The organism is Streptomyces sp. NPDC101225 (assembly GCF_044767585.1).
GTDB lineage: Bacteria > Actinomycetota > Actinomycetes > Streptomycetales > Streptomycetaceae > Streptomyces.
The window spans coordinates 43,561-101,231 of record NZ_JBIWOE010000032.1; the positions used below are offsets into that span (position 1 = coordinate 43,561).

Consider the following 57,671-nt stretch of genomic DNA (forward strand, 5'->3'; position numbering starts at 1 on the left):
ACACACCCCACACATAAATTTCGGGCCGCGGGGCGGGGCGGCCCCGCCCCCCCCCCCCGGGCCCCCCCCCCCCCCCCGGGGGGGGGGGGGGGGCGCGGGGGGGGGGGGCCCCGCGCCGCCCGGAGCCGCCGAAGACGACGGGCCGAAAACGCCCACAGGCCGAGACGGGCCTTCTCGTCGAGCAGATCGGCCGCGGCATGGACGACGCGATCACCCGCACGGCCGGATGCGGCCCGTTACTCACTTTCGGGTGAACGGCCTCATGGAGGTGGGGTGGCGGAAACCGGCGCAGATGCGTGACGCTTCAGTGTTCCCAAGGAATATGCGTCTGGCACTTCGTCAACACGGCACATTCAGCCTGTAAATGAACAATACATCCGAGCGTCACAGTAACCTGCGGAAACCGCAATGGCCTTCGCAATTCCCCCACACACCGGGTGCACAAGTTGCACGATGCCGTGGTGCGGCCGACCGGCCTCACGTTCAGCACAACACACCTCACCGGCCTGCGGTTTCGACGCCGCGTCCGGCCGGGGTGTGCGCACCTCGTGAAGGAGGACCTTGTGTCCGCTTCTTCTTCCGTCCGTCGTCTGACCGCCGCCGCTGCCATCGCCGCCGGCATCGTGGGCACGGTCGCGCTGCCGGCCACGGCCGCCGATCGCGACCACGACCACGGCCACGGCCGTCGGCATGCCGCGGTCTTCATCAGCGGCGTGCAGCACGCCTCCCCCGGCCGGGAAACCCGCTCCAACCGCACCCTGAACAAGGAGTGGGTGGAGATCACCAACGGCGCCCGCCGGCCGGTGAACCTGGACGGCTGGACCCTCGCGGACAGGGAGGGCCACACCTACACCTTCCACCACTACCGTCTGGGCGGCCGCTCCACCGTGCGCGTCCACACGGGCATGGGCCGCGACACCAGGACCAACCTGTACCAGGACCGCCGCGCCTCCGTGTGGGACCGCCGCGCCGACACGGCGACCCTGCGCAATGATCACGGCCGTTTCGTCGACGACGCCTCCTGGGGCCGTCACCACGACGGCGGACACCGCCGCTGACACGGCGGTAGGCGGCGCCGCCCACTGAACCGGCGCCGGCAGGTGGGCCACCTGGAGCGGTGGCCCACCTCTTCGCGTACGGGGCGATCGCCGCCCGGTCCTCCGTGTCTCCAACACCCCTCCGCACGAGGGTCGTTCGCATCGTGCGGCCGGGCCGCGTAACCACTCCGGCGCGAGAGGAGCCGAGTCGTCGGATGCGGAGTACCGTCGAGGGACGTCACTTCTGAAGCCGGCTGCCGAGTGACCCTCGGGAGCGGGGAAAAGTCATGGGCCAGGCCGCCCTACCCGGCTGCGGCGGCCGCCGGCGACGTGAGGAACGAGGCTCCCCTCCCCTTTTCCTCGCGCACGGTCCTCCGCGCCCGCGAGACGCGGGAGTGCACACGTCAGCGCGCCCGGAGGACCGGGGTTGAAGCCGCCGTGTCGGCGCGGCGGCTCCAACCGAGCCCGCCCGTCGGCGCCGGCCTCCCGGCGCGGCGCGAGGTCACTTGCGACCGGTGGCGGGCTTCGACGACTCCGCGCCCGAGGCACGCAGAGCGGTGCGGCCGGGTTTGCGCGGATGCCGGGGCACGACGTCCTGCGGGAAGGTCAACTGCTGGTTCATCCACTTCAGGGTGGCCGGCATCTCCCGTACCCAGGTCGGGAAGTTGTGACTGCCCTGGTCGGGCAGGATGGACGCGCCACGCATGGGCGCCTTGACGGCCTTGATGAAGGCGAGGGTCTGCGGGTAGCCGCGCTCACCGTGCTTGCTGTCGGCGACCAGGACGGAGACCTGCGGTGCGGGCAGGTGCTTCAGCCGCCACATCAGGTCGTGCCCGTTGACCCGGTTGACCCGGCCCAGCCCGCTGCCGAAGAGATTGCCGGTCGTGGGGTCGTCCTTGACCTTGTAGTCCGGCGACAGCGCACCGGCCGTCGTGTACACGCCGGGGTTGCGCATCGTCAGCTGCAGGGCGCAACTGCCGCCGGAGGAGTACCCCATGACGCCCCACGAACTGGCGTCGTGGCCCACCCGGTAGACGGACTTCAGTGCTTGCGGGAGGTCCTTCGCCAGGAACGTCTCGGTCTGCGGTCCGCCCGGGACGTTCACGCACTCGGTGTCGCGCGGCGGGGCGATCGTCGGCCGGATCATCACCATGATGGTCGGCTGCATCTGGCCGCTCTTCTGCAGCTGACCGGCGGTCTGCGACACCCGCAGGTACTGCGCGAGATTGAAGATGCTGCCCGGGTAGCCGCTGAGCGCGACGATCACCGGGAAGCGCTGCCGGTGGTAGGCCTTCTGGAAGTACTGCGGCGGCAGGTAGACGTAGGCCGGATCGACGACCCCCGTGCGGCGGCCGATGACCTTCACGGACTCGACCCGCCCGTTCACCGCCGCGGGGCCGCTGGGCAGTCCACTGACCTTGCTCAGCCGCCCGTCGCCGGAAGGCTGTATCAAGGCCCCCTTCGCCGAGACGCCGGTCAGTGTCCCTTCTCCGTTCCGGCCGGCCGCCTGCGTGACGCCGACGGGAGCGGTGTCGACGTCGCCGAAGAGCTCGCCCCACGATCCGAAGAACTGGTACGAGGAGTTCAGCCAGCAGGCGAAGGCCGCGATGATCGTCACCTGGGTCACTCCGACGGCCGCCAGCCGTCCGAGCACCTGCCACAGCCCCTGCCTGGCCAGGCGTGGCCACAGCCAGACCAGCAGCGCCACACACACGGCGGCCACCGCCGCCATCACATACACGGTCGTGTCGCTGGTCAAGCCCATGCCACTCAATCCCCGGTTTCCTTGCCCGTGGTCTTTCCGACACCCAGGAGGAGGGTTACGGGCCCTTCCACGTTCCCCAAGAAACGCTAATGGGACAAAGACCTCGTCCCTACCGTGTGTCATCGGAAGGGACGGTCGTGTTCCTGAGCGCCTGTCAGTGGGCGCGCGGGGTCCCGCGGCATGTGACGCGGTCCTCGTACGCGGGAAGCAGGCCCCGCGCCTGCGGCTCGACGCCGGATACCGTGCTCACGCTCGGGGGCGTAACCCTCCGTGGAAAGGTGGACGCCTCGTCGAAGCCGCTACTTGTTCAGGGCCCGGCGCAGCCTGCCGGCCACTCGGCGCAGGAACGTCGGTCCCGCTCGGCGCGAGGCGGGCCCGCGACGCCCGGGATCCTTGGCCGCCAGGTCCGTGGCCACCGCGTCGAGCCGCCTGACCTCGGCCTCACCGTGTGGCGGGACGTCGAGAGCCAGCGGGAGTGCCACCGGTTCGCCGGAATGGTTCGGCGGCAGGATCAGCCCGAGCCGCCACCGGCCGTCGCCCGGCTCACCGAGCGGCAGTGCGGTGCTCAACTCCGCCCGGCCCTCCACGCGGGCCGTCAGGGTGGCCGGCAGGTCCACCGATCGGCCGGTCGCGGTGTGCGTCAGCTTCAGGGTCGCCTCGCTCTCGCCCAGGACGTGGAGCGGCAGGGCGACGGTGAGGCGGCCGGGGTCCGAGCTCACCGCGACGTCGGCGGGGGTGAGACCGGCGAACTCGCACGCGGTCCTGCCCGCATACTGGTCGACGTCGAGCGAGAGGTTGCCGTGCGGGTCGGTCCAGTACGGCAGGACCAGGCGGGCCGGCGGGCCGACGACGGCGGCGGCGCGGCCACGGGAGGCCGCCTCGCTGCGTACGGAACCGAGGCGGGTGTCCTTGGTCCAGCCGCAGGAGGTGATGCGGACGAAGACGTCCCAGACGCCCGCGTCCAGTCCGGCGCCGTTCGCCGCCGACAGCGGGTCGATGCGAGAGGTGCCGCGCAGCACGTGACGGACGTGTCCCTGCCGCCCCTTCACGGCGGCCCTCTCCCGGGTGAACTCGACAGGCTGGAAGAACTCCGCGGCCGTCGTGCGCTCGCGGACGACGAGATCCACCTTGGACTGGGCGGGTGGTGCGGTGGAGTCCGCGCCGAGCTGGGCGATCGCGTCCAGGCTGGCCTGCGGCAGCGGCGGAACGAGCAGGTCCTTCTCGCCCTCCCTGCGGTAGGCGACGGGCTCGCCGCCCGACGTGCACTCGGCGGTGAATCCGATCGTCAGCCTGCCGTTCTCCCAGCCGAGGCTCTCCAGCACGCCGGAGGCCTTGATCCCCGACTCCCACCGGGCGAACTCCTCGACGTCGGCGAGCCGGCCGGCCACGATCAGGTCGGCGACGATCCGCTGCGTCGTCTGCAGACCGGCCGCGACTCCGGGTCCGAAACGCTCGACGACCACCTTGTGGATCTCGTCGAACATCTCCCGTCGGTAGTCGGCGGGCAGCTTGAGCAGCCGCCGCCCGCGCATCCTCTCGACCATCTCGTTGCGCAGCCAGCGGCGGAAGAGGCGGTCGCGCAGCGGGCCGGGCTCGGTGAGCTCCTCGACCACGTCGAGGGCTTCGCGGAGGTTCCTGAAGTAGCCGACCGGTTCGAAGCGCTGGAAGCCCGCGTTGGAGGCGTCCTCGCGCTTGACGTGGTAGTAGCACACGTAGTCGCTGAGCACGGAGACGTTCTCGGCCCGCAGATAGGCCTCCGTGACGAAGACGTGGTCCTCCAGACGGCGGCGCCCCTCCATGTAGCGGAGGTCGTGCTGGTCCAGGAACGCCTTGCGGAACATCTTGTGCGGGGTGAGGCTGTCGATCAGCGGGGCGTTCTCGACGTTCGCGTACGGGCGGTTCTTGCGGAACAGCTCCCGGGGGACCGGGCGTCCCTTGCCGGCCATCTTGCCCACGACCACGTCGGCGTCGTGCTTCACGCCGTAGTTGTACATGCGTTCAAGTGCTTCGTCGCCCAGCCAGTCGTCGTTGTCGACGAACTGGATGTACTCGCCCTTGGCCGCGGCGATGCCGACGTTGCGCGGCTTGCCCGACCACCCGGATCCCTCCTGGTGCACGACGTGCATGTGCGGATGCTCGGCGGCGAGCCGGTCCAGCCGCTCGGGCGTCTCGTCGGTGGAGCCGTCGTCCACGAAGATCGCCTCGAACTCGTCGCCCGGCAGGCTCTGGCGCAGAAGAGACGCGACGCAGTCCTCGATGTAGGGGCCCGGGTTGTAGACCGGGATCACGACGCTCACCTTGATCGGCACGTGTCTTCTTCCGTCTCCGTTGCTGAGTCACTTCGTGACGGCCCTCGCGTCCCCGTGGGGCACACGGGCAGGACTCCCGGTCCGCCGGGCTCCGCCACCGGATCTACTACGTTCTGTACGACTTAACCTACTACATGTCGTAGAGCTCGGTCGTGAAGACGCGCCGTCGACAGCGGCTCGAACGACCGGCTGTCAGTGCCGGCTGAGACCATTCGGCCATGACGGAAGAGGCGTTCAACTGGCACACATTCCTAAGACGATGGCAGCAGGAATGGGTTCCACGCGCGGGCGAGGAATCGGACGAGGGGCAGGCCGGCGTCCCCCCGAACAGACCCGGTGCCGACGAGGCGGCGATCACCGCGGCCGAACGGCGGCTGGGGCGTCGGCTGCCGTCCTCGTACCGTGCCTTCCTGGCGGTGAGCGACGGGTGGCACGTCGACCAGACGGCCGGGATCTACCAGCTCGGCGGCACCGCGGACATCGACTGGTTCCGGGATCCGCACGGCATGACCTCGCTGTACGAACAGGACCTGGGCGAGGACCCCCGCGAGGCGGACGTCCTGCCGGCCGGGATGTGGCGGCGGGCGCTGCGGCTGGACACGGAGTCCGACGCGTCGTACGCCTTGCTGGATCCGGGCGACCGCGGCCGGGACGGCGAGTGGGCGCTCTACGTCCACAAGGGGTGGAGCGGTGAACTGCCCGACCGCTACCCCTCGTTCCGCGCCTACATGGAGGCCATGTACCGCGGCTTCCACGCCGACCGGTCGGAGCGGGCCGACTTCGTGAACGCGACCACCCGCGCCCAGGACGCCCGTGTCGACGAGGCACGCCTGCTGGCCCTGCGGGGACGGCACGAGGAAGCCCTGGCCCTGCTCGAGGAGGCGGCCTCCTTCGGGCGGCCGGGCGGCGCGGTCCTGCTGAACCAGCTTCGCCAGCTGCTGGACCCGAGCACTTCCCCGGGGTTCGGCGGTCTGGCGGCCGACCCGGACTACCTGCCCGAGATCCTGCCCCTCGAGGCCTTGGCAACGGCGAGCAGCCCGGGGCGGCCGGGGCGGCCGGGCGGGGACGACCACTGGCTGAGGATGATGGCCGCCCGCGGCGCCGACCGCAGAAGCGCCGAGGCCGTGCTGACCGCGATACGGAACGGCACCCATGCGTACGCGCCCGGCGGCCCGTGGGGCCGGGCCGTCGACGAGGCCCGGGAGTCGGCCCGTTGGGGTGCGGCCGACACCGCGTGGCGGGTGCTGCGGGCGGCGCTCGCGCGGTGGGAGGCCCCCGGGCCGTTGCTGATCGCACCCATCGGCATCCTCGCCGATCCCGTCCTGGGCCCCCTGATCACCCCCGAGCGCGGGCGGGAGATCCTCGCCACGCCGCGGTCCGGACAGACGGGAGCCGCTCCCGAACCGGTGCCCGACCTCGACCCGCCGGGCCTCGCCTGGCTCACTCGGCCCGCCGCGAGCCGACGCGGGATCGACGCGTACCGATGTGTCTGGGTCCAGGGCGTCTCCCCTGCGGACCTGCCTGCTCTGATCGGGGAGGAAGGCGCCGAACTGAGCGCGCCCACCGATCCGCACAGGGCGTCCTGGCGGGCGCCCCAGGCCCACGAGCGGGAGGATGTGGAGCTCTGGGAGGACCGGGCCGTGGTCGCCGCCGGCCGCACCGCCGAAGGGTGGGCCTTCGCCTTCGACGGCCACTCCCACCACGGCCTCGGCGACCGGTTCCTGTCCCCCGCGCCGGTCGCTTCCTCAGCGGGGCGCGCGGTGGTGCTGTGGCGCGAGCGGAGACCCCCGTTCCCGGACGGCGCCCCTGCCGCGTTCCACCTGTCGGTGGCCGAACAGGGCGTGCAGCTCTACGCGTTCACCGTGCGGGGCGCGCGGATCGACCGGTCCGGCGCGATACCCGAGGCCCTGGACCCGGCACGGCTGTTCCGCCCCGACGACAGCGAACTGGACGGCGAGGTAAGTGCCTTGGAGGCCATCCACACCGAACTCGGCCTCTCCCTCCCCCGCTTCGCCCTGACCCGAGGCAGGCTGGCCACCTTCACCACCCGTTCCTGGAGCCGGGCGCCACGGGACGGCGAGGGGTTCGCCCACCTCAGCTTCGTGCGGCACAGGCCCTGAGTTCGCCGTGCCCCGCCGGCGTCCGGCGGCGGGGCGGCGGGGACGGCCGCAGCAGCCCTCAGGACAGGATCTCGACGTACCCGTCGGCTCCGTGCACACGGATCCGCTGCCCGTCCCGGATCAGCCGGGTGGCCCGCTCCACCCCCACGACGGCGGGCAGGCCGTACTCGCGGGCGATCACCGCGCCGTGGGTCATGAGACCGCCCACCTCGGTCACCAAACCCGCGATGGCGACGAACAAGGGCGACCAGCTGGGATCGGTGAAGGGCGTGACCAGGATGTCGCCCGCCTCCAGGTCGGCGTCCGCCATGTCCAGCACGACGCGCGCCCGTCCCTCGATCGTCCCGGCGGAGACCGGCAGCCCGACGAGGGCACCGGCCGGCACGCCGTCACGCCGGTACACGCCGGTGACGGCTTCCCCCTCCGAGGTGAGCACGCGGGGCGGCGTCAGCGTCCGGTACATCCGGAAGGCGTCCTTGCGCCGTTCGATGAGCCGGTCGTCCACCCGGCGACGGCGTACGGCGTCGTGGAACTCCTGGAACGTGAGGTGGAAGACGTCCTCCCGCGCCCGCAGCAAACCCGCCTCCACGAGGCGTCCGGCCTCCGCCAACAGGGCCTGTTTGTAGACGAAGTAGCGGCTGACGATGCCGTACTTCGGGTACTCCCGGTACCCGATGAAGGTCCGCACCCGGTCGATCATCCGCTTGGTCTCGCCGGCCTTGCGCTCCCCGTCCGGCAGGGCGCGCAGGCGTGCCAGCACGTCCTGTTCCTTCTGCAGCGCCGCCTGACGCCCTTGCTCGAAGCGCCGCCGGGCGGCACCCGGTTCGAAGTTCCGGACGTTGTCGAGGATCACGGGCACGAGTGACGTCGGACGCTCGCGCCAACGCGGCCTGGTGATGTCGATCTCGCCGACGCAGCGCATCCCGTAGCGGTCGAGGTAGCCCTCGATGGCGTCGCGCGCCTCCGCCCCGCCCGGGAGCTTCGCCAACGCGCCCAGGAAGTCCTCGTCCTCGACGCCCTCCAGGAAGCGGACCACCTCCGGATGCGGGCGGATCACGTCCGCGACGTCGAGGAGCTCCAGCCCCATCTCCGAGGTGACGTTGCCCGGGGCGGACAGGGTGAGCGTGTCCGCCGCGCTCTTCTCGCCGAGCCACTCCTGGAGGTGGTCGTTGAGCCACCACGTGGCCTCCATGCCCGCCATGATCGCCTGCATGTTCAGCGGATCGCCGAGAGCTCTCCTGTGCTCCTCGAAGGCGTCCAGCAGGAAGTCGAACAGCTCCGGTCCGCTCTTCGTCCGGATCTCGCGCCGCAGGGTGGCCACGGACTCCCGGCTGCGCTCGATCAGTTCGCCGACGATGGCCGGGTCGGTCTCGATCGGGTCGGGCGTGCCCCCGGCCCGCGGCGGCCCGCCGGGGCCCTCGTCCGGGAGCGACGGGACGAAACCGTTGCGGTCGAGGACGGTCTCCAACGCGTCCCTGATGAGCGGGTCACCCCGGCCGATGACGTCCAGCAGGGCGGCGCGGCTCGCGGGGGAGGCGAGGCGGGCGGTGACGTCGACGAACAGCCTCCCGCCCGCCTCGTGCATCGGCACCATGGCCGTCAGCTGCCACATGGAGAGCCCCAGGGGCTTCATGGGGTCGGTCATCATCTGCTGATGACCGACGGAGACGTAGACGTGATGCGCCTCGTCGCCGGCCTCGGGGATGGGGAACAGCGTCGTGATCGGCCGGCTCTGCACGATGTGGAAGTCGTCGTCGGCCAGGCACCATTCGATGTCCTGCGGCCGGCCGAAGTGCGCCTCGAGCCGCCGCCCCAGATCCACGAGGTGCAGGACCTGCGCATCCGTGAGCGCGGGCTCCTGCTGCCGACGGGCGTCGATGCCCGTCTCCCGCGTGCCGCCGGCCGGCAGGGCCTCAACGGCACGCTGTTTGGCGGCGATCGTCTTGGCGACCACTTCGCCGTTTCGCACGGTGAAGACGTCCGGGTTCACCAGACCGGAGACCAGGGCCTCGCCGAGCCCGAACCCGGCGTCCACCGTGGCGACCTTCCGATTGCCGGTGACGGGGTCGGCCGTGAACAGGATTCCGGCCGCCTGCGGGAACACCATCTGCTGTACGACCACGGCCATCCGGACCGCACGGTGGTCGATGCCGTTCTGCCGGCGGTAGATCACCGCCCGCTCGGTGAACAGCGAGGCCCAGCACCGGCTGATGTGCCGAAGAATCGCGGCCGGCCCCACGACGTTCAGGTAGGTGTCCTGCTGACCGGCGAAGGAGGCGGTCGGCAGATCCTCCGCCGTCGCGCTGGACCGGACGGCGTAGGCCGCCTGCCCGCCGCGCCGGGAGAGCGCGCGAGTGATCGCGGCGGCGAGATCACCCGGAAGTGCGGTCTCCTCGACGGCCGAGCGGATCCGCGCGCTGAGTGCGCGCACCGCCGTGGCGTCGTCCGGGTGCACTCGTGACAGCTGGTCGACCAGTCCGTCGACGGCCGGCGCTTCGGCCAGGATCCGGCGGAAGGCGTCGGTGGTCACGCAGAAGCCGCCCGGCACCCGGATGCCTTCGATCCGCGAGAGCGCGCCCAGCTGGGCGCCCTTGCCGCCGACGGCCGCGACCTGCGCCGCGTCAACCTCCTCGAGATCCAGCACGTACGGCCCGTTCATCGCGACACCTCCGGGGCGGTCGTGTCCCGTTGCCCGACCCCGGCCGGTCGGATGTCCGGCACCTCCGGCCGCGTCGCTCGTCCCACCGTGCACACGGTCACCGCTCCCCCGTACATCTCCCGCACGTAGTGCCCTCATTCCCGCAGGTTGTGGCGTCGGGCGACGATTCTGCGCCGTGACCCGGGGCTTGCCGCAAGCCCCCGGGTGCGCTATACGTTGGGAAGGGCAAGGAGAGCACTCCTTGCCCTTTGTGCATGCCGTCGGCGGAAGCCGACGCGTATCGCCCGACGTGCGGCACACACGGCGCACGGACGTATGCCGCCCGCTCAGCGGCCTGCGCCGCCGCGCGGTCCGCCGTCCTCGTCCCACGCCCCGCAAGCCTTGGTCAGGGCCGCTGCGGCCCGGCTCCGGTGCGCTCGGAAACGGCGCAGATACGACCGCGCCATGGGCCCCGGCGGCACACCTCGCGCGAACGCCCGCATGTTGCGTTCACCCGCGTTGTACCCCATGGCCAGCAACTCGTCGCGGGTGCAGCGGCGATGGTGCCGCTCGGGGAGAGTCCGGTCGAGGTCCTTCAGATACAGGGCCGCGGCATGGACGGCGCATGCGGGATCGTCGCGAAGGTCCTGCCATCGCCTCGGCAGGCCGTAACGACGCCGGATTCGCTCGAAGGTGGCACGGTGCATGTTGGCCACGCCGAACGACGCCCCGGGCTTCCACCAGTGCCACAGCCGCTCCAGCAACGGATGATGCGGTTTGTACGCCTCGTTGTACAGCACGGTCATCAGGAGCAGGGGTGCAACGCCGGTGTCCTCCGCGCTGCGCACCACACATCCGGCGTAGTCGGCCGGATCGTAGCGTCCGGGCCGCAGCGGAGGGGTCCGGGCCTCATCACCGCCCGGTTCGTCGGGCCCCGGCCGGGAAACCGCCGTCGACGGATCGCCCATCTCCACCCACCACTCCCCTGCCGTCTCTCAGGCCGGACGGTGCCCCGTCCGCGATCGTCCAAGGCATGTGCCCGCGGGATCCGGCCCCAATCCACGCTCCGGCTGCGCGCCGGCGACCGTCGAGCGTCGGGCGCGTGGACGCACACAGCCCCTGGGGGCGGCAGGCCGCCGGGCGCGTCCTTCTTCCTGGCCGGGAGCGGGCCCGGCACGGTCCTGCGGCACAGGCGGCCCCTGCGACGAGACCTGGTCACCCGCGCAGGACCACCCGACGTCACCCCAGCCGGCCGGCCAGCGCGTACGCCTCCTCGGTCTTGGGGTGGCTCTCGCCCAGCCTGGCACGCAGGATCCGCGCGCCCCGGTGGGCGAGGTCCGCCGCGCCCGGGGCGTTCAACGTGTGCAGGGTCTCGGCCTTGAGCAGCAGGGCGAATCCGATGTACAGGTGGTCCGGTGCGTAGGTGGCCTCACGGATGCGCAGCGCCCGTGAGATCAGCGGTTCGGCGGTGGCGTAGTCGCCCAGTTCACGGTGGACGCCCGCCAGAGCGATCAGGTCGAAACTCACGTAGGGGTCGTCCGGCCCGTACGCGGTCTCATCTATCCGCAGTGCCCGCTCGGCGAGCGGCAGCGCCGGCTCGAACTCACCGACGAGGCAGAGTGTGCGCGCCAGTGTCGCCAGGGTCGTCGCGAGGGCCGGGCTGTCCGCCGGCAGGCTGGACTCGTGCAGACGCAGCGCGCGCTCCGCCAGCGGGCGGGCCCGCTCCGGCGCGTCGAGGTCCCGCTGGATGTGCGCCAGCGTGATCAGGTCGAAGCCGATCTCCGCGTCCCGGCCTTCGAGCGACTCGTCGATCGCGAGGGCACGTTCGCACAGGGGCAGGGCGACCGCGTAGTCACCGATCTGGACGAGGAAGGTCGATGCCAGTCTCAGGAGCGTCGCGGTCTCCGCAGCGCATTCGGCAGGCGGATCGTCCTTGGTCGCCGCGAGGACGTGCGGCAGCAGCTCCTGCCATCGCGGCCGTGCGTCGGTGTCGCCGTGGATGTCGTGCGGCACGGCCGCGACCAGGGCGCGGCTGAGCCGGACGCGGATGTCGGTGCGCGCCTCGGCCGGCATGCCGGCCCGGACGGCCGCCTGGACGAGACGGTGGACCGTCAGGGACGCGCCGCCGCGCCTCGCGAGCCCCAGACCGGCCAGGGCGCCGACGGTCGCGTCCCACGCGGCCGGGTCGGTCGCGGCGACGCCCAGGACGTCGGGGTGGCCGGTGAACAGATCCAGCGGGATCGGTTCGGGCGCCAGCGTGGCACACAGCTCCAGCAGCCGTACCGCCTGCGGCAGCTCCGCCTCCAGTCGGCGCACGCTGAGCCGCCACAGCGTCGCGACCACCACGGCGGGCCCGTCGGTCAGTTCGCCGCGCCCGATCATGTCCTCCAGCTGCGACGCCAGCAGAGCCAGGTACTGCTCCGGCGCCGTGTGGTTGAAGTCCATGTAGCCGGCCGCCTGCTCCAACGCGAGCGGCAGGTCGCCCAGTTGCTCGGCCATCTCGTCGGCGACCGTCCCGGTGATGCCGGGTACACGCCGGGACAGCAGCTCGACCGACTCCCGCCGGGCGAACACGTCCAGATCGACGACGTCCCCTGTGCCCGACCAGCCGCTCCTTCTGGTGGTGACGATGACATGGCCGCTGTCGGCCGGGCCGCCCGACGGCAGCGCGTGGGCGAGCGTGGCCGGTCTCTCTCCGTTGTCGAAGATGACCAGCCACGGCCTGCGGTCCCGCAGCTTGCCGTACACGTGCGGGACCACCTGGTCGGAACTCTCCTCCGTCAGCCCCAACTCCCGTGCCAGCGACACGAACTGCGACGCGACGAGATCCGTGCGCTCGGCGTGCACGAACGCGACGAATCGGTATGTCGACAGGTGGCGGTAGGCGTATTCGACCGCGAGCTGGGTCTTGCCGACACCACCCAGGCCGTGGACGACCACCGTTGCCACGTCGCTCGCCGAGGTGAGGCGCTGCCGCACTTCCCGCAGGGCGGCGTCGCGGCCGGTGAAGTTGGTGTTGCGCGGCGGCAGCTGGTACGTCGTCGGCTCGGACGGTGCCCGCGCACGCTCGCGGCGCGGCCCCGGCCACCACTCGATCAGGGCGATCGGCGCCAGGACGAGGAGCACCACCCACGGGTGGACTCGCACGAAGTCGAGCGGCCCCGGCCAACGGTTCTGCCCGGACGCCGCGTTGAAGGCGAGGCTGCCGACGAACAGCACCAGCAGACCGGCCACCGCCCTGGCCAGCGTTCGCCCCATGACGTCCCTCTTCGACACCCCCGCGGCCGCGACGATCGACAGCTCAAGTGATCGTATCTCACGAGCCGTTCACGCCCGAGGCCGAAGGACAATCGGCTGATGTCACCGGGTCGTCGGTCACCGGAACGTACACGGCAGCGCCGAGCGGGATCTCGACCGCCTAGGAACCGGGCGGCTCGCGGCCCCGACACAAGTTCCCTGTACATATGTAGCGGCCGCCACGCCGAGGTGATGCGCTTCCCACATGCGCGGAAATGCATCATGGTGAATATGCCAGGGGCGCGTCCTGTTCGCCCGCGGCCCCAGTCCCCGGCCCTCGGATCAACCTGCCATGAGGCGGAGAAGGAATGAGGTATTCGGGTGCACACCGATGATCGCGGAAAGCCGGAGTTGGATGCACTCGTCGCCGGCCGGATGAGCCTTGGTGAAGGCGCTCTGCACACGTGCGACGTCCAGATGCGGTTCAGCCCGAACGATCCGCTGGTGGTCCGGCTGTCGGCGTCTCGCATGGACCCGCTCGAAGGCGGCCTGCACTGCGGACTGTGCGTCGTGTCGCGCGATCTGCTCCGTGCCGGGCTGGACCGCCCCACCGGGATCGGCAAGGTGCACGTCATGCCGCTGGTCCTGCCCGACCGGCCGCTGCAGCTGGCCGTCCTGATCCGTGGCCAGGGGCAGGAGTTCAAGGTCGTGCTGGATCACCAGGCGGTGGTGCTGTACCTGAAACGCACGGCCGCGATCGTGCCGTTCGGGAAGGAGACCGCGGCCATCGACATCGACCGGGAGATCGACGAGCTCCTGGGCGACGACGACTGATTCGGCACCCGGAGCCGGCGGCACGGCACCACCGCCGCCCACGCGGTGACCGCCGCGCTCACATCCCCGGTCACGGCTCGCTGCCTCAAACACCCCTGCGCCGGGCGAGGTTGACGCCGGTTCACCCGGAGGAGGATCATCCACGTTCGACGTGGCGACGGCGTGGTTGCGCCGGGCTCGCAGCCGTGCGTGCACCGGCCGGCCGATCCCACGCAGGTGATTCTCTTCAGCTTCGGGGACTATTTCATGACCACTAGACATGCCGGACGCGCAGACGCGTCCCGGCGCCGCCGGACTCTCATGGCCGCGAGCGCCGCACTGGTCGTCGCGGGGGCGATGGCCGTTCCGGGGACGGCGCTGGCGACCGGTGAACCCGGTCCCTCGGCCACCGGACTCGAACGGGACTTCGCAGCCGCCGCCGACCAGTACCACGTCCCGCGCCAGGTGCTGATGGCCGTGGCGTACCAGGAGTCGGCCTGGGACACCCATCCCGGGCAGCACAGCACCGACGGCGGCTACGGGCCGATGCACCTCACGGACGTCACCCCCGCCATGCTGGCCGGCGGCGACGCGGGGGCGGCGGGCCGCGGCGATCTGGCCACGATGGCCGCCGACCCGGCGCTGCACACCCTCCGGGCCGCCGCGCACCTCACCGGCCTGTCCGCCGAGGAGTTGCGGACCGACCCGTCCGCCAACATCCGCGGCGGCGCGGCCCTGATCGCCTCCTACCAGAAGAAGGCCACCGGCAAGACCTCCGCCGCACCCGCCGACTGGTACGCGGCCGTGGCCCGCTACAGCCAGTCCACCCGGCGCCAGGGGGCCGCGGCCTTCGCCGACCGGGTCTTCGCCACCCTGAAGAAGGGCGTCGAGCGCACCACGGCGGACGGTGAGCACGTGACGCTCGATGCCGACAGTGAAGTCCGCCCGGCCACCGGCCAGTTGGCCGCCCTGCGGCTGAAGTCCGCGGCGGCCACGGACGTCGAATGCCCCGCCACCGTCGACTGCTCCTTCGTGCCGGCGTCGCCGTCCAACGGCCAGGTCTCCAACCGCCCCGCCAACGGCATCCGCATCGACACCATCGTCATCCACGACACCGAGAGCTCCTACGACGCCGCCATCTCCACCTTCCAGACGCCGGGCGGCGGCGCCGCGCACTACGTCATGCGCTCCGCGGACGGCGCGGTGACGCAGATGGTGCCGACCAAGGACCTCGCCTTCCACGCGGGCAACTACTCCACCAACATGCACTCGATCGGCATCGAGCACGAGGGCTACGCGGCGCACGGCGCCACCTGGTACACACAGGCCCAGTACGAGGCCACGGCCGACCTGGTGAAGTACCTCGCCGACCGCTACGGCATCCCGCTGGACCGCGAGCACATCGTCGGCCACGACAACGTTGCCGGGCCGAACTCGTCGCTCGTCGCGGGCATGCACTGGGACCCGGGCCCGTACTGGGACTGGCACCGCTTCATGAACCTGCTCGGGGTGCGCACCCGGCGGCACGGGGTCGGCCCCGTCGGCTCGGTCGTCACCATCGCTCCCGGCTTCGACGACAACCGGCAGACGGTGCAGATCTGCCCCTCGGACGATCCCACCGGCGCCACCACCGCGTGCACCGAGACCACGCAGGCGTCGAACTTCGTCCCGCTGCGCACCGCGCCCAGCGACACCGCCCCGCTCTTCGGGGACCAGGCCATCCACTCCGGCGCGGACGGTACGGACCGGATCAACGACTGGGGCAGCACCGCGCAGGCGGGACAGCAGTTCGTGGTGGCCGACCAGGACGGCGACTGGACCGCCATCTGGTACAGCGGCGCGAAGGTGTGGTTCCACAACCCGCACGGCTGCAACACGTCCCCGGCCCACGGTGTGCGGGTGGTCAGCGCCGCGGACACCTCCCCGGTGCCGGTCTACGGCTCCAGCTACCCCGACGCCTCCGAGTACCCCTCGGGCCTGTCCCCGTCGACCCAGGCCCCGCTGAGCATGTACAGCGTCCCCGCCGGGCAGGCCTACGTCGCCACCCGGTCCCCGGCCCTCACGGACGACTTCTTCGCCTCCAGCGGCACGGTCGTCACCGGCGCCAAGGCGATGTACACCATCCAGTACAACCACCGGGTCGCCCTGGTGTACGCCTCGGCCGTCACGGCACAGGGCAGGTGACGCTCGGCTGACCGCACGCCGGCATCGCCACGCCGGAGTGCGGAGCACGCGCCGGGCACCTCGGTGCCCGGCGCGGATGCTCGTTCACGCGAGGGTCACGGCGCGTGCTGCACGACGGTCCGGGGCTCGGCGGTCACCAGCGGGCGGAGCGCCCCGCGGTGCAGGGACGCGACCAGCGGCGGGGCCCAGCGGCGCAGTGCGAGGCTCGTGAGGTAGGCGATCGGCAGGGCCAGGATCGCGGCGACCAGGACGTCGTGCGGGTAGTGGTCGCCGAGGTAGACCCGGGAGAAGCCCTCCACCAGCGCGAACACCGCCGCGATGGCGCTGAGCCGGCGGTCCAGCAGGAACAGGGCGGCCACGGTGGCGGCGGCCACGGTGGCGTGCCCGCTGGGCAGGGAGTAGTCGGAGGGCGCCGGGCAGGAGTCGACCAGGTACGCGTGGGGCATCGACCGGCACGGCCGTGCCTCCGCCACGATCTTCTTGACCACCTCGGCGGCGGCGAAGGCGACCACGACCGCCACCGGCGCGGCGAGAGCGAGGGTCATGGCGTCGGTGCCGCGTCGACGGGCCTTCCACCAGCCCATCACCATGAGCACCGCGAACACCCCCAGGCCGAGGTTGGTCCACACCTCCATGGGCGTGTTCAGCCACGTGGTGTCGCGGGCGAAGTCCGTGATGGAGGTGAACAACGAGCCGTCGACACGGGATCCGTCGAAGGCCGGTTGCGCGGTGGCGGCCGCGGTCATGGGCATGTCCTTCCGGTTCGGCGAGGCGCCGCGGATGGCCAGGCGCCTCCGGCCCGTCCCCCGGCGCGCGATGACATGCCGATGACATCCCGGTGAAGCGGAGGTGGCCGTCAGCCCAATCTACTACATGTAGTAGGAGTGAGCTGACGGGCCGGCGGCCATCCCCTCACCGCACGCCGGCGCGGTGGATGGGCGTCCCGGTACCGGTCAGGGGAACTCCGCTGCCTCCCCGCCGTGTTGCGACGATCTCCGCCGCGATCGACAGCGCCGTCTCCTCAGGGGTGCGGCCCCCCAGGTCGAGGCCGATCGGCGATCGCAGACGGGCCAGCGCGGCCTCCGTCACACCCGCTTCGCGCAGGCGCCGGAGGCGGTCGACGTGGGTGCGCGGCGAACCCATCGCGCCCACGAACGCCACCGGCAGCCGCAGCGCGACCTCCAGCAGCGGAATGTCGAACCTGGCGTCGTGGGTGAGCACGCACAGCACGGTGCGGGCGTCGGTCGTGGTGGCCCGGAGGTAGCGGTGCGGCCAGTCCACGACCACGTCGTCGGCCTCGGGGAAGCGTGCCCGGGTGGTGAAGACGGGCCGTGCGTCGCACACGGTGACGTGGTACCCGAGGAACTTGCCCGCCCGCACCAGCGCCGCCGCGAAGTCGACGGCGCCGAAGACGATCATCCGGGGCGGCGGCACGCTCGCCTCGACCAGCACGGTGAGTCCGCCGGGGCAGTGCGAGCCGTCCTCCGACACCTCGACCGTGCCCGTGCGGCCCGCGTCGAGAGCGGCCTGCGCCTCGGCGGCGGTCGTACGGTCCAGTTCCGTGTGACCGCCGAGCGTGCCGTCGAACGAGCCGTCGGCATGCACCAGCAGACCCGCGCCCAGGTAGGGCGCCGGGCCGCGCACGACGCGGGCGAGGGCGACGGCCTCGCCCTTGGCCGCGAGGTCCACGGCCGTGCGCACCAAGGCCCTGAGCGGTGCGCCCACGGGCAACGGCGTGACGATGACGTCGAGGACGCCGCCGCAGGTCAGCCCGACGGCGAAGGCGTCCTCGTCGCTGTAGCCGAACCGCTCCACCACGCTGTCGCCGCTGAGCAGGGCCTGCTCGCACAGCTCGTAGACCGCTCCCTCCACACAGCCGCCGGACACCGATCCGATGACGGCGCCCTCCGCGTCGACGGCGAGGGAGGCGCCGGGCCCGCGAGGAGCGCTGCCGCCGACGGCCACGACGGTGGCGACGGCCAGCTCGCGCTCCTCCCCCAGCCAGTGGTTCAGATCCGGTACGAGATCAAGCACCGTGGCCCGCCGTGAGAACGCGGTCCGGGCGGATGGGCAGGCTGCGGTGACGTACACCGGTCGCGTGCCAGACGGCGTTGGCGACGGCGGCCGCGGCCCCGACGACGCCGATCTCGCCGATGCCCTTGATGCCGACGGGGTCCTCGGGGTCGGGATCGTCCACCCAGTCCGCCTCGATGTGCGGGATGTCGGCGTGCGTGGCCACGTGGTAGCCCGCGAGATCGGCGCCGACCGGACCGCCGAAGTGCCCGTCGCGCGCGGCCTCCTCGTGCAGGGCCATGGAGATGCCCCAGATCATGCCGCCGGTGAACTGGCCGCGCGCGGTCAGCGGGTTGACGATGCGCCCGGCGGCGAAGATGCCGAGCATGCGCCGCACGCGGACCTCGCCCGTGGCCGGGTCGACGGCCACCTCGGCGAACTGGGCGCCGAAGGAGTGGCGTTCCTTGCGGGCCAGCGCGGCGATGGCCTCGGTGGTGTCGGAGCGCACGGTGATGCCCTGCGCGGGGATCTCCATGCCCGGCACCAGCCGTTCACGCAGCTCGCTCGCGGCCGCGGTGACGGCCCAGGACCAGGAGCGGGTGCCCATGGAACCGCCGGCGATCATCGCCGGCCCGAAGGCGCTGTCGCCGATGTGCACCCGGACCCGTTCCGTCGGGACGTCGAGGGCGTCGGCCGCGACGAGCGTGAGTGCGGTACGGGCACCGGTGCCGATGTCCGCGGCGGCGATACGGACGGTGAAGCCGCCGTCGGCCTCGGCGGTGATCGTCGCGGTCGACGGTGCGGCGCCGGCTCCGAAGGAGGCCCCCGCGGTACCGGTGCCCAGCAGCCAGCGCCCGTCCCGGCGTACACCGGGCCGCGGATCACGTTCGGCCCAGCCGAAGCGGCGGGCGCCCTCTTCGAAGCAGGCCCGCAGGTTGCGGCCGGCGAACGGCAGGCCGGAGACCGGGCCCTTGTCCGGCTCGTTGCGCAGCCGCAGCTCGATGGGGTCGATGCCGCACCGCTCGGCGAGTTCGTCGAGCGCGGCCTCCAGGGCGAAGGACCCCGGCGCCTCGCCCGGGGCGCGCATCCAGGTGGGGCTGGGGACGTCGAGCCGTACCACCTTGTTCTCCGTGTGGTGGGCGTCCGCGTCGTACATCACGCGGGCGACGCCTGCGCTCGGTTCGACGAACTCGTACACGGTGGAGGTGCGGCTGAGGGAGCGGTGGTCCAGGGCGCGCAGCCGTCCGTCGGCGTCGGCGCCCAGGCGGACCCGTTGGACGGTGGGACTGCGGTGGCCGGCCAGCGTGAACATCTGACGGCGCGTCAGCACCACCCGTACCGGCCGCTGCAGGACGGTGGCCGCCATGACGGCCGCGACCTGGTGGGCGCGCACTCCCTTGCTGCCGAAGCCGCCGCCGACGTGTTCGGAGCGCACCCGCACGGACGCCGGGTCGAGGGCGAAGAGGTTCGCGAGCTCGCCGACGACCCAGGTGGCCCCCTGGTTGGAGTCGGTCAGCTCCAGGCGGCCGTCGTCCCAGCGGGCCGTGGCCGCGTGCGGTTCCATCGGGTGGTGGTGCTCTTCCGGCGTGGTGTACTCGGCGTCCAGTACGACCGCGGAGGCGGCGAGTTCGGCCTCCAGGTCCCCCTTGTCGGTGACGGCGGGCATGAAGCCGTCCACGGCGTAGGCCCGCGTGTCGCCGCCGGTGAACCCGACGTCATGAGGCTGCTGTTCGTAGTGGACGACGAGCGCCTCCGCGGCCTCGCGGGCCTGCTCGGAGGTCTCGGCGACGACCAGCGCCACCGGCCAGCCCGCGTGAGGCACTTCGTCGTTCTGGAAGACCGCGCAGGTCGGATCGGGTTTGGTGCCCAGCAGGCCGACGAAGTCGGTCTCCAGACGTGGGGCGTTGCCGTGGTGCAGGACGCCGAGCACGCCGGGCATCTCCAGAACGGGACCGGTGACGATCTCCTCGATACGCCCGCGCGCGACCGTGGACAGCACCAGCCAGCCGTGTGCGAGACGGGCGAAGGGGATCTCTCCCGCGTAGCGGGCCGCTCCGGTGACCTTGTCCCGGCCCTCCACACGGATGTGCTCCCGGCCGACGGCGCGGATCGCGGCGGGCGTCACGGTGTTGGCGGTCATCGGTTGGCCTCCTCGGCGAGTTCGCTCAGCACGGCGACCGTCAGATTCCGCATCAAGGTCACCTTGTACTCGTTGTGCGCCAGCGGCCGGGCCGCCGCCAGTTCCGCGTCCGCGGCGGCGGCGAAGGCGTCCGCGTCGGCGCGCGCGCCGGTGAGGACCCGTTCGGCCGCGCGCGCCCGCCAGGGACGGGAGGCGACCGCGCCGTACGCGAGGCGGACGTCGTGCACCACGCCGTCGCGGACGTCGAGCGCCGCCGCGACCGAGCCGATGGCGAAGGCGTAGGAGGCACGCTCGCGCACCTTGCGGTAGCGGGAGTGTGCGGCGAGCGGGGTCGCGGGCAGGCTGACGTGGGTGATCAACGCGCCGGGTGGCAGGGCGGTTTCGCGGTGCGGGGTCTCGCCGACGGGCAGATAGAACCATCCGATCGGCAGCGCGTCCGGCCCGTCGGCGGTCTCGAAGTGCACGACGCCGTCGAGGGCGGCCAGGGCGACGCCCATGTCCGAAGGATGGACGGCCACGCAGTGGTCGGAGGCGCCGAGGACGGCGGAGTTGTGGTGCTCGCCCCTGAGGGCGGCGCAACCACTGCCGGGGGCGCGCTTGTTGCACGGCTTGGACACGTCGGTGAAGTAGGCGCACCGCGTGCGCTGCAGGAGGTTGCCGCCGACGGTGGCCATGTTGCGCAGCTGTCCGGAGGCTCCCGCCAGCACCGCCTGCGCCAGCATCGGGTAGCGACGCCGCACTTCGGGGTGGGCGGCGAGGTCGCTGTTGGTGACGGTCGCGCCGATGCGCAGTCCGCCGTCCGGTTCGGCGTCGATGCGGTCCAGGGGCAGTTCACGTACGTCCACGAGCCGTGTGGGCCGCTCGACGCCGCTCTTCATCAGGTCGACCAGGTTGGTCCCGCCGGCCAGGAAACGGGCCTCCGGGTCGGCGTCGAGCAGCGCCACCGCGCCCGACACGTCGGCGGCCTTCTCATAGGCGAACTCCCTCATGCCGCCTGCTCCTTCGTGTTCGGCCCGGCGCCGGCCCGCGCTGCGGCGGGCGCTTCGGCGGCCTGGGCGACGGCTTCGACGATCGAGGCGTAGGCGGCGCAGCGGCACAGGTTGCCGCTCATGCGCTCACGGATCTCGTCGGCGGTGAGCGGCGGTGGCCCCGCTTCCGGCCGCACGTCGTCCGTCGCGGCGCTCGGCCACCCGGCGGCATGCTCCGCGAGCGCGCCGATCGCCGAGCAGATCTGTCCCGGCGTGCAGTAGCCGCACTGGTAGCCGTCCTGTTCGAGGAAGGCCTGCTGGACGGGGTGCAGCCGCTCGCCGTCCGCGACGCCTTCGATGGTGGTGATGTCGCGTCCCTCGGCGGCGACCGCGAACTGCAGGCAGGACACGGTCCGGCGGCCGTCGACCAGCACGGTGCAGGCACCGCACTGGCCCTGGTCGCAGCCCTTCTTGGTGCCGGTCAGATCGAGCCGCTCGCGCAGTGCGTCGAGGAGGGTGGTGCGGTGGTCGACGGGCAGTGTGAACTTCTCACCGTTGATGTGCAGGGTGATGACGCTGGACGTCGAAAAGGCCATGAGCCACTTCTTTCGCAATTCTTTCGCAGCGGAGCCGGGCACGGATCTTTGACGACGGAGTGGGTGGGGGGCGTGGCCCGCTCAGGGGCATGTGTGCGCCGTCGCATGACGGCGGACGCGGACTGCCGTACGGTCGCGAGCAGGACTATGGTGGCAGCAACCGGACAACTGTCCGTTACACAGCAACGTAGCGGACGGCTGTCCGCTTAGCAAGGACGGGTTTCGCTCGCGGGCCCGTGAGGAGTGACGAGTGCGGCACAACAACAACCCACCCCTGCGCTCGGACGCGCAGCGCAACCGTGAGCGCATTCTCGACGTCGCCCTGGCCGAGCTGACCCGATGCCCGGACGTCCCCCTCAGCGCGATCGCCAAGAAGGCCGGCGTCGGGCAGGGCACGTTCTACCGCAACTTCCCCAACCGCGAGGCCCTCGTCCTGGAGATCTACCGCCACGGGATGCAGCAGGTGGCCGACAACGCCACCCTGCTCCTCGAACAGCTGCCGCCGCAGCAGGCGTTGCGGACCTGGATGGACCGGCTGGCCGAGTTCGCCATGACCAAGGCGGGCCTGGCCGACGCGATCCGCCTCGCCACCAGCGCGCCGGGCGGCCCTGCCAAGCCGGCCCACACCCCCGTGACCGACGCGGCCGAACTCCTCCTTCGCGCCAACGAGGACGCGGGCACCATCCGCCCCGGGCTGACCCCCGACGACTTCATGCTCGCCATCGCCGGTCTGTGGCAGATGACCCCGGCCGACGACTGGCGGCCCCGCGCCACGCGCCTGCTCGACCTCGTCATGGACGGCTTGCGGGCCGGAGCTCCCCGCCCCTGAACCGCTCCCTCACGACGACCATGCCCGGCCGCCGGAGCACGCGAGATCGGGCGCAGGAGACGTGGTGGAGCGACCGGACCGGGTCGGGCGTACGGCGGCGCACGGAGCGGCGGCGGCCTTCGTGCCGTACCTGGTGATCAAGGTGTCGTGGGTGGTCGGTCCGCTGCCGGCACTGCCGGCGGTGGGGCGGGGCTTCGGCCGGGGCGGGTGGCCGGTGCTCACCACCCTCACGATCGACATGTCCGCGGCCGGAACACACTCTGGCTGCCGCTGGTGCGGCCGTGTGCCAAGCGGATTCCCGGCCGCAGGTGGGCTGCGTCGCCCGGGTCGGTGCGGGGTTCCTGGTGTCGATCCTGCCGCTCGCGGCCGTCAGCACGCCGTTCGGCTCCGGCAGGGGTGGTCCCGGAGCCTCGGGGAGCGCGAAGGGGGACGGCCTCAGGGGGCACTCAGGCGGACGGCCTCAGGGAGCACGCAAGGGGATACGGCGATGCCGGGCTGGGAGGCGGTGCCGCCCCGATGCGGCTCGGTGGGCGCCGGGACCGGGCCGGCCGTCGCGCTTGCCGCCTGCCTGTGGCAGCCCCGGACCCCGGCCCTGCGCCGACCACTGCGCCCCCGCGCCGCGCCGCACCGGGGGCGCCGTGGTCGGCCGCGAGCGGTGTCCTCACGGGCCTGCCCTGGCTCTCCTGGGCGGTCGGCGGCCCCTGGACACCGGCCGCAGCGACGACCGGCCGGCCGACCGGCATGTCCTGGCCGGGGTCGGCGTGTGCCGGGCTCTGCCCGCGTCGCCGCCGTCCCGGCCCTCGTCCGGTGCCGCTCGGCGCGGCTGCCGTATCCGCTCCTGCTCGCGGTGGCACGGTTCGGATCGGGGGCGATGGCCGCGTGGAGCGGCCGGAGGCCGCCGGTCACGGGGTACGTGGCGCCGGTGCGGCCGAGCGGCGACGGCCACCCGGAGACCGCCTCGTTCGCCATGGCGTCGCACGCCACCGCCGTGCCGACGGACGCGGGAATCACACGGGCGCCGACACGCGGCGGCCGTGGGCGTGCGGCTGGGCCCGGCGGTGTCAGGACCGCCGCCGGACCGCCGCCGGGCGGGCGGGCCGCCGCCCGTGAACCGGGCCGGTGGGAAAGGCTCGTTGCCGCCCTCCCCACCGGCTGACGATCGAGTGCCGGACGGGCCCGCGGACCGGGCGCGATCCAGGGGCGAACGGGCGGATCGACCGGGTGTCGCCGACAACAACGCGGGTAGTCACCCCCCAGGAACCATTGCACGGCACAACGCTGGCCAAGGAAGCCGCCGGGACTCTCGAAGGGGGTCGGCCGATGGCGACGACAGGCCGCTGGACCGCACATCTGTGGAGGTGGCGGAGGAATCCGCTGCGACGACGCATCGACGTCGTGGAGGCGTGGATCATTCTCGCGGCATGGCTGTGCGCCGTCGCGGGTGGTCTTGCGGCGGCCTGGGTGACGGGAAGCAGGGCCGACGCGGGATACGACCGGATGCGGGCCGCGCGCCATCCGGTCCAGGCCCTCGTCGTGAAGACCGCCGACTCCCAGGCCACCACCGGTCCGACGAGCAAGCGACGGGTACGGGCGACGGTGCGCTGGACGGGCGCCGACGGGCACGCCCACAGCGGCGTCACCCAGGTGAAGGCGGGACTCTCCCCGGGAGACGGGATCAGGGTGTGGGCGAACGCGCAGAACCAGCTCACGCCCGCGCCGCTGTCCCCCACCAACGCGATGTTCCAGTCCGCCATGGTCGGTCTCACGGCCGCGGGCGGAACAGGCGTGGTGGTACTGCTCGGCCTCCAGGGCCTGCAGGCGTACCTGGGCCGACGCCGGATGCACCTGTGGGCCGACGACTGGGAGCGGGCCGACCGGCGGTGGGGCGGGACCATCGTGTGAGCCCGGCGCACGAACCTGTGCCGCCGGCCCGGCACAGGATTAGGCTGTTGCAGTATGCAAGGGCCGACGTGGATGCCGCGGCCGTACCACCACGCCGGTCTCACCCCCGGCCGTCAAGGAGCTGCGCCCCGGTCCGTCGGCCGCGGCACCGACGGGTGAACCGCTGAACTTGTCGCAACTCCCGAGCGGCGTTATGACGGGATGAACCGCGCTTCGGTGTGGCGCACGTCCGCACATCGGGAGGATCACATGGCCGTAGAGATCCAGCCCCTGCTCAAACCCTCCAGGCTCAGGCGCCGCGGCGGGCTGTGGGGTGAGTGCCTGGCGGAGTTCCTCGGAACCTTCGTCCTGATCGCCTTTGGTTGCGGTGTGGTGGCGATGGCGGTCGCCGCCCTGCCGGGGTCGGGCCGTACGTCCGGGCCGACGACGTTCTTCATCAGCGCCGGGGACTGGCTCCTGATCACCTGGGGCTGGGCGATGGCGGTGGTCTTCGGCATATACGTGGCCGGCGGGGTCAGCGGCGCGCACATCAACCCCGCGGTGACGCTGGCGTTCGCCGTGCGCCGCAAGTTCCCCTGGGTCAAGGTCGTGCCCTACTGGATCTCCCAGCTGATCGGGGCGTTCACCGGGGCCGCGCTCGTCTACGCCGTCTACCACGACGCGATCAACACCTTCGACCACGCCATGAGGGGGCCCAAGACCAACGGGCACACGCTCGCCTCGTTCTCGATCTTCGGCACCTTCCCCGCGCCCTACTTCCACGGCGGCATCTGGGGACCGCTGATCGACCAGATCGTCGGCACCGCCTTCCTGGTACTGCTGGTCGTGGCCCTCATCGACCTGCGCAACACGGCGGTGAAGGCGAACCTCGGCCCGCTGCTGATCGGCTTCGTCGTGGCGGCGATCGGCATGTCCTTCGGCGCGAACGCCGGATACGCCATCAATCCCGCACGCGACTTCGGCCCGCGCCTGTTCACCTGGGCCGCAGGCTGGCAGGACCTAGCCATGCCGGGCACCCTGTCCGGCGCCTTCAGCAACTACTTCTGGATACCCATCGTCGGGCCTCTGATCGGCGGGGTGATCGGCGTGCTGGTCTACGACCTGTTCATCGGCGACGTCCTGCACATCCGCGCCCAGGAGGGAGAACTGCCGGAACCCGGCCGGACGAGGCCGGTCACCACGTCCGACGAGGAGTAGCCCCGCGACCGCCGGCGGTCACTCAGCTTCCCGGCCGCCGGCTCGCGAGCCGGTAGATCACGTACGTGAGCGCGAGGATGAAGTCGGCCGCCGCCCAGAACGCGACGATGAGGCCGACTCCGATCGTGGTCCCCACGTCGCCGACGTCTTCGCAGGTCTTCAGGGCGTCGCCGGTCATCCCGCGGCACGAGTCGGGCGTGCCGCTCCCGCTCGCGGCACCTGAGATCACCCAGATCAGGAAGAGGATCTGCACCCCGAGGAAGAACCACAGGAACACCCGGCGCCGCTTCCTGGGCGGTGGCGCCCCGGGACCCGTGTCCGGGGACTGGCGAAGTGCCGGGCCCTGAGGCGGCGCCGTCCAGGCGGGCGGCAGCGGAGGCGGCTCGTCCGCGTTCCTCGGTCCCCATGTCTGCCGGGGCGGCATCTTCTGATGACGATCGCGGTGGGCGTCCATGTCCACGCCTCCCCTGCTGCTCCTCACCCCATCGTGCGCCGCGACGCTCCGTGACGCGCGCCGGGGGGAGGGGCCCGTCCCCTCCCTTCATGAGGAAGCGCCGGGGCGGGCCCCATGCCGCGCATGAGCCGCCCGCGCGTCCGATCGAGAGGGACGGGGGCGCGAGAGTGGATCACGGCTTCACGTCGCGACCTCGACCCGGGCCGGGGGCATGGTGACCTCCTTGCCGCCCGAGCGCACTCTTGCCGCCCGAGCACTCCACAGGCCCAACGCCCTTGGTCGACGGCCGAGTTCAGACCGGCGGCCCACGGCCCGGCATGTCCGGTACGGCCTCGGCCCGTGATCACCGGCCGCACCCGGCGAGGGGCCGTACCGGCACACGGCGCGTCAAGTGGCCGCAGAATTAACGCTCGAATGCGGCGTGGCCCGGGCATAGGCTTCGCTCGGTACGGACAGGGCGGGGGCGGAGCGTATGAAGTCCGAGGAAGCACAGCGATGGACGTCGTCGCTCGATGCGGTGGTGGTGTACGCGCAGGGTGCGCTCTGCACCCGGGTGGCCCGGGGCACGGTGCCGGCGCACGGCAGGCTGCGCGTGACGGGACTGCCCCGCTCGATGGACCCGAACTCCTTGCGGGCCACGGTCGTCGGCGGCAGCGGTGCCCGTGTCACCGAGGTGCGGGTGGAGGTGGACGCCGAACCGACCGGCACCGAGGCGGCCGACGCCCTGCGCCGGGAGACGGAGCGGCTGCGTGACGCGTACGACGCGGCGCAGGGGCACCGTGACCGGCAACTGCGCAAGATCGCGGAAGTGGCCGAGCTGCGCCCGGTGCCACCGACGCGCAAGCGTGAGGACCCGCCCCGCCGCACGCCGGCCGACGCGTGGCTGGAGCTCGCTGATTTCACCGACGAGCGGCTGCGCGGCCTGCACGGCCGACTGGCCGAACTGGAAGAGGAGTTGAGCCGGGCCGAGCACGAGCTGTCCATGGCCACGGACCGCTGGGCCCGCGCCTCCACCGACGTGCAGCCGGGGCAGGTGGCGACCACGGTCGTCGCGGTGCTGACGCTGGACACGTCCGGTGCCACCGACAAAGCCGGTACCGCGGTGGAGGTGGAGCTCGAGTACGGGGTACCGGGCGCCGTCTGGGTCCCGGCCTACCGCCTCACGCACCGTCAGGGCGACGACGACGGCACGCTGGTTCTGCGTGCCTCGGTGGCCCAGCGCACGGGCGAGGACTGGAGCGGGGTGCGCATCGCCCTCGCCACCGCGGACCTGCGGCGCCGGACCGACCTGCCGAGGCTGCGCTCGATCCGTGTGGGACGCCGGCAGTCCGCCCCCACGCCGTCCGGCTGGCGGGAGCCGCCTGCCGGGCTCGCCGACCTGTTCTCCGGATACGACGCCGCGGGCCGCCGGCCTGCCGCGGGTGGCGCTGCCCCGGCCGTGGCCGGAGCAGTGGGGGGTGCGGCCCTGCCGCCCCCGCCCCCGGCGGGGTACGGCACGGCGCCCGCCGCGCCCGCGGGGCCGGCCGGATTCGCCGGCCTGGCGGAGGAGTTCGACACCGCCATGCCCGACGTGCCGCCGCCGACGCGGTCGGGACGGCCGGCGAGAGGCGGGTCTCCGGCCGCCGCCCGGCGCACCGCCCGTCTCGAGGCCATGGCCCCCATGGTCCCCGCGGCTCCGGGCCGGGCCGCCCCGCCCCCCGCGCCACCGGTCGAGACGGGTCCGCCGCGGCCGAGCGGCACGGAGCTGGACTACGCCTCGCTCGTGCTGTCCGGCGCCGACGAGCCCGAGGACCGCAGGGGCAGGCTGTTTCCGCACGCGCCCTACGACCCGGTCGCCGTCGAGTACCGCCGCCGCGCGGAGGCGGTGTCCGCGCTGCCGTTGCCCGGGCACGCCGTGCGGCCCCGCGAGTCGGCCGGTTCCTTCGACCACCGCTTCGACGCCGTCGCCCGCGCCGACGTCCCGTCCGACGGCACCTGGCACACGGTCACCGTCACCGAGATCCCGGTCGGGCTGCGCACCGCATACCTGTGCGTGCCGTCGGTGGAGCAGACCGTCTACGCCACCCTCGTCCTCTCCAACGCCACCGACCAGGCCCTCCTCGCCGGGCCGGTGGAGGTCACCGTCGACGACGACTTCCTGCTGACTGCCGCGCTGCCCACGCTTGCCCCCGGCGGTGTGCGCCGGATGGGGCTGGGACCGGCGGAGAGCATCAAGGTCACCCGGCGCACGAACCTTCGCGAGTCGACGGCCGGACTGCGCAACAACACCACCGTGCTGGCCCACCAGGTTCATGTGGAACTGGCCAACCGGCTCGCCACGGCGGTCACCGTCGAGGTCCGCGAACAGGTGCCGGTCACCGGCGATCCGGACGTCCGGATCGAGGAACGGGCCGACTGGACCACACCCGAGCTGGACGACGGACCCGACCGCCATGCCCCGGGCACCCGCGTCTGGCGTGTGGACCTGCCCGCCGGCGGCAGCGCCGCCCTCGACGGCGGCTACGAGATCCGCGTCCCGGCCGCCAAGGCCCTGGTCGGCGGCAACCGCAGGAGCTGACACCATGGCCACGCACGCCCAGCCCGTCCCTCTGCCCGTCACGGCCGTCACCTGTCTGGAGGACCGCGCCCACATCGAGCGGACCGCCGCGCTCGATCTGGTCGCCGGTGTCCAGCGGCTGCGTCTCGGCCCGGTCAGCGCGCTCGCGGTCGACCGCACCCTCCACGCCGAGCTCTCGGGCGAGCAGCGGGCGACCGTTCTCGACGTCCGCGTCGTCCGCACCTGGACACCGCGCGGACCGCAGCCCTCGGACGACGACTCGACCCTGCGTCTGGAGATACGCGCCCTCGAAGCGGAACAGCTCTCCCTCGGCCACCGCCGCGACCGGCTGCGCGCCCGTATCGACCTGCTCGGCCGGCTCACCGCTGATCTGCTGCGCGACATCGCCGAAGGCACCGGCAACGGCGAGACGGACCAGCCCCGTTGGACCCGCGAGCTGGACCGGATCGACTCCGAACGTGACACCTACGGCGAGCAACTCCGTTCTGCCGAGGCGCGGTTGACGGCTCTGTCCGCCGAACTCACGGAAGCCCGGCACGCCGTCGAGCTGTCCGAGGAGCAGCCCGCCGAACTGGTCGGCCACGTCGAGCTGACCGTGCGGGCCGCGGAGGCCGGTCCGGTCCGGCTGCGCCTGAGCCACCTCACCTCGTGCGCGCTGTGGCGTCCCGCCTACCGGGCCGTCCTCGACCGGGACTCGCTGACGCTGGAGACCGACGCCATGGTCTGGCAGCGCACCGGCGAGGACTGGTCGGACGTACGCCTCACCTTGTCGACGGCCCGTTCGGCGCTGACCACCGACCCGCCGCGGCTGACCGAGGACCGTCTCACCCTCAGGGACCGCTCCGCCGCCGAGCGCCGCACGGTCGACGTGGAGGTGCGGGAGGAGGAGATCGCGGAGCTCGGACCGGCCCCGGTGCTCGGCCTGCCCGGAGTGGACGACGGTGGCGAGGCGCGCGTGCTGCACTCCCCCGCGCCCGTCTCGGTCGCCACGGACGGCCGCGCCCACCGCGTGCCGCTCACCTCCGTCAGCACCGCGGCACGCAGCGAGTACTCCTCCTCCCCCGAGCTGTCGCCGCTGGTCACCCAGGTGGTGCGGTTCGACAACACGTCCGGCCACGCGCTGCTCGCCGGGCCCGTGGACCTCGTCCGCGGCAGCGGATTCACCGGCCGCGGCACGCTGGCCTTCACCGCTCCGGGCGCCCCGGTCGAGCTCGCCTTCGGCAGCCACGACGACTACCGGGTCACCCGGCACACCGAAGAGTCCCGCGACACCGCGACGCTGACGCAGCGCACCCTGATCACCCGCACGGTCCGCCTTCACCTCTCCCGCTTCTCCGCCCCCGGCGAACGCGGCGACCAGGCCGTCGCCCTGCACGAGCGCCTTCCGGTCTCCGAGGTCTCGGCGGTGGAGGTACGTCTGCGCAAGGAAGCCTGCGCACCGGAGCCCGACACGATCGACGCGGACGGCATCGCCCGCTGGACCCTGCTCCTGCCACCCGGCGGACAGCGCACGGTCACCCTGGTCTACGAGATCTCGGCGAGCGGCAAGGTCACCGGAATCTGACCAGAGCAGGGTCGCCCGCACGGGCGGCGGACCTCCGTCCCGGTCTCGGGGGGTGTGCACGGGACGGAGGCCCTCATCGCCACTTCCGGAGGAACCGTCCCGGTGGATGCAGTACCGCCCCTTCCGAGGGAACCGCCCCGGTGAATGCCGTCGCTGGTGTGATTTAAGGCCCGTTCAGGCGGTCGTGGAGGCCTGGCGGGCTGTCTTGCGGGTGTCGTCGGCGGGCGGTGGTGTGCAGTAGGCCCACATGAAGGTGACCGTGTCGCAGGGCGAGCACTGCGGAGGGACTGTGGGACGAACGGGGCGCCAGGTGGGACGCATGGCGGATGTGCGGGGACGGCGCGGTACGCGCCTGTCGGCGGTGCTGGCGCTGATGCTGGTCTCGCTGTCGGGCTGCGGAATGCTGCCCAAGCCCTACCGGCCCCCTGGCGGCCTGTACGGCTCCACGGGCGGCCGCACCTTCTACGTCAGCCCGCAGGGGGACGACAGCTCCGACGGACTGCGCCCCGACTCCGCCTGGCGCACCCTGCGCCAGGCGGACCAGGTCCGCTACCGCCCCGGCGACAGACTGCTGTTGCAGGGTGGGGAGACGTTCAAGGGCTCGCTGAGACTGGGCAAGGGCGAGGCCGGCCGGCCCCGGCAGCCGGTGATCGTGGGCTCCTACGGGCGGGGGCGGGCCGTCGTCGTGCCGTCCAAGGGGCCGGCCATCGAGGTGGTGGACACCGCGGGCGTGGAGGTGCGCGACCTGATCGTGCGCAGTGGGTCCGCCAAGGCCCGCAAGGAAGGGGGCATCGGCTTCTACAGCGACCTGAAGACGTCCGCGCGGCTGGCGCACATCGTGGTGTCGGGCGTGGACGTGTCCGGCTTCCGGCACGGTGTCCAGGTGGGTGGCAGGCGCTGGGGGTTTCGTGATGTGCGCATCACACACAGCGACCTGCACGGCAACACGGACGCGGGACTGATCACCTACCGGCTGGCGCCGGTGAGGGCCGGCTCCGCGGAGGGTTTCGCGCACGCGGACGTCGTGGTGGACGCGGTGGAGGCGCACGGCAACACGGGCAATCCGGCCAGCGACGACCGCAACACGGGCAGCGGCATCGTCCTGGGGTCGGTGGACGGGGGCGGCATCCGCAACTCCTCGGCGCACGACAACGGTGCCCGCTCCTCGGCCGTCGCCAAGGAGGGGCCGGAGGGCATGTGGGCCCACGACAGCCGCCACCTCGTCATCGAGCACAACGCGTCGTACCGCAACCACTCCAACAGCGAGGCCGACGGCGACGGCTTCGGGCTCGACCTCGGCACGAGCGACTCGGTGCTGCAGTACAACCTGTCGTACGACAACGACGGCGCGGGCTACCTGCTCTACTCCGCCGACACCGGGCGCCCGTCGCACGGCAACGTGGTGCGGTTCAACGTGAGCACCCGCGACGCCCGCAGACTCGCGCCGTACGGGGGCTTCTACGTCGGCGGCTACGTGCACGACGCGCGGTTCGTGCACAACACGGTGGTGGCGGCCCGGAACGGATCCCTGCACACCCCCGCCGTCATGATCACTCCGGGGCCGCGCTCGGTGACGTTGTGGAACAACCAGTTCGTCACGGACGGAGCGCCCCTCGTGGTCGCCGCCGGCCCGCTGACAGGGGTGGAGTTCCAGGGCAATCGCTACTACGCACCGGGCGCCGAACGTGCCGTGGAATGGCAGGGATCGTTCTACTCCTCACCCGGTGACTGGTGGACGGCCACGGGCCAGGAGACCGTCGGCGACGAGGTGGTCGGGGCCGACGCCAACCCGTGCTTCACCGCCGGTCTGCCGGTCCGCTCGCTCGCGGCGGCCAAGGGACTGGCTCCCGGGTGTGACGCCGCACGGGGGCCCGCCGTGGATCTGCGGTCCCGGTTCGGGGTCGACCCGGGACCCGTCGACGTGCTGGGCCACCCGCTCGGCCGGCGGCCCGTGGCCGGTGCCGTTCAGCCTCAGGACGATGCCGGAGCGGCGGACGCGGGATGACCTACCGCGCCCAGCCTGCCCAGGGCCGCGTACTGCCAGCCGGCCCGCGTCCAGACCTCGGGGTCGAGGCTGTTGCGGGCGTCGAGCAGACGCGGCCGGCACACCAGCGGGGTGAGGGCGTCCGGGTCGAGGGCACGGTACTCGGCCCAGTCCGTCAGGTGCAGGACCACGTCGGCGCCCTCGCACGCCTTGTCGACACGTGAGGCGTAGTCCAGCTGCGGCCACGCGGCACGGGCGTTGTCCAGGGCCTGCGGATCGTGGATGCGGACCAGTGCCCCCTCGCGGTGCAGCTGGGCGGCCACCGCGAGGGCCGGTGAGTCCCGGATGTCGTCGCTGTCGGGCTTGAACGCCGCGCCGAGGACGGCGATGCGCCGGCCGGTCAGGCTGCCGCCCGCCAGCCGTGCGGCGAGCTGCACCGTGCGGTGGCGCTGGCGGAGGTTGATCTCGTCGATCTCGGAGAGGAAGGCGACGGCCGAGCCGACCCCGAGTTCGCCGGCCCGGGCGCGGAAGGCCCGGATGTCCTTGGGCAGGCAGCCACCGCCGAAGCCCAGTCCGGCGTTGAGGAAGGGCCGGCCGATGCGGCTGTCGTATCCGATGGCGTGGGCGAGGACGGTGACGTCGGCGCCCGCCGCGTCGCAGACCTCGGCCATCGCGTTGATGAAGGAGATCTTGGTGGCGAGGAAGGAGTTGGCCGCCATCTTCACCAGTTCCGCGGTGGCGGTGTCGGTGGCCACGCAGGGGATGCCGGAGCGGATCAGCGGGGCGTAGACCTCGCTCAGGGTCTTCTCGGCCTCGGCGGAGGCCGTGCCGAAGACCAGGCGGTCGGGCTGCAGCGTGTCGGCGACGGCGTGGCCCTCGCGGAGGAATTCCGGGTTCCAGGCCAGGTGGGCCGTCGCCCCGACCGCTCGCAGCCGGGCGGCGAGCCGTTCGGCGGTGCCCACGGGCACGGTCGACTTGCCGACGACGAGTGCGCCGGGGCGCAGGTGCGGCGCCAGGCCGTCGACGACCGCGTCGACCTGCCGCAGGTCGGCGCCGGGCCCGTCGGGGCTCTGCGGTGTGCCGACGCACAGGAAGTGCAGGTCGGCGAAGCGGGCCGCCTGCTCCAGGGAGGTGGTGAAACGCAGCCGGCCCGACGCGATGCCGCGGGTGAGGAGTTCCTGCAGACCGGGCTCGAAGAAGGGCGTTCGGCCGGCGGCGAGTGCCGCGGTCTTGGCCTCGTCGTTGTCGACGCCCAGGACCTCGTGCCCGATCTCGGCCATGCAGGCGGCGTGGACAGCACCGAGATAGCCGGTACCGATGACGGTCAGTTTCATGCGTTGCTCCGGGAGATGGCATGGGGACGCGGTGACGCGGGAGCGCCGTCGCTTTCGGATGCGGTGACGGCGGCGCCGGGCAGGGGCTGGGCTCGGTAGCCGTGGGGGTTGTTCAGCTGGAAGCGCCAGGAGTCCTCGCACATGCGTGCCAGATCTCGCGTGGGGCGCCAGTTCCAGACGGCGGCGGCGGCACGGCCGTCGGCGACCAGTTCCGGGACGTCGCCGGGGCGCCGGGGGCCGATGCGGTACGGGACGGGGCGGCCGGATGCCCGGTGGTAGGCGTCGATCAGCTGCAGGACCGAAGTGCCCTGCCCGCTGCCGAGGTTGAGCAGGTGCATGCCGGGTGGCGTGGGGTGCTCCAGGGCGATGCGGTGGCCTTCGGCCACGTCCATGACGTGGATGTAGTCGCGCACGCCCGTCCTGTCGGGCGTGGGCCAGTCGTCGCCGAAGACGGTGACGTGTTCCCGCTGGCCCGCCGCGACCTGGGCGATGTACGGCATGACGTTGTCCGGCACGCCGAAGGGGTCCTCGCCGAGGATTCCGGAGGGATGGGCACCGACGGGGTTGAAGTAGCGCAGTGCGTGCACGGTGAACTCGGGGCGGTGGGCGCACACGTCGGCGAGGATCTGTTCGCACATCCGCTTCGAGCGGGCGTACGGATTGACCGGGGCCACCGGGTCGTCCTCGGTCAGGGGCATGCGCTCGGCCACGCCGTAGACGGAGCAGGAGGAGGAGAACACCAGGCGGTGCACGCCGTGCCGGCCCATCGTCTCCAGCAGTGCGGTGGTGCCGCCGACGTTGGTGTCGTAGTACTCCACGGGCATCCGGACCGACTCCCCCACCGCCTTGCGGCCGGCGAAGTGGACCACAGCGTCCACGGGATGGGCGGCGAAGACACCGGACAGCGCGTCGCGGTCGCGTACGTCGAGGACGTAGGAGGCGCTCAAGGAGCGTCCGGCCACCGTCTCGACGCGGTGAAGCGCCTCGGGGACGCTGTTCTGGTGGTTGTCCACGACGATCACGTCGTGACCGTGCGAGAGCAGCTCCACGCAGGTGTGGCTGCCGATGAATCCGGCACCGCCGGTCACCAGGATCGTGCGCGGCTGGGACATGGAGGGACCTCCGCTGGGCATCGGGAAGCGGGAATCGGGGTGGGGTCGGAAAGCGCGCGCCGTGCGGCCCCCGCAGGGCGGCCTGACGGCGGCACGCAGCCGCGTCGCTCAGGCGAGCATCCCGGCCACGTACGCGGGGAAGATCAGCACCGCGAGGACCAGGGGTGCCGCGGTCAGCGCGGTCAGGGCGAGCGGGGCCCGGACCGTGGCCAGCGCCCGCCGCCGGCCACCGCGCGTGGCGCCGGCGCTCTCCACGGCGTGCAGCAGGCAGATCCAGCAGGCCACCACGGTGTAGGTGGCGGCGCCCAGCAGGCACAGGAAGACGTAGCCGAAGGCGGGACCGTTGAGTTCGCCGAACAGGCCCGCGCTGCCGAGGCCGGCGGCGATGACGACGTACGGCGCGACGAGCCGCAGGGGCAGGGGGGCGAGGGTCTCTCGCGCCTTGGGGGTGACTTTGAAGGTCAGGCTGCGCGGCCGGAGCGTGATCCGGACGGCCGCGAGGGTTCCCCAGGCGACGAACGGCCAGCGGGCCAGGGCGAAGAGCCAGCTCTCCCAGCTGAGCAGGGGGACCTTGCGGGGACGGAGCAGTCCGCGGCGGCGCAGGACCCAGGTCATCGCCACCAGCCACACGGACATCGACCAGTAGTGGAGGAGGAAGGAAAGGTAGTTCACCCGGACCCATGGCACCCCGGTCACGGCGGCGACGGGAGCCAGGACGAGGGCTGCCACCGTCGACAGCCCGAGCAGCGGGTAGTAGCTGAGGGCGAAGCCGAAGCGCAGCCGCAGACTCCAGGGCAGCCGGCGCACATGGCGGAGGAAGAGATCCAGCATCAGCACCACCAGGCTGCGCGACCACTGGAACTCCTGGGTGATCATCGCGGTGAAGGTGGCGGGGCCGTCACCGTGCGCCTGCGCGTCGATGGCGAACGCGCCGTGCCAGCCCGCCGAGTTGAGCAGGAAGGTGGTGGAGAAGTCCTCGGCGAGCTCCGGGCCGAGCCCACCGATCTCTCGCAGCGCGGCCGTGCGGACCGCGTAGTGGGAACCGATGCAGTACGGGGCCAGTCCGTCGTTGTGGCCCAGTTGGAAGGGGCCGTGGAAGACCCCCTCGCGGTGCAGTCTGCCGCGCGCCGCCCACGACGTCGCCGCGTTGGCGTCGCAGACACTGGGGGCGGCGACGTAGCCGATGGCCGGGTCGGAGAACGGCCGCAGCATTTCCGCCAGGTAGGTCGGCTCGGGCACATGGTCGCAGTCGAGCTGGACGACCACCTCGTAGTCGTTGTAACCGTGGCGGTCGTAGAACCAGGCCAGGTTGCCTTCCTTGCAGCGGGTACGACGCGGCCAGCTCGCGCGGTGGTAGCCCTCGACGCCGCGCCGGCTGGAGATGCGTACGCCGTGGTCGCGGCACCATGCCTCGACCTGCGGGGTCGGGTCCTCGTCGCACAGCCACACGTCGTAGGGGTGGGGGAAGCGCTGGGCGAGCATGGCGGCCAGCGTCCTGCGCGCCACCGGCCACGGCTCGGACGGCGCCTTGGTCACCACGAACGCCACGGACAGCGAGGGCACGGGAAGGTCGGGGTTGACGCGCCGCAGCCGCACGACCGCGATGACGAAGGCGAGCGGCAGCAGGGTCAGGTAGCACAGCAGCCCGCTGTTCACGGCCAGCGCCGTGAACGAGGTGCGGTGCTCCGGCCGGAGCCACCACTGCCAGAAGACCAGGGTGCACAGGGCCCAGCCCGCCACGAGGACCGCGACCAGGCGTCGGTCCGCGGGCCTCAGTGCGGGCCGGAAGGTGTCCGGGCCGATGTGGCGCACGGGGCGGCGGCCGGTGAACCGAGGGCCGTTCGGGGTGACCCGGTTCAGTGTGCCGCCGGACAGTGTCCGCAGTTCTCGGGTGAGTTGCTGACGCTCCGAGGCCTCACACGCGGCGAGGCCGGCGATGGTGCGGGGTCGGGGCGAGGATGCGCGGGGTGTCATACCGGTTCTCCAGGGCGCTGCGGCCGGGTCACCGTGCCTCGGCGGCGGCCGGAACCTGCTCCGCCGCGCACGATCGGAACCAGTTCACGGTGGTCCGCAGACCTTCCTCGAGATCGATCCGGGGCTTCCACCCCAGCCGCTGCAGGGCACGGGTGACGTCCGGGCAGCGGCGCACGGGATCGTCCGCGGGCAGCGGAAGGCGGTCCACGGGCGAGTCGGATCCGGTCATGCGCAGGACGAGCTCGGCGAGCTCCGTGACGGTGCGTTCATCGGGATTGCCGAGGTTGACCGGTCCCGGCTCACGGCTGTCGAGCATCGCCACGATGCCGCCGACCAGATCGTCGACGAAGCAGAAGCTGCGGGTCTGCGTCCCGTCGCCGTAGAGCGTCAGGGGCTCACCGGTCAGGGCCTGCCGGATGAAGCTGGAGACGACCCGGCCGTCGTGGGGGCGCAGACGCGGCCCGTAGGTGTTGAAGATGCGGACGATTCCGGTGTTCACGCCGTGGTGGCGGGCGTAGGCGACGGTGACGGCTTCCGCGTAGCGCTTGGCCTCGTCGTACACGCTGCGCGGGCCGATCGGGTTGACGTGCCCCCAGTAGTCCTCCCGCTGCGGGTGGGCCAGCGGGTCGCCGTACACCTCGCTGGTCGAGGCGAGGACGAAGCGAGCCTCGTGCCGGCGGGCGAGTTCCAGCGCGTGCTCGCTGCCGCGGCTGCCCACGGCGAGGGTCTGCAGCGGAAGCCGGAGGTAGTCCGCCGGGGACGCGGGGCTCGCGAGGTGCGCCACGGCATCCACGGGGCCCTGCACGTCCACGCCGTCGCTCACATCGGCGTGCACGAACATGAAGCCCGGTCGGCCGCGCAGAGCGGCGATGTTCACGAGGGCGCCGGTGGACAGGTTGTCCACGCAGACCACTTCGTCTCCCCTGGCCATCAGGGTCTCGCACAGATGAGACCCGACGAATCCCGCGCCCCCGGTCACCACGACACGCATGTTGCTCCCATCAATGCCCAACAGGTCGTCAAGATCAGACACAGACGGAACAAAAGATAGGAAAACAGTCCATATGATGATTAAAGCCGTGTGCACCGATGCCGCCGTACGGCCCAATCAGGGCGGCCGCGAAGGGGCGCGACATCTGCCCGGCCATTGCCCGCACCCCGACCCCCGAAAGAGTGAACGAGAAACCTGCGACCGGCATCGGCGCGTCGACGGACCCGGGGAGGCAGGAGGCGGCTTCGCCTCTGCCGCGCGGGGTGCGCCGCCGCCTCCCGCGACGGGAGGCCGCCCCCGGGGAGGGGCGGCCTCGTGTCGTTCCGCGGTGCTGCCGGGGCTACTCGATGTTGATCTTGAAGGTGCTGGTCGTGTTGCGGACGTCCTGGGCGTTGCCGCTCATCCGCAGGTTGCGGAAGGTGGCTTCGCCGACGGCGGGGCCCTGACCGGGTTCCGGCAGTTCGTTGGCCCAGATGCCGAAGCCGGACTTGGCGTCGAACGCGTCTCCGCTCTTCTTGGAGTCGGTGATGGAGATGTCGGTGAAGATGGTGTCCTTCACCGGGAACTGGGCCTGCCCTCCAACGTAGTTGGTCTGGAACATCACGCCTCCGTAGGTGGAGTCGTCGATGTCCACGTCGTTCACGCGGATGCCCTGGAAGACCTTCGAGGCGGAGAACGCCCAGATGGCCGGGAAGACCTGGGAGCCCCAGAAGTGGCCGCCCGTTCTGTCCAGCGAGACGTTCTCGATCGTCGTGGGCTCGGTGCCGAAGCCGTTCATCGGGTAGCCGAAGTCCAGCGAGGAGATCGTGATGCCGGAGTAGACCAGGGTGTCGGCGACACGGATGTTGCGGAAGGTGTTGTTGTAGCCGCCGTAGACGGCGATGCCGGCCGCGCGCCAGGTGAGGGTCGAGGTCAGGTTCTCGTAGAGGTTGTTCTTCTCGTCGGCGCCGCCGGCGTCGATCGCGGAGAACAGCGCGAAACTGTCGTCGCCCGTGGCACGGGCGTCGTTGTTGACGACGTGGTTGTCCGTGGAGCCGTTCGTCATGTTGATGCCGTCGGCGAACATGTCACGGATACGGGAGTTCTTGATGGTCATGTTGTCGGTGTTGGCGCCCCAGTAGAGGCACACCATGTGCTCGACCCAGATGTCGTCGATGGTGATGTTCGAGACGCCTGAGAAGTCGAACACCTTGCCCGGGCCGTCGATCCGGGACGTGTAGTTGCCGAAGTAGGAGAAGCCGGCGAACGTCGAGCCGTCGGCCGTGGCGTCCGCCCGGAACCCGATGTCGGTGTTCTCCTGCGAGGACGGGGCGTGGAAGCGGGTGAACCACGGCCCGGCGCCCACGACCTTGACCGCCTTGCCGTACACCTGGAACTTGCTGGAGGTCTCGTAGTCGCCTGCGGGCAGGTAGACGCCCACGAGCTTGCCGGTGGTGTCCATGCGGACCTGGTCGAGCGCGTTCTGCACGTCCTGGTGCGAGAAGCCGGCCGGGACCGCGTAGGCGGCCGGGTCCGGGTTCGGGTCGGCCGTCGCCTGCTCGGTGTTGACGAAGTCGACGGCGTAGGTGGAGGTGTTGGCCGCGTCCTTCTGCAGCCGGATCCTGGAACCGGCCGGCACCGTCCTGCCGAGCAGCAGGTTGGCCTCGTCGTAGATGTGGCGCGGCGCGCCGGAGCCGGGCGAGTTGCCGGGCGACGTCTCGTTGCCGTAGAGCCAGGCGTACTTCGAGGTGAGGTCGATGGCCTTGAGGAACTGGCCGTCGACGTAGACGTCGAGCGTGGTGTCGGTGCCGTCGGGGATCGAGAATCGGGTGACCAGCGTGTTGGTCGCCGCGCGGGTGGTCCACTCGACGTACTGGCCGGTCCCGGTGAGGGTCACCGCCTTGCGGCCGCTGGCCTCGCCGGCGAGGTCACCGATGGTCCGGTTCGGGCCGACGACCTTGGCACCGCCGCCCAGCGTGCCGTCCTCGGCCTCGTACATGTCGTAGGGCATGTCGGCGCCGCGGCCGATGAACAGGGGTTGGGTGGTGGTGTTGTTGGCGCGCTTGACCGGCAGTTCGTTGGTGTCGTCGGCGATGACGGTCTTCACGGTGTACTTGCCGTTGACGGCCGTCCACGAGCCGAGGGTGACCGGTGCGGTGGTTGCGCCGGTCGCGATGACGCCGTCGTAGGTGCCGGTGAGCGTCTTGACGGTGGCGCCCTTGGCGTCCTGGACGGTCAGGGTGACGTCATGGGCTCCGGAGGCGGAGGCGACCGTCCCCTGGTTCTTGATGGCGATGGTGAACGTGACCTGGTCACCGGCCGAGGCGCTCGAGGGGCTCCAGGAGACCGGTGCGGCGAGCAGGTCGGAACTGGCGACGGGCTTGACGACGAGAGCGTCCGAGCGGCTGAAGACGTTGTTCGCCTCGTTCTGCTCGATCACCTTGTTCGACGGGTCCACCTCGGCGCCGACCGGGTAACTGCCCGCGTCCCGGGCCCCGATGTCCGCGGTCACCGTCCTGGTCTCGCCGGCCTCCAGAGCCGGGACGTCCGCCGTGGCGGCCTTCGTGCCCCCGAGTGTGAAGTTCAGGTCGGTGGCCTTGGACGCCTTGCTGCCGCTGTTGGTGACGGTCGCCGTGAGGCTGATGGCGTCCGACTCGACCGGAGCCGCCGGCGCATTGGTGATGCCGGTGACCTGGAGGTCCGGGTTGGCGGCCGGGGTGCCGATCACCTGGATCTCGGCGACCTGCGCCCCCGGGGCGCCGGTGTTGGAGGCGAACTCGAGCCGGATGTCGGCGGCGGAACCGGTGACCGGGATGGTCACGGTGTTGCCGCTGGACGGGTTGAAGGTGTAGTCCTTCGCCGCGACGAGGCTGGTGAAGGACGTCGCGTCCTGGCCGCGCCCGAGCACCCGGATGTTCTGCGTGCGCGTGGACCAGGCCGCGTCCGGGTTGAGCTTGACGACGACCTGGGTGAGGTCGGCGTCGGCGCCCAGCTTCGTGGTGAGGGTGGCCGGGTAGGCCCCGCCCGCGCTCTCCCAATAGGTGCTGGTCAGGCCGTCGTTGGCGTTGGCGGCGACATAGGTGAAGGTGTACGAGGAGGCCTCTATGGGCTTGCCCTGGGCGAGGTCGGAGCCGGTGCCGGTCGCGCCGGGCCGGGTGACGCTGTTGCTGGCCGTCGAGACGTTCCCGGCGGCGTCCTTCGCCTTCACGTAGTAGGTGACCGTGGCGGACGCCGACGGGGTGTCGGTGTACGTCGTGACATCGCCCGCCACCGACTTGAGCAGCTTGTCGTTGGCGTAGACGTCGTAGCCGGTGACCTTGGTGTCGTCGCTCGACGCCTGCCAGGTGAGCTTCACGTCGCCGCCGGACTGCGTGTAGGCGAGGTTGCCGGGCGCCGTGGGGGCCTGGGTGTCACCGCCCGAGCCCTTCCGGGTGACGCTGTTGCTGTTGGCGGAGACGTTGCCCGCGGCGTCCCTGGCGCGGACGAAGTAGGTGATGTCGCTGCCGGCCGGCTGGGTGTCGGTGTAGGTCAGGACGCTGCCGGCGACACTGGCCCGCAACTGGCCGTTGGCGTAGACGTCGTAACCGGTCACGGCCGTGTCGTCGGTGGCCGCGCTCCAGGTGAGCTTGATCTGCCCGGTGGCGGGCTCGGTGTAGCCGAGGTTCGAGGGCGCGGTGGGCGCCTGGGTGTCGCCCGTCGCGGGTCCGTAGACCTCCAGCTCGGACAACTGCCCCGCGGGCCAGCCGGTGTTGGCGGTGAACAGCACGCGCACGTACCGCGTGGTCGTCGTGTCGAGGCTGATGGTGGTCGACTGGTCGTTCGCGCTGTCGAAGGTGTACGCCTTCGAGGCCGTCAGGTCGGTGAAGTTCTGGTTGTCGGTCGAGCCCTGGACCTTCAGGGTCTGGCTGCGGCCGGGCCAGCCGCCGGGCAGCCGCAGCGTCACCTGGTTCACCTTGACCGAGGAGCCGAGATCGACCTGGAGCCACTGCGGGAAGGCGTTGTTCTTGCTCTCCCAGTAGGTGTCGCGGTTGCCGTCACCCGCGTTCGCCGCGCCGTAGACGTCGGCGTGCCCGCTCTCGGTGAAGGTCTTGCCCTGGGCGAGGTTGGGCGTCGAGGCGGTGGCCGTGAGGACCTGCATCTCGGCGAGCTGGGCGGTGGGGGCGACCGAGTTCCCGGTGAAGTCGGCGCGCACGTAACGGGCCAGGGTCGCCGGGAACGAGATCTTCACCGTGTTGCCGTTGCCGGGGCTGAAGACGTACTGCGCCGAGGACTTGAGCGTGGCGAAGCTCTTTCCGTCGGCGCTGCCCTGCAGCGTGAGCGTCTGCTTGCGGGTCTGCCACCGCTCGGGCAGCCGCAGCACGACCTGGCGGACACGCTGGGTGCGCCCCAAATCGGTCTGCACCCACTGGGCCGACTTCCTTCCGGCCTGCCAGTAGGTGTCGGCGTCGCCGTCGGTGACGTTGGCGGCCGAGTGTGCGCGAAGGGCGCTGCCGGCCTTGGTGGCGGCGTCCGCGGCGGCATCGGGGCCGCCGGCCGCGTGCGCGCCGACGGCGGGCAGGCCGAGAACCAGGACGGCGGAGGCGAGCGCGGCGGTGGCCGCGCGCCGTCTGAAGGATCTGGGCTTGGATCGAATCATGCGGAGTCACTCCCTGCGGGGGTACGCGCGCCGGAAGGGCGGCGAGGGCGGCTCGTTCCTGGGCAGAGCGGTGGCGCGGTGCGGCAGGACGGCGGATGCCGTGCATGCGCGGACGCACGTCCCCGCGAAGGAGCGTGCGCGTGTTCTTGCAGTGTTTCATCGCAATATTGCAGAGCCATGTGGGCGCGTCTACGGATGAGACAATGCATTTTTCAACGCCACCCATCGCTACCCGCCGAACAGGGCTTGAACAACTCGCCCCGTGCGTCGCAATGAGCACAATGCGGAGCGACAGAACAAGGGCGACTGCCTTTGCGTCCCTATCCGCAAGTCGATGCAAGTCGCGCAATTTCTTGCGTTCGCTTCTGTCCTCACACGACTCGGTCTTGCGTAGGCTGCCGACATTCGACGGCCGGCTCCACCGGGGAAAATGCAGACCCTGCGCAGTCGGCACTCCGGCCTCATGAGGGGATCACCCGTGAACCACCAGCATCAACGCGTCGCCCTCGTGACGCTGCCCACCCCGGTCGAGCCCGCGCCCCGCCTTGCGGCGGCCATCGGCCTGCGGCCGGAGGATCTCTGGATCAAGCGCGACGATCTCCTGGGCGTCGGTGGCGGCGGCAACAAGGTCCGCAAACTCGAGTACACCGCGGCGCTCGCGCAGCGCGACGGGGCCGACACCCTGGTCACGACCGGCGCCCCGCAGAGCAACCACGCCCGGCTCACCGCGGCGGTCGCCGCCAAGCTCGGAATGAAGGCCGTGCTCGTCTTCCCCGGTGCTCCCGGTGCCTCGTCGTCGGGCAATCTGGTCCTCGACGGCCTGCTCGGCGCCCGCGTCGTCTGGTGCGGCGACGTCGAGACGCACGCTCTCGCGGAGGCCGCCGAGGACGTGGCCGCCGCACTGCGCGCCGACGGTGGCCGTCCGGCACTGATCCCCTTCGGAGGGTCCAGCGCGGTCGGCGCCCAGGGGTACGTCGACTGCGCGGAGGAGCTTCTGGGGCAGGTGCCCGATCCGGCGCACGTCGTGGTGGCACTCGGATCGGGCGGGACGATGGCCGGACTCGTCGCCCGCCTGGGCGTGGAGCGCGTCCTCGGGGTCGACGTGGGAGCGCGCCCGGACCCCGCCGAGGCCGTCGCCGCCTTCGCCCGTCCGCTGACGCGCGCGGCGATCTCGGCGAAGGACCTTCGCGTCCGCGACCAGATCGGCGCCGGCTACGGCACCTATCCGGCCGAGGTCGCCGACGCGCTGGTCACCGCGGCGCGGACGGAGGGCGTCATCCTCGATCCCACGTACACGGGCCGCGCCCTGGCCGGGCTGATCGCGGCAGTCAAGGACGGCGACATCAGCCGCGGGCAGACCACGGTCTTCCTCCATACCGGTGGGCTGCCGGGCCTGTTCGGGCACGCCGCGGCCGTCGCGCACGCGGAGAGTCTGCTCTGAACGCCGCGACACGCGGGGCGCCCCCTCAGCGACGCGCGACGACGCGCCGCGCCGGGGGATGCCCACGCCCCTTGGCCAACTCCCTTACGCACCAACCCAATCTCCCGTACGCAACAACCCATTCTCCCGTACGCAACAACCCATTGACGCTCCCCAAGCCCTTCACTACCTTCTGAGAGCGCTCTCTCCATTCATCCCCAGCATGTCCCCCGGCTTCCGCCGCCGGCTCCTTCGCGGACGGTGTCCGCGGGCCCACGGTGCGATCGGGGGGGCATGCGTCGGCTGGGAGGCCCCATGACTCCCGTACGAAGACACCGAAGAGCCAACCCCCTCACCACGAGGCCCGTCGCCCTCGGCAGGCCGGCCGCGGCGTTCGCCCTCGCACTTCTCGCGGGTCTCGCCCCGCGCCCGGCGTCCGCGGCCGACGCCTCCACCACCGCCCTCGCCGCGACCATCTGCAACAAGTACTGCGACGCGCGTGACCCGGCCCTGTCCTCCGGCGACCGGCAGCCGGTCACCACGGCCCTCTACGGGCGCACGATGACGCTCCACTTCGACGACGCCGACGCGATGGGCTGGGCCTCCGTCGACAACGGCAGCCCCGGTGACGAGGTGTGGCTCGACCGCTCCTTCGACGGCGGCCGCACCTGGAGTTCGGGAAGCAAGCTCGGCGACACCACCATCCCCTCGGGCCAACGGGGTTGGCGCACCCTCATGTACAACGTCGACGACTGGAACGGCCACGGCGTCGGCGCCCTGCGCGCCTGCGGCAAGGCCGGCGACCGCGCCGAGATCGCCTGCACCCCCTGGGCCCGCACCACCTGGAACGCCGGCAACTGGCGCACCGCGGCGGCGACCGGGCTGATGACCTTCTACAACAACTCGACGGGGCTGTTCGACACCACCGGCTGGTGGAACTCCGCGAACGCGCTGACCGCCGTCATCGACAACATCCGTGTGTCGGGGATGGGCAGTTACTCGTACGCGATCTCCCGCACCTACGACCTGAACGTCAACGCGCAGGGCGGGCAGTTCCGCAACGGCTACATCGACGACACCGGCTGGTGGGGACTCGCCTGGGTCGCCGCCTACGACCTGACCGGCGACAGCCGCTACCTGACGACCGCACGCGCCGACGCCGACCACATGGCCGCCTACTGGGACGGCACCTGCGGCGGCGGAGTGTGGTGGAGCACGGCCAGGACGTACAAGAACGCCATCGCCAACTCCCTCTACATCCAGCTCAACGCGGCCCTGCACAACCGGATACCGGGCGAGACGGCCTATCTGCAGCGGGCCCGCACCGGCTGGTCCTGGTTCCGGACCAGCGGCATGATCAACGGCTCGAACCTGGTCAACGACGGCATCGACCTGTCCACCTGCCGCAACAACGGCCAGACCGTCTGGTCCTACAACCAGGGCGTCCTGCTCGGCGCCCTCACGGAACTGAACCGGGCCACGGGCGACGGCGCGCTCCTCACCCGCGCGCGGCAGATCGCCGACGCCGCGACCACGGCCTCGTCCCTCCACACCGCCGACGGCGTCCTCCGCGACCCGTGCGAGAGCGGGGACTGCGGCGGGGACGGGCCGTCCTTCAAGGGCGCGGACGTGCGCGGCCTCGGCAAGCTCAACGCGGCGCTGGCCGACCATCCCTACACCGCCTATCTGCAACGCCAGGCGGACCGCGCCCACAGCGGCGATCGCAACGCCCTCGACCAGTACGGACTGCGCTGGTCCGGACCGCTCGACACGGTGGACGCGGCGCGGCAGCAGAGCGCCCTCGACCTGCTCGACGCGGCGCCCTGATGCGGACGCCACCGCCCGGCACGCCCCCCACGGACACGAACCGCCGGACAACGTTGTCCCCTCGCGATTGCCGATCACGGATGCTCCCGGGATCGTTGATCCCGTCCGTTCCACACGGCCGGTGAACTGCAACGCTCCCACCAGGCGGCCGCCCTCCTCCCCGGGCGGCCGCCAACTCCCCGTCCACGTAAGGCCTTACGGACAGGCGGTACGTCATGTCTGCTCGGACCCACCCCGTCATCGGCGGGCTCCTGGCTCTCCTCCTGGCCCTGACCGGCCTCGTCGCCCTCCCCGCACCCTCCCGTGCCGCGACGCCGGTCTGCGCCCAGGCCTGCGACACCCTGGACCCCTCGAAGGCGCGGCAGGAGTCCTTCCCGGTGCCCAGCAGGAACATCAACGGCCGCACCCTGCGGCTGCACGTCTCCGACCCGGACAGCATGGCCTGGGCGAGCATCGACGACGGCGTGAGCGGCGACGCGGTCTGGCTGGACCGCTCCTGGGACCGCGGCGCCGACTGGGAACCGCTGCTCGGCAAGGCGAGCATCCCCGGCACATGGACCGGCACCCGCACCCTCATGTACAACATCACCGACCCGGTCGGGCACCGGCGCGGCTGGGTCCGTGCCTGCGGTGACGCCGCCGGGGTCGCCTGCACGGACTGGGTGTACCCGAAGGTGTGCGACGGCACGTCCTGCGACGGCGCCGACCCCGCCACCGCGGCGGGCGACACCACCCCCGTCCCCTCGACGACCCTCTACGGGCGCACCATCAGCCTGCACGTCGACCAGCGGGGTGGCATGGCCTGGGGCGTCATCGCGGGCGGCGGTGCGGGCGACGAGATCTGGCTCGACCGCTCCTGGGACGGCGGCGCGAGCCGGCCCGAAGGGTCGTCCCTCGGTCGTACGAGCGTGCCGTCGGGGGCTGTCTCGACGCGCACCGCCATGTTCGCCACCCGGGACCCGCGCGGTCTGCTCTACGGCGGGGCGGTCCGCGCATGCGGCCGCGAGGCCTCGCACCAGGAGGGCAGTTGCACGGCGTGGCTCAGGCCCGCGCCGACCCGGGCACGGGCCGCGGCGGACGCCCTGATGGCGTCGTACCGGACCGACGAAGGCTGGTGGCGCAGCAGTTGGTGGAACTCCGCCGCCTCCCTCACCGCACTGATCGACTTCGCGCAGCGCAGCGGGCGGCACGACTACGACTGGGCGATCGCCCGTACCTTCGAGCAGAACCGCGGTGTCTTCCCCGCGGGCGGCCGCAGTTCGGATCCGATCGAGGGCCACTTCATCAGCCGCGCCGTCGACGACGCGGCGTGGTGGGCGGTGGCGTGGGTCGCGGCCTACGACTACACCGGCGAGCGGCGCTATCTGGACGAGGCGGTCACGATCACCGACTACGTCCACCAGTACTGGGACACCGGCACCTGCGGCGGCGGGGTCTGGTGGAACCGCGAGCGCACCTACAAGAACGCCGTCACCAACGGGCTCTACCTCTGGCTCACCACCGCCCTCCACCAGCGGATCGCGGGCGACACCCGGTGGGGCGGCCTGTCGGCCACCGCCGCCGACTGGTACCTGAGCAGCGGACTGATCAACTCCTCCGGGCTGGTCAACGACGGGCTGACCGCGGGCTGCGCCAACAACGGCCAGACGGTGTGGAGTTACAACCAGGGCCTGGCCATCGGCGCGTTCACCCAGCTGTGGCGGTCGACCGGCACCGGGCGGTACCTGGACACCGCGAAGCGCCTGGCCGACGCGGCGATGTCCTCGACCGCGCTGACCCGCGACGGCGTCCTGACCGAGTCCTGCGACGTCGGCGCGGGCTCCTGCGACGACAACCAGAAGCAGTTCAAGGGGATCTTCGTCCGGCACCTCGCCGACCTCGCGGACGCCACCGGATCGGCAACGTACCAGGCATACGTCGCCAGACAGGCGGACTCGATCTGGGCCACCGACCGCGACGCCCTCAACCGCCTGGGTGAACGCTGGTCGGGCACGAGCCCGAACGTGTCGGACTGGCGCACCCAGGCGAGCGCCCTGGAGGCGTTGACGGCCGCGGAGCAGCCGTAGGACATCCCCCGACGGGTCACGAGGTACGTGGCAGTGCGAGCCAGTGCTGCCACGTGATGTCGCGGCCCACGTAACGGGGCTGCCGGAAGGGCCAGTCGGCGGCGATCCATCGCGGCACCAGGGCGTCGAGGGCACGCTCCACCTCACCGCCCACCTGGTCGTCCACCACCCACCAGGAGATGTCCGCGTCGGCCCCGACGCGCTCCGGCGGGTCGATGTAGACGCAGCCGAGGACCGCCGTCTCCGCCTCGTCCAGCAGCGCGTAGTTGAACGACTGGTGCGCGGCGATCTCCTGCTCGTGCCGCAGCAGGTCGACGCGGTCCTGCTCGTAGGTCATCGTCTCCCGGGGCCAGCCCCAGGCCGGGCCGAAGGTCTCCCACAGGCGTGCTCGGGAGCCCATGACGGCGGGGTAGTCGATCGGGGTGTCGGCCTCCCTGATCGGCCGCAGGTGAACCGCGGTGCCGGGCACCGGCACGTGGACGGGGTGGACGAAGTCGTCGGGCAGCCAGCTCATGAGGCCTGACGCTACCCGCGGCCGGCGCGGGACGGACCGGCATTCCGCGGCACGCCGGAGCCCGCCTCGACCCGGGCCGGACTGCCGCGCGGGGCGTACGCCTTCACGGCCGTCGCCGCCTTCTGGCGCGAGCGGATGGCCGAGCGCGCGAACGCCGACATCACCTCGTACGACTTCACGCGCCCGTACGGCGGCGGCCCTGCACCGGACCCGGTGGCGGCTGCGCAACGTCGTGCCGTCGAACGGGCGGTCGGACGGAGGCGGGGACGCGCGCCGCCCCACGCTGCTGCGGGCCGACCGTTCCCTCTGGCCCGATCCGCGCACCCAGGCTTTCGCGCTGCCGCCGGCCGTGCCGCACACGGCCGACGACCTTCTCGCGGCTGGAGACGCCGCACGCGCCGTCGCCCGATACTCCGACGCGCTCGCCGAACGCCCCCACGATCCCCACCTGCTGAGTGGCTGGATCGTGGCGCACGCCCTGCACGCCCCCGGACCGGCGGCGCGGCGCATGCTGGCCCGGCCGGAACTGGCGCGAGTACCGGGAGTGAGCCGCTGACCGGCGGGCATCCGGTCTCTGGGCTCGTCCGGCGGCCCTCAACGCCTGGTCCTCATGTCCAACGGGAGATTCGCGTGATCGTCGACGGCACACCGGCACCCGCCGCTCGTGGCACCCACCCCGACGGGGAGCTGCGCAAGCAACGTCTGCGCCGTCGGATCGAGCGGTTGATCGGTGTGGCGGCCACCGAGGGGAACGAGCTGGTGCCGCTCCGCAACGGCCACCAGATCTTCCCCGCGATGCTCGAAGCGATCCGCTCCGCCCAGCACACCATCGACATGATGACGTTCGTCTACTGGCGCGGGCAGATCGCCCGCGACGTCGCCGGAGCACTCGCCGACCGGGCCCGTGCGGGGGTGCGGGTGCGGCTGCTGCTGGACGGTTTCGGCGCGAAGGAGATCGAGGGGGACCTGCTGGAGCTCATGGACGCCTCCGGAGTCGAGGTGGCCTGGTTCCGCAAGCCGGTCTGGCTGTCGCCGTTCAAGCAGAACCACCGCTGCCACCGCAAGGCGCTCGTCGTCGACGAGCACACGGCGTTCACCGGGGGCGTCGGCATCGCGGAGGAATGGTGCGGGGACGCCCGCAACCCCGGCGAGTGGCGGGACACCCATGTCCAGGTGCGGGGTCCGGCCGTCGACGGCATCGCCGCCGCGTTCGCGCAGAACTGGGCCGAGTGCCACGACGAGCTCTTCGACGACCGCGACCGGTTCGCCGAGCACGGCCGCCCCGGATCGTCGGTCGTGCAGGTGGTGCGGGGCTCCGCGAGCATCGGCTGGCAGGACATGCAGACCCTCATCCGGGTCATGCTCTCCTCCGCCGAGGAGCGCTTCCGCCTCGCCACCGCCTACTTCGCGCCCGACCGGTACTTCGTCGACCTGCTGTGCCGGACCGCGCGCCGCGGCGTGCGCGTGGAGATCCTGCTCCCCGGCCCGCACACCGACCAACGTGCCTGCCAGCTCGCCGGACAGCAGCACTACACACGCCTGCTGGAGTCGGGTGTGCGCATCCGGCAGTACCAGCCGACGATGATGCACGCCAAGATCATGACGGTCGACTCGGTCGCCGCACTCATCGGCTCCACCAACTTCAACCGCCGCTCCATGAACCACGACGAGGAGATCATGCTCGCCGTCCTGGACGAGACGCTCACGGCCCGTCTGGACCGCGACTTCGAGGAGGACATGGAGCACAGTGTCGACATCGACCTCACCCGGTGGAAACGGCGGGCGGCGCTCCAATTGGCCAAGGAGGCCGCGGTCACGCCGATCCGGCGCTTTCTGTAGGCGGGGCACCGTTCCGGTGCGGGAGGGCGGCGATGAAATCTCCGATCGCCGTCGCGACGGCCCCAGGGGCTTCCAGGGGGAGCAGGTGACCCGCGGCGGGCACGACGCCGAGGGTGGCGTGGGGCAGGTGCGGCAGGAGGTGCTCACGCAGGACGTGCGGTGGTTCCACCGCGTCGTTCTCCGCGGCCAGCACGGTGACGGGGACCTCGACGGCGGCCACGGCACCCGTGATGTCCTGCGCGATTCCGCGCAGCGGCCACTCCCGCCGGGCCGCGGCCCCTGAGCCGAGGCTGTCGCGCACGGTCCTGGCGCGTACCGCGGCGGGCAGCGGCGCGGCGGTCAGGACATGGTCCAGGGCATGTCCCACCGTCTCCGGTGAGTCGTACGCGTGGGACAGATGGCGCCGGTACTCCTCGGTGATCGTGGCGGGCGGCCTCGGCGGTGCGGGCGCCACGAGCACCAGGCCGGCGAGGCCGGACGGGCGGCGTGCCGCCACGAGCTGGCTCGCCTTGCCCCCCATCGAGTGACCGACGAGGACGTAGGGGCCCGGCGCGCAGGCGTCGGCCACGCGCTCCAGGTCGTCGGCGAGCCGGTCGAGGTGATACGGCCCGGGCAAGGACCGTGCGCCGCCCCAGCCGCGCTGGTCGAAGCGGATCGTCGCCTGCTCGGGCGGCAGGTGATCGATCACCGCGTTCCAGGTGTCGGCGGAGCCGCCCCAGTAATGGACGAACACGAGCGCGGGTCCGGCACTGCCCCCGACGCGCACGTCCAGCACCCCGCCGGCCACCGGCACGGACCTTGTGCTTTCCGTCATCCTCATACCTCTCGCTTGAGCCGCGCCGGCCGGTGTCACCGATGCCGTCGCGGACGTGAACGGGTAGCCTGAGCTGTCTCCCAGGCACGCGTTCGACCGTAGGGTGCCCTCCGTGCGGTCGCTGTCGGAAAGAGGCGGGACTGTTGTGGAAAACGGACACGGTGCGGTGCGGCAGCTTCGGTACCTGCCTGCGGTCGGCTCGCCGTACGGTGTGGAGGTCCTCAGCTTCCAAGCGCTGCGCGCCATGGACACGCACCGCCGTCGCGTACGTCCGCAGCGCCCCGACTTCCACGTGTTCGCCTTGATCAGCTCGGGCACCGGCGCCCACGAAGCCGACTTCCGCGGCTATCGCCTGGCGGAAGGGAGTGCCGTATGGATCCGGCCCGGCATGGTGCACCGCTGGACCGACATCGACGCCTGCGACGGTCCGCTGATCCTCTTTCGGTCCACGTTCCTCGCCGGCCTCACCGCGTCCGAAGCCGGCGCGCCGGCCGGCTGGGAGGTGGATCAGCGGCGCTTCGGGCTCGCTCTGCTCGCGGCGGAACACCTCGGCCGCGAGCACGACGTGGCGGCGCGCTCGCCCCGTCTGGCGTCCGCGGACGTGCTCTCGCACCTGCTCTCGGTACTGGTTCTGCGCGCCCTTCCCGCCGCGGACGCGCCGATCGGGCGGCCCTCGGCCGACCAGCGGTGCACGGAGGTGTTCCGCGCCTACCGCGCCGCGGTCGAAGAACATCTCACCGAGTGGCACCACGTTTCCGCGTACGCGCGGGCTCTCGGCTACGACGTGCGGACCCTCACCCGTGCGACGCGCGCCGCGGCCGGCACCGGGGCCAAGACCTTCCTCGACGAGCGCATCCTGTTGGAGGCCAAGAGGCTGCTGGCCCACACCGACCTGCCGGTCGGCGCCTGCGCCCGGCGTCTGGGCTTCCAGGACGTCGGCAACTTCACGACGTTCTTCCGCCGCCAGGCCGCGGTGCCGCCCACGGCCTGGCGCGCCACGTACCGATACGGGAGGACCCTGACGGCCTGACGTCCCCGGTCGCCTCCGGTCGCGTCGGGGCGCGCGGGCGCTCTCCGGACAGGCCTCCGCGGGATCTCGCTACCAGACGGCTCAGCGCCGCGCCATGTAGAGGCCGAGAGCCTTGTGCAGGACCTTGTTGAGGGGGTAGTCCCACTCGCCGAGGTGTTCGACGGCGTGGCCGCCGCTGCCGGACTTGAAGCGGAGCAGCCCCAGCAGGTGGTTGCTCTCGTCCAGGGTGTCGGTGATGCCGCGGAAGTCGTAGACGGCGGCGCCGAGTTCGTGGGCGTCGCACATCATGCGCCACTGGATGGCGTTGTTGGGCTGGACCTCGCGCTTGCGGCCGGTCGAGGCGCCGTAGGAGTACCAGACGTGGTCGCCGACGGTCAGCAGGGTGGCGGCCGCGAGCACGTCCCCCTCGTGGTGGGCGAGGTACAGCCGCATGCGGTCGGTGTCCTCGGCGCGCAGTGCGGTCCACATCCGCTGGAAGTAGGCCGGCGGGCGGGGGATGAACCGGTCCCGTTCGGCGGTCTCGGCGTAGAGCCCGTGGAAGGCGGGAAGGTCTTCGTAGCCGCCCTGGACGACCTTGACCCCGGCCTTCTCCGCCTTCTTGATGTTGCGGCGCCACTGCTGGTTGAGACCGCGGTGGATGTCCTCCAAGGAGCGCCCGGCGAAGGGGACCTGGAACACGTAACGCGGCTGGCCGGCGGCGAATCCGTCCTCACTGCCGGGTTCGGTCCGCTGCCAGCCCATACGGCGGAGCCGGTCGGCGAGGTCGAAGGCCGACGGCTCCTGGCTGGTGGCCTCGACGTCGCGCAGCCGCCGGGCCTGCGGATCGGCGATCGCCGCCTTGACCGCCTCGGCGCTCCAGCGGCGCACGACGACGGGCGGGCCCATCTTCACCGTGAAGGCACCACGTCGCTTGAGGTACGCGAGCATCGGCCGGAGCCACCGCTCAACGTCCGCCGCCGCCCAGTCGATCACCGGGCCCTCCGGCAGATAGGCGAGGTACCGCTTCAGCTTCGGCAGCGGCCGCAGCAGCACCAGCCCCACGCCCACCAGACGGCCGCCCTCGTCGAACCAGCCCAGGCTCTCCGCCTGCCAGTCCGGCTTCACCTCACCCCACGAGGGCACCTGCATGTGGCTGACCGAGGAGCGGGCCGTCACGAAGGCCAGGTGCTCCTCGCGGGTGATCGCCGTCAGGCGGTAGCTCATGCGCACTGCTCCCTCGGATCACGGTTCATGTCGATCACATCCTGCCCACTCGCGGGCCGCTGCGGCGAGCACCAGGCGTCAGGCGCGCCCCTCCAGCGCCGTGACCACCGGCGTGGGCGACGCGTTCATGTCCGTCGCCGAGCGGTCGAGTCGCCGTCCGGCGGTCTAGCCGAGCATGTCGCCGATGGCCTTCAGCGTGCGCTCCTCCAGGTGACGGCGATCGGCGGCGGGCACCTCGCGCAGCGGACCCTGCCCGGAGAGGACCGCCATGCCGTGCACGGTGGACCACACGGGGTATTCGAGTCCGGGCCGGCGCTGCGGACCGAGCACGCCGGACTCCACCAACTCGTCCAATGCGCGGCGTAGTTGGCCCAAGGGCGAGCGGTCGGTCCCGGACACGTCGTCCTGCGCCGGGTACGCGTGCCGCTGCGGCAGCGCGAACGCCGTGGCGAACCAGCCCGGTTCCTCACGTGCGAACGCGAAGTAGGCCGTGCCGACGGCCCGCAGCCGCTCGCCCGCCGCGACGGGATCGCCGCGCCGGCCGGCCACGCTCGCCACACCCTCGGCCATCCGGTCGGCGAGCTCGCCCAGTGCCGCCGCACACACCGCGGCGAGGAGCTCGTCCCGGTCGGCGAAGTGACGGTAGGCGGCATTGGGCACCACGCCCACGATCCGTGTCGCCTCGCGCAGCACGACGGCGTCGGGGCCGCCGCCCCGGGCGAGTTGGAGACCGGCCGCGACCAGCCCGTCCCGCACCGCGCCGCGCGGCCGCCGCTTGCGCGCGTGCGCCCCGGATGCTCCCGCTGCTGCTCGATCAGGCGTCACGGGCGCCAGAATAGCAATAGTGGACGCTGTCCACCTGACTCGCTAAAGTGGACAGCGTCCACCAAAGCGCCGCGGGACCTCACCGCCTCGCGGCCCGGCCGTCAGCAGGACGGAGACGCACCATGACCAGGCTGACTCCCCTCCTCGACCACAACGAGCGGTTCGCACGTGACCACACCCCGGTCCCACTCGGCCTGCCCGCCGCGCGGCTGGTCCTCGTCACCTGCCTCGACCACCGCATCGACCCCGCCGCGCTCCTCGGACTCCGGCCCGGCGACGCGCCCGTCATCCGCAACGCCGGCGGACGCGTCACCGATACGGTGATCCACGACGTCTCCTATCTCGCCTTCCTCGCCGAGTCACTGCTCGGCGCGACGGGTCCGCTCTTCGAGGTCGCGGTCCTGCACCACACCCAGTGCGGTACGGGATTCCTCGCCGACCCCGCCTTCCTGCACCGGGCCGCCCGGGCGACCGGCGTGGCGGAGACGGTGCTGGGCGCGTCCGAGGTGGCCGACCCGGAGCGGACGGCCCGGGAGGATGCCGAGCGCCTGCTCGCCTCGCCGCTCGTACCTGCCACGGTGTCCGTCTCAGCACACGTCCACGACATCGAGACGGGCCGCGTGCGGACCGTGACCGACGCCCGGTATCCCCGGCGAGCCGCCCCAACAGGCCCTCGTCCGCAGTGAGTTCAACTCGCCGGCACGGCTTCGACGGCCGGCCGGGCCATGCGGCCGGCCGGCGGCACGACGCGCGACCGGCCCCATGGCGTACGCCGCGACCACCATCAGCAGGCCCAGTACGAGCCAGCCCGACGCTCCCCAGCCCAGCAGCAGCGTCGTCACCACCAGCGGGCCCGCGGTCCGGGCGACCGTCACGCCCGTACCGAAGAAGCCCTGGTACTCGCCCATCCGGTCGGCGGGCGCCAGGCCGAAGGACAGTTGCCACGATCCCGCCGACTGCTGCATCTCCGCGACGACCTGCAGCACGGCACCGGCGACCATGATGACGGCGGCGGGCCAGGCGGACCGTCCCGCCGACAGCGCGAACACCGCGCAGGACGCCAGCATCACCAGCCCGGACCGGCGAAGCACCGTCAGGGCGCTGCCGAGCCCGGTGACAGCCCTGGCGGTCCGCACCTGGAACAGCGTCACCGCGAGGGTGTTGAGCACGAACAGCCCCGAGGCCAGCCAGGCGGGCGCCCCGGTCCGCTCGGTGATCCACAGCGGGAGCGCCAGGCTGAGCAGCGGCAGCCGCAGCAGCAGCACCGCGTTGAGCAGGGCGAGCAGGGCGTAGGGGCGGTCGCCGAGGACCGCGAGCCGCCGGGCACCGCCGGACACCGTGGTGGCGCCCATGACCTTCACGGCGGGCAGACGCAGCAGAAGCAGCGCGCAGACCAGGAAGCAGACGGCGTCCAGTGCGAGCACGCCACGGTACGCCGCCGCCGTCCCGGCGCTCAGCGCTCCGCCGCCGAGCGCGGCACCCACCGCCAGTCCCCCGTTGAGCGTCGACTGCAGCCGGGCCAGCAGCCCCGTGCGTTCCCCGGCCGGTACCAGTGCCGCCAGCAGGGCCTGGCGGGCCGCCGCGAGACCGGACTGGGCGGCGGCGTACACGGTGGCCGTGAGGACGAAGGCCACGAACCCCGAGACCAGCAGGAACGCGGCGATCGCCGCCGCGGTGGCCATCGCCAGCAGCACGGACGTGCCACGCGGCCCGCGCCGGTCCGCGATCCGCCCGAACGGTACCCCGACCAGCGAGCCGACCCCCCAGGCAAGGGTCAGCCCGAGCCCGACGCGTGCGGGCGCGAGATAGGCGACCTGGGTGAAGTACAGCGCCGAGGTCACGTAATAGGCGCCGTCCCCGAGGGAGTTGGCGAGTTGCGCGAGGGCCAGCAGGCGCCCTGGTCGATGGGTCATGACGACGACGGTACGGCGCCAATGGATTACTCGTCAGACCCAATTGCAGCTGAGTATCCTGACCCAATTCCGGAGCGAGGACGGACGGCTCCCGTACCCTTGCGGCATGCGCATGCGCCCCACCCTGAGCTGGACCCCCACCGAGGAGCTGCCCGCGGGCACCACGGATCCGGGGCCGGTCGCCGATCTGCTGAGCTCCGGCGGTGTGCTGGTCCTCAGCGGGGCCGGCATCTCGACGGAGTCCGGCATCCCCGACTACCGGGGCGAGGGCGGGAGCCTGAGCCGGCACACGCCGATGACGTACCAGGACTTCACGGGCGGCGATCCGGCGCGGCGGCGGTACTGGGCGCGCAGTCACCTCGGCTGGCGCACGTTCGGCCGTGCGCGCCCCAACGCCGGGCACCGGGCCGTGGCCGCGTTCGGGCGGCACGGCCTGCTCTCCGGTGTGATCACCCAGAACGTCGACGGGCTGCACCAGTCCGCCGGCAGCGAGGACGTCGTCGAACTCCACGGCAGCCTGGACCGGGTGCGCTGTCTGTCGTGCGGTCTCCTCAGCCCGCGCGGCGCACTCGCCCTGAGGCTGGAGGCGGCCAATCCGGGCTTCGCCCCCGTGGCCGCCGGCATCAACCCGGACGGCGACGCCGATCTCACCGACGACCAGGTCGGTGGCTTCCGTGTGCTGCCCTGCGTCTCGTGCGGCGGCATCCTCAAACCGGACGTGGTGTTCTTCGGCGAGAACGTTCCGCCGCGGCGGGTGGAGCACTGCCGCGCGCTGGTCCGTGACGCGGCCGCGCTGCTGGTCCTGGGCTCCTCGCTGACGGTGATGTCCGGGCTCCGGTTCGTCCGGCAGGCCGCCGAGGCCGGGACGCCGGTGGTGATCGTGAACCGGGATGCCACGCGGGGCGACAAGCATGCCCTCACCCGGGTCGCCCTTCCGCTGGGAGCGGCCCTCACCACCGTGGCCGACCGGCTGGGCATCGCCGTCGACGGCCAGGCGGCGGCCTGACCCGCCGACGGGGAGACCCAGGCGGGCTGCCCCGGCGGGACACCACGAAGCGGATTGCCCCGGTGGGGACACCACAAAGCGGGTTGACCCGGCAAGCACACCCTGGCGGGCCGGCGGCCTCAGCTCGTGGTCAGCAGGCCCTCACGCAGACGGCCCAGCAGGCGGTTGAGCAGGCGTGAGACGTGCATCTGCGAGATGCCCAGGCGTTCGCCGATCTCGGCCTGGGTGCGCTCCTCCACGAAGCGCAGGTGCAGGATGAGGCGGTCGCGTTCCTCGAGGTCGTGGATCAGCGGTGCCAACGCGTGGTAGTGCTCGACGAGTTCCAGCGCCGCGTCCTCGCTGCCGATGAAGTCGGCCAGGACGCTTTCACCGTCCTCGCTGCTGGAGATGGCGGCGTCGAGGGAGGACGAGTTGTAGCCGTTGGAGGCCACGCGCGCCTCGATGACCTCCTCCTGGGACAGGCTCATCAGCTGCGACAGCTCCGCGACCGTCGGGGTCCGGCCCAGCCGGCTGCTCAGCTCCTCGCTGGCCTGGGCCAGCTGGACCCGGGCCTCCTGAAGCCGGCGCGGCACATGGACGGCCCAGGACGTGTCACGGAAGAACCGCTTGATCTCGCCGACGATGTAGGGGATCGAGAAGGAGGTGAACTCGACCTCGCGCGCCACCTCGAACCGGTCGATCGCCTTGATCAGCCCGATGACGCCGACCTGGACGATGTCCTCCATCTCCTGCGGTCCGCGGCTGCGGAACCGCGCGGCGGCGTAGCGCACCAGTGAGATGTTCATCTCGATCAGCGTGTTGCGCGCGTACTGGTGCTCCTCCGTCCCCTCTTCCAGGACGGCCAGCCGCGCCAGGAAGTGGCGGGTCAGCTCGCGGGCGTC

General features: G+C 72.0%; 41 protein-coding genes (1 of these 41 running past the window's edge). 18 read left to right on the plus strand and 23 right to left on the minus strand.

The annotated features are described in order from the left end of the window. The first annotated feature begins 563 nt into the window (after positions 1–563). A complete protein-coding gene (locus tag ACIRPX_RS33495) occupies positions 564–1,058 on the plus strand; it encodes a lamin tail domain-containing protein (RefSeq protein ID WP_404202307.1) in 495 nt (164 codons plus the stop codon). 481 nt (positions 1,059–1,539) lie between these two features. On the opposite strand, the gene ACIRPX_RS33500 is transcribed toward ACIRPX_RS33495, so the two are convergent. Beyond that, positions 1,540–2,802: an alpha/beta hydrolase gene (locus ACIRPX_RS33500; protein WP_404202309.1), complete on the minus strand. Its 1,263-nt coding sequence runs from the start codon at positions 2,800–2,802 to the stop codon at positions 1,540–1,542. Positions 2,803–3,101: 299 nt separating this feature from the next. Beyond that, the gene (locus ACIRPX_RS33505; protein WP_404202311.1) at positions 3,102–5,111 is read right to left on the minus strand and encodes a glycosyltransferase family 2 protein; all 2,010 of its coding nucleotides are present in this window, start codon (positions 5,109–5,111) and stop codon (positions 3,102–3,104) included. A gap of 218 nt (positions 5,112–5,329) precedes the next feature. On the opposite strand from ACIRPX_RS33505, the gene ACIRPX_RS33510 reads away from it, so the two are divergent. Next, positions 5,330–7,231: an SMI1/KNR4 family protein gene (locus ACIRPX_RS33510; protein WP_404202313.1), complete on the plus strand. Its 1,902-nt coding sequence runs from the start codon at positions 5,330–5,332 to the stop codon at positions 7,229–7,231. A gap of 58 nt (positions 7,232–7,289) precedes the next feature. On the opposite strand, the gene rph is transcribed toward ACIRPX_RS33510, so the two are convergent. From rph to fxsT, 3 genes are all read right to left on the minus strand, one after another. Beyond that, positions 7,290–9,890: a rifamycin-inactivating phosphotransferase gene (gene rph, locus ACIRPX_RS33515; protein ID WP_404202315.1), complete on the minus strand. Its 2,601-nt coding sequence runs from the start codon at positions 9,888–9,890 to the stop codon at positions 7,290–7,292. A gap of 326 nt (positions 9,891–10,216) precedes the next feature. Continuing rightward, positions 10,217–10,837, minus strand: a complete 621-nt coding sequence (locus tag ACIRPX_RS33520; RefSeq protein ID WP_404202405.1) for a transglycosylase SLT domain-containing protein — start codon at positions 10,835–10,837, stop codon at positions 10,217–10,219. A 271-nt stretch (positions 10,838–11,108) separates the two neighbouring features. Continuing rightward, a complete protein-coding gene (fxsT, locus tag ACIRPX_RS33525; RefSeq protein ID WP_404202317.1) occupies positions 11,109–13,127 on the minus strand; it encodes an FxSxx-COOH system tetratricopeptide repeat protein in 2,019 nt (672 codons plus the stop codon). Positions 13,128–13,487: 360 nt separating this feature from the next. Here fxsT and ACIRPX_RS33530 point away from each other — a divergent pair, with 360 nt between their 5' ends. Next, entirely contained in the window at positions 13,488–13,940 is a 453-nt protein-coding gene (locus ACIRPX_RS33530) for an SsgA family sporulation/cell division regulator (RefSeq protein WP_404202319.1), read from the plus strand. A 246-nt stretch (positions 13,941–14,186) separates the two neighbouring features. After that, a complete protein-coding gene (locus tag ACIRPX_RS33535) occupies positions 14,187–16,103 on the plus strand; it encodes an N-acetylmuramoyl-L-alanine amidase (protein WP_404202321.1) in 1,917 nt (638 codons plus the stop codon). 95 nt (positions 16,104–16,198) lie between these two features. Here ACIRPX_RS33535 and ACIRPX_RS33540 read toward each other — a convergent pair whose 3' ends face one another. The 5 genes from ACIRPX_RS33540 to ACIRPX_RS33560 all read right to left on the minus strand — a co-directional run bounded on the left by ACIRPX_RS33540 (position 16,199) and on the right by ACIRPX_RS33560 (position 21,820). Further along, positions 16,199–16,849 carry a phosphatase PAP2 family protein gene (locus ACIRPX_RS33540; protein ID WP_404202323.1) on the minus strand — a complete coding sequence of 217 codons (651 nt, stop codon included), beginning with the start codon at positions 16,847–16,849 and terminating at the stop codon, positions 16,199–16,201. A gap of 166 nt (positions 16,850–17,015) precedes the next feature. Then, positions 17,016–18,137 carry an XdhC family protein gene (locus tag ACIRPX_RS33545; RefSeq protein ID WP_404202325.1) on the minus strand — a complete coding sequence of 374 codons (1,122 nt, stop codon included), beginning with the start codon at positions 18,135–18,137 and terminating at the stop codon, positions 17,016–17,018. Next, positions 18,130–20,256, minus strand: a complete 2,127-nt coding sequence (locus ACIRPX_RS33550; protein WP_404202327.1) for a xanthine dehydrogenase family protein molybdopterin-binding subunit — start codon at positions 20,254–20,256, stop codon at positions 18,130–18,132. Before ACIRPX_RS33550 ends, ACIRPX_RS33545 begins: the two co-directional genes overlap by 8 nt. After that, complete coding sequence (locus ACIRPX_RS33555) at positions 20,253–21,245, minus strand: FAD binding domain-containing protein (protein WP_404202329.1); 993 nt, start codon at positions 21,243–21,245, stop codon at positions 20,253–20,255. The genes ACIRPX_RS33550 and ACIRPX_RS33555 overlap by 4 nt, the downstream gene beginning before the upstream one ends. Next, on the minus strand, positions 21,242–21,820 hold the full coding sequence (locus ACIRPX_RS33560; protein ID WP_404202330.1) for a (2Fe-2S)-binding protein: 579 nt from the start codon (positions 21,818–21,820) through the stop codon (positions 21,242–21,244). Before ACIRPX_RS33560 ends, ACIRPX_RS33555 begins: the two co-directional genes overlap by 4 nt. Positions 21,821–22,070: 250 nt before the next feature. Between ACIRPX_RS33560 and ACIRPX_RS33565 the strand changes: the two genes are divergently transcribed. The 3 genes from ACIRPX_RS33565 (at position 22,071) to ACIRPX_RS33575 (ending at position 25,748) form a co-directional block, all read left to right on the plus strand. Then, positions 22,071–22,649: a TetR/AcrR family transcriptional regulator gene (locus tag ACIRPX_RS33565; RefSeq protein ID WP_404202332.1), complete on the plus strand. Its 579-nt coding sequence runs from the start codon at positions 22,071–22,073 to the stop codon at positions 22,647–22,649. Positions 22,650–23,969: 1,320 nt separating this feature from the next. After that, positions 23,970–24,551, plus strand: a complete 582-nt coding sequence (locus tag ACIRPX_RS33570) for a hypothetical protein (RefSeq protein WP_404202334.1) — start codon at positions 23,970–23,972, stop codon at positions 24,549–24,551. 249 nt (positions 24,552–24,800) lie between these two features. After that, a complete protein-coding gene (locus tag ACIRPX_RS33575) occupies positions 24,801–25,748 on the plus strand; it encodes an MIP/aquaporin family protein (RefSeq protein ID WP_404202336.1) in 948 nt (315 codons plus the stop codon). Positions 25,749–25,770: 22 nt separating this feature from the next. On the opposite strand, the gene ACIRPX_RS33580 is transcribed toward ACIRPX_RS33575, so the two are convergent. Next, positions 25,771–26,202 (minus strand): hypothetical protein, encoded by a 432-nt coding sequence (locus tag ACIRPX_RS33580; RefSeq protein ID WP_404202338.1) that lies wholly within the window; start codon positions 26,200–26,202, stop codon positions 25,771–25,773. 472 nt (positions 26,203–26,674) lie between these two features. On the opposite strand from ACIRPX_RS33580, the gene ACIRPX_RS33585 reads away from it, so the two are divergent. The 3 genes from ACIRPX_RS33585 to ACIRPX_RS33595 all read left to right on the plus strand — a co-directional run bounded on the left by ACIRPX_RS33585 (position 26,675) and on the right by ACIRPX_RS33595 (position 32,328). Next, positions 26,675–28,759 carry a DUF4139 domain-containing protein gene (locus tag ACIRPX_RS33585; RefSeq protein WP_404202340.1) on the plus strand — a complete coding sequence of 695 codons (2,085 nt, stop codon included), beginning with the start codon at positions 26,675–26,677 and terminating at the stop codon, positions 28,757–28,759. Positions 28,760–28,763: 4 nt separating this feature from the next. Further along, positions 28,764–30,323, plus strand: a complete 1,560-nt coding sequence (locus tag ACIRPX_RS33590; protein WP_404202342.1) for a mucoidy inhibitor MuiA family protein — start codon at positions 28,764–28,766, stop codon at positions 30,321–30,323. Positions 30,324–30,642: 319 nt separating this feature from the next. Further along, the gene (locus ACIRPX_RS33595; RefSeq protein WP_404202344.1) at positions 30,643–32,328 is read left to right on the plus strand and encodes a right-handed parallel beta-helix repeat-containing protein; all 1,686 of its coding nucleotides are present in this window, start codon (positions 30,643–30,645) and stop codon (positions 32,326–32,328) included. On the opposite strand, the gene ACIRPX_RS33600 is transcribed toward ACIRPX_RS33595, so the two are convergent. From ACIRPX_RS33600 to ACIRPX_RS33620, 5 genes are all read right to left on the minus strand, one after another. Further along, on the minus strand, positions 32,295–33,641 hold the full coding sequence (locus ACIRPX_RS33600) for a UDP-glucose dehydrogenase family protein (protein WP_404202346.1): 1,347 nt from the start codon (positions 33,639–33,641) through the stop codon (positions 32,295–32,297). The two genes, ACIRPX_RS33595 and ACIRPX_RS33600, sit on opposite strands and share 34 nt — an antisense overlap. Beyond that, positions 33,638–34,753 (minus strand): UDP-glucose 4-epimerase GalE, encoded by a 1,116-nt coding sequence (galE, locus tag ACIRPX_RS33605; protein ID WP_404202347.1) that lies wholly within the window; start codon positions 34,751–34,753, stop codon positions 33,638–33,640. Before galE ends, ACIRPX_RS33600 begins: the two co-directional genes overlap by 4 nt. Before the next feature lie 108 nt (positions 34,754–34,861). Then, entirely contained in the window at positions 34,862–36,727 is a 1,866-nt protein-coding gene (locus ACIRPX_RS33610; RefSeq protein ID WP_404202349.1) for a glycosyltransferase family 2 protein, read from the minus strand. A 28-nt stretch (positions 36,728–36,755) separates the two neighbouring features. Further along, complete coding sequence (locus tag ACIRPX_RS33615; protein WP_404202351.1) at positions 36,756–37,718, minus strand: UDP-glucuronic acid decarboxylase family protein; 963 nt, start codon at positions 37,716–37,718, stop codon at positions 36,756–36,758. Positions 37,719–38,058: 340 nt separating this feature from the next. Next, positions 38,059–42,333, minus strand: coding sequence for a discoidin domain-containing protein (locus ACIRPX_RS33620; protein ID WP_404202353.1), 4,275 nt, complete (start codon positions 42,331–42,333; stop codon positions 38,059–38,061). A 478-nt stretch (positions 42,334–42,811) separates the two neighbouring features. Between ACIRPX_RS33620 and ACIRPX_RS33625 the strand changes: the two genes are divergently transcribed. The 3 genes from ACIRPX_RS33625 (at position 42,812) to ACIRPX_RS33635 (ending at position 47,646) form a co-directional block, all read left to right on the plus strand. After that, positions 42,812–43,774, plus strand: coding sequence for a D-cysteine desulfhydrase family protein (locus ACIRPX_RS33625; RefSeq protein WP_404202355.1), 963 nt, complete (start codon positions 42,812–42,814; stop codon positions 43,772–43,774). A gap of 294 nt (positions 43,775–44,068) precedes the next feature. After that, complete coding sequence (locus tag ACIRPX_RS33630) at positions 44,069–45,580, plus strand: glycoside hydrolase family 76 protein (RefSeq protein ID WP_404202357.1); 1,512 nt, start codon at positions 44,069–44,071, stop codon at positions 45,578–45,580. Positions 45,581–45,795: 215 nt separating this feature from the next. After that, the gene (locus tag ACIRPX_RS33635; RefSeq protein ID WP_404202359.1) at positions 45,796–47,646 is read left to right on the plus strand and encodes a glycoside hydrolase family 76 protein; all 1,851 of its coding nucleotides are present in this window, start codon (positions 45,796–45,798) and stop codon (positions 47,644–47,646) included. Between the two features lie 16 nt (positions 47,647–47,662). On the opposite strand, the gene ACIRPX_RS33640 is transcribed toward ACIRPX_RS33635, so the two are convergent. Together ACIRPX_RS33640 and ACIRPX_RS33645 are read right to left on the minus strand one after the other, a co-directional pair. After that, on the minus strand, positions 47,663–48,160 hold the full coding sequence (locus ACIRPX_RS33640; RefSeq protein WP_404202361.1) for an N-acetyltransferase: 498 nt from the start codon (positions 48,158–48,160) through the stop codon (positions 47,663–47,665). An 11-nt stretch (positions 48,161–48,171) separates the two neighbouring features. Next, positions 48,172–48,339 carry a hypothetical protein gene (locus ACIRPX_RS33645; protein WP_404202363.1) on the minus strand — a complete coding sequence of 56 codons (168 nt, stop codon included), beginning with the start codon at positions 48,337–48,339 and terminating at the stop codon, positions 48,172–48,174. A 53-nt stretch (positions 48,340–48,392) separates the two neighbouring features. Here ACIRPX_RS33645 and ACIRPX_RS33650 point away from each other — a divergent pair, with 53 nt between their 5' ends. Continuing rightward, positions 48,393–48,716 (plus strand): hypothetical protein, encoded by a 324-nt coding sequence (locus tag ACIRPX_RS33650; RefSeq protein WP_404202366.1) that lies wholly within the window; start codon positions 48,393–48,395, stop codon positions 48,714–48,716. Between the two features lie 74 nt (positions 48,717–48,790). After that, a complete protein-coding gene (locus ACIRPX_RS33655) occupies positions 48,791–49,999 on the plus strand; it encodes a phosphatidylserine/phosphatidylglycerophosphate/cardiolipin synthase family protein (RefSeq protein WP_404202368.1) in 1,209 nt (402 codons plus the stop codon). Here the strand turns inward: ACIRPX_RS33655 and ACIRPX_RS33660 are convergent. Then, entirely contained in the window at positions 49,974–50,813 is an 840-nt protein-coding gene (locus ACIRPX_RS33660; RefSeq protein WP_404202371.1) for an alpha/beta fold hydrolase, read from the minus strand. The two genes, ACIRPX_RS33655 and ACIRPX_RS33660, sit on opposite strands and share 26 nt — an antisense overlap. 166 nt (positions 50,814–50,979) lie before the next feature. Between ACIRPX_RS33660 and ACIRPX_RS33665 the strand changes: the two genes are divergently transcribed. Then, complete coding sequence (locus ACIRPX_RS33665) at positions 50,980–51,843, plus strand: helix-turn-helix domain-containing protein (protein ID WP_404202373.1); 864 nt, start codon at positions 50,980–50,982, stop codon at positions 51,841–51,843. Positions 51,844–51,924: 81 nt separating this feature from the next. Here the strand turns inward: ACIRPX_RS33665 and ACIRPX_RS33670 are convergent, their stop codons facing one another. Together ACIRPX_RS33670 and ACIRPX_RS33675 are read right to left on the minus strand one after the other, a co-directional pair. Further along, a complete protein-coding gene (locus ACIRPX_RS33670) occupies positions 51,925–53,046 on the minus strand; it encodes a lipid II:glycine glycyltransferase FemX (RefSeq protein WP_404202375.1) in 1,122 nt (373 codons plus the stop codon). Between the two features lie 165 nt (positions 53,047–53,211). Continuing rightward, entirely contained in the window at positions 53,212–53,871 is a 660-nt protein-coding gene (locus ACIRPX_RS33675; protein WP_404202377.1) for a TetR/AcrR family transcriptional regulator, read from the minus strand. A gap of 122 nt (positions 53,872–53,993) precedes the next feature. On the opposite strand from ACIRPX_RS33675, the gene ACIRPX_RS33680 reads away from it, so the two are divergent. Further along, positions 53,994–54,557, plus strand: a complete 564-nt coding sequence (locus tag ACIRPX_RS33680) for a carbonic anhydrase (protein WP_404202379.1) — start codon at positions 53,994–53,996, stop codon at positions 54,555–54,557. Here the strand turns inward: ACIRPX_RS33680 and ACIRPX_RS33685 are convergent. Continuing rightward, positions 54,459–55,784 carry an MFS transporter gene (locus ACIRPX_RS33685; protein ID WP_404202381.1) on the minus strand — a complete coding sequence of 442 codons (1,326 nt, stop codon included), beginning with the start codon at positions 55,782–55,784 and terminating at the stop codon, positions 54,459–54,461. The two genes, ACIRPX_RS33680 and ACIRPX_RS33685, sit on opposite strands and share 99 nt — an antisense overlap. A 106-nt stretch (positions 55,785–55,890) precedes the next feature. On the opposite strand from ACIRPX_RS33685, the gene ACIRPX_RS33690 reads away from it, so the two are divergent. Continuing rightward, entirely contained in the window at positions 55,891–56,790 is a 900-nt protein-coding gene (locus ACIRPX_RS33690) for an NAD-dependent protein deacetylase (RefSeq protein ID WP_404202383.1), read from the plus strand. Positions 56,791–56,909: 119 nt separating this feature from the next. Here the strand turns inward: ACIRPX_RS33690 and ACIRPX_RS33695 are convergent, their stop codons facing one another. After that, a protein-coding gene (locus ACIRPX_RS33695) for a SigB/SigF/SigG family RNA polymerase sigma factor (protein WP_404202385.1) crosses the window boundary here: on the minus strand, positions 56,910–57,671 show its 3' portion. The gene runs 78 nt beyond the window's last position; only the last 762 of its 840 coding nucleotides appear in the window; the start codon falls outside the window, past its right edge; it ends in the stop codon at positions 56,910–56,912.

Excerpts from the sequence above, each read along its gene's own strand:
- ACIRPX_RS33500 (WP_404202309.1), bottom strand. The coding sequence starts at position 2,802 with ATGGGCTTGACCAGCGACACGACCGTGTATGTGATGGCGGCGGTGGCC.
- ACIRPX_RS33510 (WP_404202313.1), top strand. The coding sequence starts at position 5,330 with ATGACGGAAGAGGCGTTCAACTGGCACACATTCCTAAGACGATGGCAG.
- rph (WP_404202315.1), bottom strand. The coding sequence starts at position 9,890 with ATGAACGGGCCGTACGTGCTGGATCTCGAGGAGGTTGACGCGGCGCAG.
- ACIRPX_RS33520 (WP_404202405.1), bottom strand. The coding sequence starts at position 10,837 with ATGGGCGATCCGTCGACGGCGGTTTCCCGGCCGGGGCCCGACGAACCG.
- fxsT (WP_404202317.1), bottom strand. The coding sequence starts at position 13,127 with ATGGGGCGAACGCTGGCCAGGGCGGTGGCCGGTCTGCTGGTGCTGTTC.
- ACIRPX_RS33535 (WP_404202321.1), top strand. The coding sequence starts at position 14,187 with ATGACCACTAGACATGCCGGACGCGCAGACGCGTCCCGGCGCCGCCGG.
- ACIRPX_RS33540 (WP_404202323.1), bottom strand. The coding sequence starts at position 16,849 with ATGACCGCGGCCGCCACCGCGCAACCGGCCTTCGACGGATCCCGTGTC.
- ACIRPX_RS33550 (WP_404202327.1), bottom strand. The coding sequence starts at position 20,256 with ATGACCGCCAACACCGTGACGCCCGCCGCGATCCGCGCCGTCGGCCGG.
- ACIRPX_RS33555 (WP_404202329.1), bottom strand. The coding sequence starts at position 21,245 with ATGAGGGAGTTCGCCTATGAGAAGGCCGCCGACGTGTCGGGCGCGGTG.
- ACIRPX_RS33560 (WP_404202330.1), bottom strand. The coding sequence starts at position 21,820 with ATGGCCTTTTCGACGTCCAGCGTCATCACCCTGCACATCAACGGTGAG.
- ACIRPX_RS33570 (WP_404202334.1), top strand. The coding sequence starts at position 23,970 with ATGGCGACGACAGGCCGCTGGACCGCACATCTGTGGAGGTGGCGGAGG.
- ACIRPX_RS33575 (WP_404202336.1), top strand. The coding sequence starts at position 24,801 with ATGGCCGTAGAGATCCAGCCCCTGCTCAAACCCTCCAGGCTCAGGCGC.
- ACIRPX_RS33580 (WP_404202338.1), bottom strand. The coding sequence starts at position 26,202 with ATGGACGCCCACCGCGATCGTCATCAGAAGATGCCGCCCCGGCAGACA.
- ACIRPX_RS33585 (WP_404202340.1), top strand. The coding sequence starts at position 26,675 with ATGAAGTCCGAGGAAGCACAGCGATGGACGTCGTCGCTCGATGCGGTG.
- ACIRPX_RS33590 (WP_404202342.1), top strand. The coding sequence starts at position 28,764 with ATGGCCACGCACGCCCAGCCCGTCCCTCTGCCCGTCACGGCCGTCACC.
- ACIRPX_RS33595 (WP_404202344.1), top strand. The coding sequence starts at position 30,643 with ATGGCGGATGTGCGGGGACGGCGCGGTACGCGCCTGTCGGCGGTGCTG.
- ACIRPX_RS33600 (WP_404202346.1), bottom strand. The coding sequence starts at position 33,641 with ATGAAACTGACCGTCATCGGTACCGGCTATCTCGGTGCTGTCCACGCC.
- galE (WP_404202347.1), bottom strand. The coding sequence starts at position 34,753 with ATGTCCCAGCCGCGCACGATCCTGGTGACCGGCGGTGCCGGATTCATC.
- ACIRPX_RS33610 (WP_404202349.1), bottom strand. The coding sequence starts at position 36,727 with ATGACACCCCGCGCATCCTCGCCCCGACCCCGCACCATCGCCGGCCTC.
- ACIRPX_RS33615 (WP_404202351.1), bottom strand. The coding sequence starts at position 37,718 with ATGCGTGTCGTGGTGACCGGGGGCGCGGGATTCGTCGGGTCTCATCTG.
- ACIRPX_RS33620 (WP_404202353.1), bottom strand. The coding sequence starts at position 42,333 with ATGATTCGATCCAAGCCCAGATCCTTCAGACGGCGCGCGGCCACCGCC.
- ACIRPX_RS33630 (WP_404202357.1), top strand. The coding sequence starts at position 44,069 with ATGACTCCCGTACGAAGACACCGAAGAGCCAACCCCCTCACCACGAGG.
- ACIRPX_RS33635 (WP_404202359.1), top strand. The coding sequence starts at position 45,796 with ATGTCTGCTCGGACCCACCCCGTCATCGGCGGGCTCCTGGCTCTCCTC.
- ACIRPX_RS33640 (WP_404202361.1), bottom strand. The coding sequence starts at position 48,160 with ATGAGCTGGCTGCCCGACGACTTCGTCCACCCCGTCCACGTGCCGGTG.
- ACIRPX_RS33660 (WP_404202371.1), bottom strand. The coding sequence starts at position 50,813 with ATGACGGAAAGCACAAGGTCCGTGCCGGTGGCCGGCGGGGTGCTGGAC.
- ACIRPX_RS33670 (WP_404202375.1), bottom strand. The coding sequence starts at position 53,046 with ATGAGCTACCGCCTGACGGCGATCACCCGCGAGGAGCACCTGGCCTTC.
- ACIRPX_RS33680 (WP_404202379.1), top strand. The coding sequence starts at position 53,994 with ATGACCAGGCTGACTCCCCTCCTCGACCACAACGAGCGGTTCGCACGT.
- ACIRPX_RS33685 (WP_404202381.1), bottom strand. The coding sequence starts at position 55,784 with ATGACCCATCGACCAGGGCGCCTGCTGGCCCTCGCGCAACTCGCCAAC.
- ACIRPX_RS33690 (WP_404202383.1), top strand. The coding sequence starts at position 55,891 with ATGCGCATGCGCCCCACCCTGAGCTGGACCCCCACCGAGGAGCTGCCC.